This is a genomic window from Streptomyces sp. NPDC059454 (assembly GCF_042749965.1).
In the GTDB taxonomy this organism is placed as follows: Bacteria; Actinomycetota; Actinomycetes; order Streptomycetales; family Streptomycetaceae; genus Streptomyces.
Genome location: NZ_JBHYVC010000052.1, coordinates 1 through 54089, shown reverse-complemented (window position 1 = coordinate 54089; position 54089 = coordinate 1). Strand labels below are relative to the sequence as shown.

The 54089-nt window shown below is 71.9% G+C and carries 46 protein-coding genes and 1 tRNA gene; 29 read left to right on the top strand and 18 right to left on the bottom strand.

Going from position 1 to position 54089, the window contains the following annotated elements; translation table 11 throughout:
- Positions 1-142: 142 nt before the first annotated feature.
- From ACFXAE_RS27730 to ACFXAE_RS27720, 3 genes are read right to left on the bottom strand one after another with little or no spacing between them, the layout of a single operon-like run.
- Entirely contained in the window at positions 143-1276 is a 1134-nt protein-coding gene (locus tag ACFXAE_RS27730; RefSeq protein WP_384719630.1) for an Mrp/NBP35 family ATP-binding protein, read from the bottom strand.
- 43 nt (positions 1277-1319) lie between these two features.
- Positions 1320-1928 (bottom strand): DUF1003 domain-containing protein, encoded by a 609-nt coding sequence (locus tag ACFXAE_RS27725; protein ID WP_384719628.1) that lies wholly within the window; start codon positions 1926-1928, stop codon positions 1320-1322.
- Positions 1918-3201: a magnesium transporter MgtE N-terminal domain-containing protein gene (locus tag ACFXAE_RS27720; RefSeq protein WP_384719626.1), complete on the bottom strand. Its 1284-nt coding sequence runs from the start codon at positions 3199-3201 to the stop codon at positions 1918-1920. Before ACFXAE_RS27720 ends, ACFXAE_RS27725 begins: the two co-directional genes overlap by 11 nt.
- Positions 3202-3415: 214 nt before the next feature.
- On the opposite strand from ACFXAE_RS27720, the gene ACFXAE_RS27715 reads away from it, so the two are divergent.
- The gene (locus ACFXAE_RS27715; RefSeq protein ID WP_384719624.1) at positions 3416-4168 is read left to right on the top strand and encodes a hypothetical protein; all 753 of its coding nucleotides are present in this window, start codon (positions 3416-3418) and stop codon (positions 4166-4168) included.
- On the opposite strand, the gene ACFXAE_RS27710 is transcribed toward ACFXAE_RS27715, so the two are convergent.
- Positions 4165-4680, bottom strand: coding sequence for a hypothetical protein (locus ACFXAE_RS27710; protein WP_384719622.1), 516 nt, complete (start codon positions 4678-4680; stop codon positions 4165-4167). The genes ACFXAE_RS27715 and ACFXAE_RS27710 overlap by 4 nt on opposite strands.
- A 23-nt stretch (positions 4681-4703) precedes the next feature.
- Positions 4704-5825, bottom strand: a complete 1122-nt coding sequence (locus tag ACFXAE_RS27705) for a magnesium and cobalt transport protein CorA (protein ID WP_384719620.1) — start codon at positions 5823-5825, stop codon at positions 4704-4706.
- A 497-nt stretch (positions 5826-6322) separates the two neighbouring features.
- Between ACFXAE_RS27705 and ACFXAE_RS27700 the strand changes: the two genes are divergently transcribed.
- From ACFXAE_RS27700 to ACFXAE_RS27685, 4 genes are all read left to right on the top strand, one after another.
- Positions 6323-6907 carry a suppressor of fused domain protein gene (locus ACFXAE_RS27700; RefSeq protein ID WP_384719618.1) on the top strand — a complete coding sequence of 195 codons (585 nt, stop codon included), beginning with the start codon at positions 6323-6325 and terminating at the stop codon, positions 6905-6907.
- A gap of 156 nt (positions 6908-7063) precedes the next feature.
- Complete coding sequence (locus ACFXAE_RS27695) at positions 7064-7705, top strand: DUF6758 family protein (RefSeq protein WP_384719616.1); 642 nt, start codon at positions 7064-7066, stop codon at positions 7703-7705.
- 118 nt (positions 7706-7823) lie between these two features.
- On the top strand, positions 7824-8681 hold the full coding sequence (locus ACFXAE_RS27690; protein WP_384719614.1) for a PHP domain-containing protein: 858 nt from the start codon (positions 7824-7826) through the stop codon (positions 8679-8681).
- A 52-nt stretch (positions 8682-8733) separates the two neighbouring features.
- Positions 8734-9339 carry a MarC family protein gene (locus tag ACFXAE_RS27685; protein ID WP_384719612.1) on the top strand — a complete coding sequence of 202 codons (606 nt, stop codon included), beginning with the start codon at positions 8734-8736 and terminating at the stop codon, positions 9337-9339.
- Between the two features lie 106 nt (positions 9340-9445).
- Here the strand turns inward: ACFXAE_RS27685 and ACFXAE_RS27680 are convergent, their stop codons facing one another.
- On the bottom strand, positions 9446-9598 hold the full coding sequence (locus ACFXAE_RS27680) for a hypothetical protein (RefSeq protein WP_155060754.1): 153 nt from the start codon (positions 9596-9598) through the stop codon (positions 9446-9448).
- Positions 9599-9818: 220 nt separating this feature from the next.
- Here ACFXAE_RS27680 and ACFXAE_RS27675 point away from each other — a divergent pair, with 220 nt between their 5' ends.
- Positions 9819-10721, top strand: a complete 903-nt coding sequence (locus ACFXAE_RS27675; RefSeq protein ID WP_384719632.1) for an NYN domain-containing protein — start codon at positions 9819-9821, stop codon at positions 10719-10721.
- Positions 10722-10727: 6 nt separating this feature from the next.
- On the opposite strand, the gene ACFXAE_RS27670 is transcribed toward ACFXAE_RS27675, so the two are convergent.
- Both ACFXAE_RS27670 and ACFXAE_RS27665 read right to left on the bottom strand, forming a co-directional pair.
- Positions 10728-11603 carry an alpha/beta fold hydrolase gene (locus ACFXAE_RS27670; RefSeq protein ID WP_384719610.1) on the bottom strand — a complete coding sequence of 292 codons (876 nt, stop codon included), beginning with the start codon at positions 11601-11603 and terminating at the stop codon, positions 10728-10730.
- A 76-nt stretch (positions 11604-11679) separates the two neighbouring features.
- Positions 11680-14100 carry a DEAD/DEAH box helicase gene (locus ACFXAE_RS27665; protein WP_384719608.1) on the bottom strand — a complete coding sequence of 807 codons (2421 nt, stop codon included), beginning with the start codon at positions 14098-14100 and terminating at the stop codon, positions 11680-11682.
- 480 nt (positions 14101-14580) lie between these two features.
- Between ACFXAE_RS27665 and ACFXAE_RS27660 the strand changes: the two genes are divergently transcribed.
- Positions 14581-15336: a ferritin-like fold-containing protein gene (locus ACFXAE_RS27660; RefSeq protein ID WP_384719606.1), complete on the top strand. Its 756-nt coding sequence runs from the start codon at positions 14581-14583 to the stop codon at positions 15334-15336.
- A 140-nt stretch (positions 15337-15476) separates the two neighbouring features.
- On the opposite strand, the gene ACFXAE_RS27655 is transcribed toward ACFXAE_RS27660, so the two are convergent.
- The 4 genes from ACFXAE_RS27655 to ACFXAE_RS27640 form a co-directional block, all read right to left on the bottom strand.
- On the bottom strand, positions 15477-15746 hold the full coding sequence (locus ACFXAE_RS27655; protein WP_384719604.1) for a hypothetical protein: 270 nt from the start codon (positions 15744-15746) through the stop codon (positions 15477-15479).
- Between the two features lie 178 nt (positions 15747-15924).
- Positions 15925-16152: a DUF3107 domain-containing protein gene (locus ACFXAE_RS27650; protein WP_030220063.1), complete on the bottom strand. Its 228-nt coding sequence runs from the start codon at positions 16150-16152 to the stop codon at positions 15925-15927.
- Between the two features lie 153 nt (positions 16153-16305).
- A complete protein-coding gene (locus ACFXAE_RS27645; protein ID WP_384719602.1) occupies positions 16306-16950 on the bottom strand; it encodes a TetR/AcrR family transcriptional regulator in 645 nt (214 codons plus the stop codon).
- A gap of 199 nt (positions 16951-17149) precedes the next feature.
- Positions 17150-17377, bottom strand: coding sequence for a hypothetical protein (locus ACFXAE_RS27640; RefSeq protein ID WP_384719600.1), 228 nt, complete (start codon positions 17375-17377; stop codon positions 17150-17152).
- A gap of 249 nt (positions 17378-17626) precedes the next feature.
- On the opposite strand from ACFXAE_RS27640, the gene ACFXAE_RS27635 reads away from it, so the two are divergent.
- From ACFXAE_RS27635 to moeZ, 7 genes are all read left to right on the top strand, one after another.
- Positions 17627-18682 carry an alpha/beta fold hydrolase gene (locus ACFXAE_RS27635; RefSeq protein WP_384719598.1) on the top strand — a complete coding sequence of 352 codons (1056 nt, stop codon included), beginning with the start codon at positions 17627-17629 and terminating at the stop codon, positions 18680-18682.
- 8 nt (positions 18683-18690) lie between these two features.
- Positions 18691-20295 carry a DUF3152 domain-containing protein gene (locus ACFXAE_RS27630; protein ID WP_384719596.1) on the top strand — a complete coding sequence of 535 codons (1605 nt, stop codon included), beginning with the start codon at positions 18691-18693 and terminating at the stop codon, positions 20293-20295.
- A gap of 172 nt (positions 20296-20467) precedes the next feature.
- Entirely contained in the window at positions 20468-22144 is a 1677-nt protein-coding gene (locus ACFXAE_RS27625; protein ID WP_384719594.1) for a DUF3492 domain-containing protein, read from the top strand.
- The gene (locus tag ACFXAE_RS27620; protein ID WP_384719592.1) at positions 22141-23265 is read left to right on the top strand and encodes a hypothetical protein; all 1125 of its coding nucleotides are present in this window, start codon (positions 22141-22143) and stop codon (positions 23263-23265) included. The genes ACFXAE_RS27625 and ACFXAE_RS27620 overlap by 4 nt, the downstream gene beginning before the upstream one ends.
- 160 nt (positions 23266-23425) lie before the next feature.
- The gene (locus ACFXAE_RS27615) at positions 23426-24439 is read left to right on the top strand and encodes an NAD-dependent epimerase/dehydratase (RefSeq protein WP_384719590.1); all 1014 of its coding nucleotides are present in this window, start codon (positions 23426-23428) and stop codon (positions 24437-24439) included.
- Positions 24427-25182: a spherulation-specific family 4 protein gene (locus tag ACFXAE_RS27610; protein ID WP_384719588.1), complete on the top strand. Its 756-nt coding sequence runs from the start codon at positions 24427-24429 to the stop codon at positions 25180-25182. Before ACFXAE_RS27615 ends, ACFXAE_RS27610 begins: the two co-directional genes overlap by 13 nt.
- A gap of 63 nt (positions 25183-25245) precedes the next feature.
- Positions 25246-26424: an adenylyltransferase/sulfurtransferase MoeZ gene (gene moeZ, locus ACFXAE_RS27605; RefSeq protein WP_217129507.1), complete on the top strand. Its 1179-nt coding sequence runs from the start codon at positions 25246-25248 to the stop codon at positions 26422-26424.
- 71 nt (positions 26425-26495) lie between these two features.
- On the opposite strand, the gene ACFXAE_RS27600 is transcribed toward moeZ, so the two are convergent.
- The 3 genes from ACFXAE_RS27600 to ACFXAE_RS27590 all read right to left on the bottom strand — a co-directional run bounded on the left by ACFXAE_RS27600 (position 26496) and on the right by ACFXAE_RS27590 (position 32437).
- The gene (locus ACFXAE_RS27600; RefSeq protein ID WP_384719586.1) at positions 26496-27995 is read right to left on the bottom strand and encodes an alpha/beta hydrolase; all 1500 of its coding nucleotides are present in this window, start codon (positions 27993-27995) and stop codon (positions 26496-26498) included.
- Positions 27996-28132: 137 nt separating this feature from the next.
- Positions 28133-29683 (bottom strand): alpha/beta hydrolase, encoded by a 1551-nt coding sequence (locus tag ACFXAE_RS27595; protein ID WP_384719584.1) that lies wholly within the window; start codon positions 29681-29683, stop codon positions 28133-28135.
- Between the two features lie 69 nt (positions 29684-29752).
- Entirely contained in the window at positions 29753-32437 is a 2685-nt protein-coding gene (locus tag ACFXAE_RS27590; protein ID WP_384719582.1) for a lysylphosphatidylglycerol synthase domain-containing protein, read from the bottom strand.
- 185 nt (positions 32438-32622) lie between these two features.
- Here ACFXAE_RS27590 and ACFXAE_RS27585 point away from each other — a divergent pair, with 185 nt between their 5' ends.
- The 6 genes from ACFXAE_RS27585 (at position 32623) to ACFXAE_RS27560 (ending at position 42853) form a co-directional block, all read left to right on the top strand.
- Entirely contained in the window at positions 32623-33009 is a 387-nt protein-coding gene (locus ACFXAE_RS27585) for an MGMT family protein (RefSeq protein ID WP_384719580.1), read from the top strand.
- Between the two features lie 257 nt (positions 33010-33266).
- Positions 33267-36575: an ATP-dependent helicase gene (locus tag ACFXAE_RS27580; RefSeq protein WP_384719578.1), complete on the top strand. Its 3309-nt coding sequence runs from the start codon at positions 33267-33269 to the stop codon at positions 36573-36575.
- A gap of 100 nt (positions 36576-36675) precedes the next feature.
- Positions 36676-40182 carry a UvrD-helicase domain-containing protein gene (locus ACFXAE_RS27575; protein ID WP_384719576.1) on the top strand — a complete coding sequence of 1169 codons (3507 nt, stop codon included), beginning with the start codon at positions 36676-36678 and terminating at the stop codon, positions 40180-40182.
- Positions 40183-40192: 10 nt separating this feature from the next.
- The gene (locus tag ACFXAE_RS27570) at positions 40193-41605 is read left to right on the top strand and encodes a dipeptidase (RefSeq protein ID WP_384719574.1); all 1413 of its coding nucleotides are present in this window, start codon (positions 40193-40195) and stop codon (positions 41603-41605) included.
- A gap of 145 nt (positions 41606-41750) precedes the next feature.
- The gene (gene nudC / locus ACFXAE_RS27565) at positions 41751-42695 is read left to right on the top strand and encodes an NAD(+) diphosphatase (protein ID WP_384719572.1); all 945 of its coding nucleotides are present in this window, start codon (positions 41751-41753) and stop codon (positions 42693-42695) included.
- A gap of 83 nt (positions 42696-42778) precedes the next feature.
- Positions 42779-42853, top strand: a tRNA-Trp gene (locus ACFXAE_RS27560).
- A gap of 75 nt (positions 42854-42928) precedes the next feature.
- Here ACFXAE_RS27560 and ACFXAE_RS27555 read toward each other — a convergent pair.
- Complete coding sequence (locus ACFXAE_RS27555) at positions 42929-43186, bottom strand: mycoredoxin (RefSeq protein ID WP_384719570.1); 258 nt, start codon at positions 43184-43186, stop codon at positions 42929-42931.
- A 100-nt stretch (positions 43187-43286) separates the two neighbouring features.
- On the opposite strand from ACFXAE_RS27555, the gene ACFXAE_RS27550 reads away from it, so the two are divergent.
- The 5 genes from ACFXAE_RS27550 to ACFXAE_RS27530 all read left to right on the top strand — a co-directional run bounded on the left by ACFXAE_RS27550 (position 43287) and on the right by ACFXAE_RS27530 (position 47261).
- Entirely contained in the window at positions 43287-45581 is a 2295-nt protein-coding gene (locus ACFXAE_RS27550; RefSeq protein WP_384719568.1) for an ATP-dependent DNA helicase UvrD2, read from the top strand.
- A 162-nt stretch (positions 45582-45743) separates the two neighbouring features.
- Positions 45744-46058, top strand: a complete 315-nt coding sequence (locus ACFXAE_RS27545) for a hypothetical protein (RefSeq protein WP_384719566.1) — start codon at positions 45744-45746, stop codon at positions 46056-46058.
- Between the two features lie 168 nt (positions 46059-46226).
- Positions 46227-46595: a WhiB family transcriptional regulator gene (locus ACFXAE_RS27540; RefSeq protein WP_073932361.1), complete on the top strand. Its 369-nt coding sequence runs from the start codon at positions 46227-46229 to the stop codon at positions 46593-46595.
- Positions 46592-46915 carry a hypothetical protein gene (locus ACFXAE_RS27535; protein ID WP_384719564.1) on the top strand — a complete coding sequence of 108 codons (324 nt, stop codon included), beginning with the start codon at positions 46592-46594 and terminating at the stop codon, positions 46913-46915. The genes ACFXAE_RS27540 and ACFXAE_RS27535 overlap by 4 nt, the downstream gene beginning before the upstream one ends.
- Before the next feature lie 136 nt (positions 46916-47051).
- Positions 47052-47261: a hypothetical protein gene (locus ACFXAE_RS27530; protein ID WP_384719562.1), complete on the top strand. Its 210-nt coding sequence runs from the start codon at positions 47052-47054 to the stop codon at positions 47259-47261.
- A gap of 43 nt (positions 47262-47304) precedes the next feature.
- Here the strand turns inward: ACFXAE_RS27530 and ACFXAE_RS27525 are convergent, their stop codons facing one another.
- Positions 47305-48672 carry an ABC1 kinase family protein gene (locus ACFXAE_RS27525; RefSeq protein ID WP_384719560.1) on the bottom strand — a complete coding sequence of 456 codons (1368 nt, stop codon included), beginning with the start codon at positions 48670-48672 and terminating at the stop codon, positions 47305-47307.
- Positions 48665-49891 carry a TOMM precursor leader peptide-binding protein gene (locus tag ACFXAE_RS27520; RefSeq protein WP_384719558.1) on the bottom strand — a complete coding sequence of 409 codons (1227 nt, stop codon included), beginning with the start codon at positions 49889-49891 and terminating at the stop codon, positions 48665-48667. Before ACFXAE_RS27520 ends, ACFXAE_RS27525 begins: the two co-directional genes overlap by 8 nt.
- Before the next feature lie 216 nt (positions 49892-50107).
- Here ACFXAE_RS27520 and ACFXAE_RS27515 point away from each other — a divergent pair, with 216 nt between their 5' ends.
- The 4 genes from ACFXAE_RS27515 (at position 50108) to ACFXAE_RS27500 (ending at position 53997) form a co-directional block, all read left to right on the top strand.
- Positions 50108-50704: a M48 family metallopeptidase gene (locus ACFXAE_RS27515; protein ID WP_384719556.1), complete on the top strand. Its 597-nt coding sequence runs from the start codon at positions 50108-50110 to the stop codon at positions 50702-50704.
- Between the two features lie 136 nt (positions 50705-50840).
- Positions 50841-52532 carry a TerD family protein gene (locus ACFXAE_RS27510; RefSeq protein ID WP_384719554.1) on the top strand — a complete coding sequence of 564 codons (1692 nt, stop codon included), beginning with the start codon at positions 50841-50843 and terminating at the stop codon, positions 52530-52532.
- 11 nt (positions 52533-52543) lie between these two features.
- Positions 52544-53224 (top strand): AIM24 family protein, encoded by a 681-nt coding sequence (locus ACFXAE_RS27505; RefSeq protein WP_384719552.1) that lies wholly within the window; start codon positions 52544-52546, stop codon positions 53222-53224.
- A 17-nt stretch (positions 53225-53241) separates the two neighbouring features.
- Complete coding sequence (locus ACFXAE_RS27500) at positions 53242-53997, top strand: AIM24 family protein (protein ID WP_384719550.1); 756 nt, start codon at positions 53242-53244, stop codon at positions 53995-53997.
- Positions 53998-54089: the final 92 nt, after the last annotated feature.

The following is a 54089-nucleotide window of genomic DNA, read 5'->3' as shown; positions in this document are numbered from 1 at the left end:
CACCCTTTTTATTCCTCCGCCCACCCCCTTAATCACCACCCCATAAACCGTCGGCAGCGTTTTTTGTTTATAATCCCCCGCCCCCGCGCTGTCCGGGGCGCGGCCCCCGTCCGCACCGGCCGGCGCCCTCGCGCGAGAACCCTCAGAACTTGTTGCGCGGGGTGATCCCCAGGGACATGCCCGACAGGCCCCGCTGCCGCCCGCCCAGCTTGCCGGCGATCGAGCGGAGCGCCGAGCCCGCCGGGGAGTCCGGGTCGGACAGCACCACGGGCTTGCCCTCGTCGCCGCCCTCGCGCAGCCGGACGTCGATCGGGATGGCGCCGAGCACCGGCACGTTCGTACCGGTCGTGCGGGTCAGGCCGTCGGCGACCGACTGGCCGCCGCCCGTGCCGAACACGTCGACCATCTCGCCGCAGTGCGGGCAGGGCAGGCCGGACATGTTCTCGACCACGCCGACGATCTTCTGGTGCGTCTGCACGGCGATGGACCCCGCCCGCTCGGCCACCTCGGCCGCCGCCTGCTGGGGCGTGGTGACGACCAGGATCTCGGCGTTCGGCACCAGTTGGGCGACGGAGATCGCGATGTCGCCGGTGCCGGGCGGCAGGTCCAGGAGCAGCACGTCCAGGTCGCCCCAGTACACGTCCGCCAGGAACTGCTGGAGCGCGCGGTGCAGCATCGGGCCGCGCCACACCACCGGGGCGTTGCCCGGGGTGAACATGCCGATGGAGATGACCTTCACACCGTGCGCCGACGGCGGCATGATCATGTTCTCGACCTGGGTGGGGCGTCCGTCGGCGCCCAGCATGCGCGGCACCGAGTGGCCGTAGATGTCGGCGTCCACGACACCGACCTTCAGACCGTCGGCCGCCATCGCCGCCGCCAGGTTCACCGTCACCGACGACTTGCCGACACCGCCCTTGCCGGACGCGACCGCGTAGACCCGGGTCAGGCTGCCCGGCTTGGCGAAGGGCACCTCGCGCTCGGTCTGGCCGCCGCGCAGGGCGGTCGCCAGCTCCTTGCGCTGCTCGTCGCTCATGACGTCCAGCGTCACGTCGACCCGGGTGACGCCCTCGACCCGGGAGACCGCGTCCGTCACACGCTGCGTGATGGTGTCCCGCATGGGACAGCCGGAAACCGTCAGGTACACGGTGACCGCGACCGCACCGTCCGCACCGATCTCCACCGATTTGACCATCCCGAGCTCGGTGATGGGCCGGTTGATCTCGGGGTCGTTCACCGTCGCCAGTGCCTCGCGCACCGCGTCTTCCGTAGCCATAAGGACGATGGTACGGCGCCGGGTGCGCCCGCCGGTAAGGACGTCAGCGGTCGTCTGCGTCACGTCCCGGCGGGTGTTCCGCCCGCATCGCCGGGAAAGGGCCCTGATGGTCCTTGTGCCCGTTCTGTCGTCCCTCCAGCTCCTTGATCATGTCCTGGAGCTCCGAGCGGATCCAGTCCCGCGTGGCCACCTCTCCGAGCCCGATCCGCAGGGCGGCGATCTCCCGGGTCAGGTACTCGGTGTCCGCGATCGACCGCTCGTTCTGCTTGCGGTCCTGCTCCAGATTGACCCGGTCCCGGTCGTCCTGCCTGTTCTGCGCGAGCAGGATCAGCGGAGCCGCGTAGGAGGCCTGCAGGGACAGCATCAGGGTCAGGAAGATGAACGGGTACTCGTCGAAGCGCAGCTCCTGCGGCGCGGACACGTTCCACACCACCCACAGGATGATGACGAACGTCATCCAGACGATGAACCGTCCGGTGCCCAGGAACCGCGCGACGCTCTCCGAGAGCCGTCCGAAGGCCTCCGGGTCCCACTCGGGCAGGAAGCGGCGCCGAGGAGGGCGCGGCTGGTCCAGACGGGGCGTGCGCGGCCGTCCGGCCGCCGTGGCACCCGCCGGCACGCGCTCGCGCACGCCGTCGCGCTCAGGCACCATCGGTCACCACCCCCTCGTCGAGGTGGAACTCGGTCTCCCGCCAGTCCTCGGGCAGCATGTGGTCCAGTACGTCGTCCACCGTCACCGCGCCCAGCAGCGATCCCGCCTCGTCGACCACGGGCGCCGCCACCATGTCGTACGCGGCGAAGAACCCGGCGACCACGGGCAGCGCCGCGTCTGGATCCAGGGGCTGCAGGTCGGCGTCCAGGATCGAGCCGACCAGCGTGTACGGGGGGTCGCGCAGCAGGCGCTGGAAGTGCACCGTGCCCAGGTACTTGCCCGTGGGCGTCTCCTCGGGTGGACGGCAGACGTAGACCTGCGCGGCGTGTGCGGGGGAGAGGTCCGGCTCGCGGATGCGGGCGAGCGCGTCCGCGACGGTCGCGTCGGGCCGCAGCACGATCGGCTCGGTCGTCATCAGACCGCCCGCGGTGTGCTCCTCGTACGACATCAGGCGCCGCATGTCGGCCGCGTCGGCGGGCTGCATCAGGCTCAGCAGCCGCTCCTTGTCCGCCTCGGGCAGCTCGCCGAGCAGGTCGGCCGCGTCGTCGGGGTCCATGGCCTCCAGGACGTCGGCGGCGCGCTCCTCCTTCAGCTTGCCGAGGATCTCGATCTGGTCGTCCTCGGGCAGCTCCTCCAGCACGTCGGCGAGCCGGTCGTCGTCGAGGGCGGCGGCCACCTCCGCGCGCCGCTTGGGGGAGAGGTGGTGCAGGACGTTGGCGAGGTCGGCGGGGCGCAGCTGTTCGAAGGTGGCGAGCAGGTTCTCGGCGCCCTGCCCCTGCTCCTCCAGGGAGAACCCGGTGACCGCGGACCACTCGACGGTCAGCGCCTCGCCCTTGCCGCGCCGGAACGCGCCGCCCTTCTTCCCCTTGCGCACGAACACCCGGTCGATCTCCCACTCGCGGCGGGCCGGCAGCTGATGCACCGACAGGTCGAGGACGGTGACCTCCTCGCCGCTCTCCACGAGCGTCACCCGCCGGTCGAGCAGTTCACCGAAGACGAGCCGCTCGGTGGGCCGCTGCTCGAAGCGCCGCACGTTGAGCACTCCGGTCGTGATGACCTGGCCGGACTGTACGGCGGTCACCCGGTTCATGGGCAGGAAGATGCGGCGGCGGGTGGAGAGTTCGACCACCAGGCCGAGCAGTCGCGGCGGTCGCCGGCCCGGCCGCAGGATCACGACCAGATCGCGCACGCGCCCCACCTGGTCGCCGGCCGGATCGAAGACGGCGACACCGGAGACGTGCGAGACGAAGAACCGGGGGGCGCCCCCTGCCATGGTCGCCACTCCTTTCCGTGCGGGTGTTCTCGTCGCGGGTACCGCCTGCTGCGCTTGTTCTCCGAACTGCCCGCTCGGATGGGCTTCAGGCTAGCCCGTACCGATCGGCCGTGCGCCGGCGACCGGTCCGGACGGACTGGCTCCGTCCGGTCCATCCGGCCCCGGTACTCTGCGGTACGCCGTTCAGGTCCCCCGTCAGAGAGGCAGCCCACCTGTGATTCCGATCTACCGGGGCCGTTCCCGCAGGGCCGCGCTGGCCGGCGCCGTGTGCGCGCTGCTCGTGACGGGGACGGCGCTCACGGGATGCTCCGAGGACCCGAACGAGGGCACCAACGGTGTCGGCAGGCTGCCCGCCGACCAGATCCAGAGCAGATCCCAGAAGGCCGCCGAGTCGGTCGGCACCGTACGGCTGCACGGCACCGTGGTCACCCGCGGACGCACGTACACGCTGGACATGCGGTTGAAGGAGCAGGGCGGCATCGGCTCGGTCACCACCGAGGGGGAGACGTTTCGCCTGCTGCGGGTCGACGACGAGCTGTACCTGAAGGCCGGCGCCGAGTTCTGGGGACACGAGGACGGCGAGAAGGACGGCGAGGCGGACGCGGCGGCGGCCGACAAGCTCGCCGAGAAGTATGTGAAGGTGCCGCAGGACGATCCGTCGTACAAGAAGTTCATCGGCTTCACGGATAAGAATGTCCTCCTCGGCGGTCTGCTGACCCTGCACGGCAAACTGGCCACGGACGGCCACCACGAGCAGTCGGGCGTACGCACCATCCGCGTCACCGGCGACGAGGGCTCCGGCGGCACCCTGGACGTCTCGCTCGAGGGCAAGCCGTACCCGGTGCGCCTGGTGCGGGCCGGGAAGGCGGGCACCCTCACGTTCTCGTCCTGGGGCACAGACTTCGAGCTGAAGGAACCGGCCGAGGACGAGACCCTCGACTACGGCAAGCAGCTCCCGGCCTCTTAGCCCCGCCGCTTCTTCTTCTTGAACAGCAGCCGGGGCAGTCCCGCCGGGACGGGGCGCCGGGTCGTCACCGGCGTCGGCAGGGGGGCCTCGGCCAGGGAACCGTCGGGGAGCGGGGCCGTCGCCCCGGTCGGCTCCAGGCGCAGGACCCGGCACTCGCGGGCCCAGCGCCCGGTCATCGCCTCGCCGTCGGGCGCGTTGAGCCGCTTGCCCTTGAGTTCGGCGACCGCCGCCGCCCACTCCTCGGAACCGGACGGCAGCTCGACGACCGTCGCCGTCCAGGAGACCAGCCGGCCGCCCTTGTCCTTGCTGCGGACCGTCACCTCGGCGGACACGCCGGCGGCCAGCCCCGGCAGCGGCTGCTCCCCGGGCCCGTCGCCGACCACGCACGCGGCGCCCTCGTGCCACACGTGCCACAGCGCGCGGGCCGCGGCGCCGGGCCCCTTGACCCAGACGAGGCCGGACTTCTTCGTGGCCTCCTCGATGAGGGCCCGGTCGAGCGGCGCACTTGTCATGGGCCCAGCCTATCCGGGCGCCCTCACAGCCAGCCGTTGCGCTTCAGCGTCCGGTGGATGCCCAGACAGAGGGCCACCGTGATCCCCAGGACCATCGGGTAGCCGTACTTCCACCGCAGCTCGGGCATGTGGTCGAAGTTCATCCCGTACACCCCGCACACCATCGTCGGTACGGCGATGATCGCCGCCCACGAGGTGATCTTCCGCATGTCCTCGTTCTGCGCCACGGACGCCTGGGCGAGGTTGGCCTGGAGGATGGAGTTCAGCAGTTCGTCGAAGCCGATGACCTGCTCCTGCACCCGGGCCAGGTGGTCGGCCACGTCCCGGAAGTACTTCTGGATGTCCGGGTCGACCAGCCGCATCGGCCGCTCGCTGAGCAGCTGCATCGGCCGCAGCAGCGGGGACACGGCCCGTTTGAACTCCAGCACCTCGCGCTTGAGTTGGTAGATCCGGCCGGCGTCGGTGGCGCGCGGGGTGCCCTTGCGGCCCGGCGAGAAGACCTCCGTCTCGACCTCGTCGATGTCGTCCTGCACCGCGTCGGCCACCGCGATGTAGCCGTCCACCACGTGGTCGGCGATGGCGTGCAGCACCGCCGAGGGCCCTTTGGCCAGCAGTTCGGGGTCGTCCTGGAGGCGGTGCCGCAGGGCCCGCAGGGAGCCCTGCCCGCCGTGCCGGACGGTGATGAAGAAGTCCCGGCCGGTGAAGCACATCACCTCACCGGTCTCGACGACCTCGCTGCTGGCGGAGAGCTCGTCGTGATCGAGGTAGTGGACGGTCTTGAAGACCGTGAACAGCGAGTCGTCGTAGCGCTCCAGCTTGGGCCGCTGATGGGCCTGGACGGCGTCCTCCACGGCCAGCGGGTGCAGACCGAACTCCCGGGCGATACCGGCGAATTCGGCCTCGTTCGGCTCGTGCAGACCGATCCACACGAAGCCTCCGTCGCGGCGCACCAGCCGCATCGCCTCGTGCGGGGTGAGCGGGCCGCCCTCGGTCACCAGACGGCGGCCGTCGCGGTAGACGGCGCAGTCGACGACGGCGGTGGTCGTCGCGGGGTCACGGGTGGCGTCGTACGGGCTGCTCTCCTTGCGCAGCGAGACACGGGAGGAGGGACGGACCACGGCGCGCAGGTCGCGGATCATCGACATGACGGGCTCCTTCGCGGACAGGCAACGAAAGGCGCCGGAACGACGGGTGGAACAACCCGGAATGAGGACGTCCTGGACTGCGGATGTTTGGCGCGTCCACAAAGCGGGGAGCACCGCACCGTCGCGGTGGCGAGCTTCGTCGCTGATACAGCTACTGGGGCAGATCAGACAGAACGAAACGAAGTGCTCTTCCGATGAAGACGCGCGAGTGAAAGGCGGCAGCCAGACAGGAGCAGCTACATCAGTGGGCGGAAGAGCGGGTGCTACTGCACGGTCGACTTCGGTCCATGCCAGCCCCACCTCCTCCGGCCGGTCCCCCGTAAGGGACGATCCACAATCCCCTCGGGGGATTCCTCCCTCGAATGGGGAGCGTCACACGGGTGTTCGAGACGATCGGACGCTTCTGCGTGCTGCCCGAACCACCGGCCAAGCGTATCAGCCGACTGCGATGTCAAGGCTCTGCTTTGCCCGGTACTGACGAGTTCTATGCTCGCCGCATGGCTGATGTTCTTCCTCTGGTCGAGGCCCGGTTGTGCACGACACTGGGCGAACCGGACGCCCGCGCCGCGGTCACCTTCCTGGGCACCGACCGCGTCGAGGTGCTGCGCTTCCACGAGGGCGACATCGTGCGCTACGCCACCCTCGGCATGTCCGCGCGTCCCATGACCGACCCCACGGCGGTGATCGCGGACCCGGTCAAGGGCCCGCGCGTCGAGCTGGTGCTGTCCGTGCGGGGCGGGCTCGCCGACACCGACAAGGTGCTCCGCCCGCTCGCCGTGCTGGCCGCTTCCCCGCAGGTCGAGGGCGTGGTCGTGGCCCCCGGAGCCTCGCTGGACGTGGGCGAACCGCTGTGGCCCGGTGCCCCGTTCACCTCGGTGCTGGTCGCCGAGCCGGGCGGTCTGGTGGAGGACCTGGAGCTCGACGAGCCCCTGGACCCCGTACGGTTCCTGCCGCTGCTGCCGATGACCCCGAACGAGGCGGCCTGGAAGCGGGTGCACGGCGCCCAGGCCCTCCAGGAGCGCTGGCTGAACCAGGGCACGGACCTGCGGGATCCGTCCCGGAAGTCCGTCCCGTTGGCCTGACGCCGGCGGCTTGGACTCATCGCGTGGCGGGCGGCTCGTGGCGCGGTCACCGGAGCGCGTGGTCACGCGCGGTTGTCCGTTCCGTCCGAAAGATGTGTGCGCCGACCGGGTGATCGTCCTTGACGTGGCGCGGCAGGGGTAGGACCGTGGGACCCTATGAGGGGCGAACCCAGTTGCCCGAAGTGTGGTGGCCGGGTCAGGGCTCCCGGCCTCTTCTCGGATGCCTGGCAGTGCGATGTGCACGGCACGGTGCACCCGCTGCAGCCCGTGATACCGCCGAGCGTCGAGGCCCTCGAAGTCGTCGTGCGCCGTACGAAGGTGCCGGTGTGGATGCCGTGGCCGCTGCCGGTGGGCTGGCTGTTCACGGGCGTGGCCAGCGCGGGCGACGACCGCAGCGGGGGCCGGGCGACCGCCGTCGCGTGCACCGGGCCGGGACCGCTCGGCGGCATGGGTGAGCTCATCCTGGTCGCCGAGGAACTCGGCGTGGGCCTCGGCGCGCGGTACGCGGGCGTCGACGGCCCGGACCCGGGGCCGTACATGGACATCGAGAAGCCGGCCCAGGCCAAGGTGCTGGCCGCCGGCCGCCCGACCCCGCTCTGGCACGTCGCCAAGACACCGGACGACCGCGCCGTCTTCGCGGGCGAGGCGCTCGGGATGTGGCTGTGGGCGGTGGTGTGGCCGGAGCAGTCCGGGATGCTGATGTACGACGAACTGGTCCTCGCCGACCTGCGGGACGCGGGGGCCGAGGTGGAGCTGGTGCCCTGCGGCGCGCTGTCACCGCGTCTGCTGGAGGCGTAGACGCCGCACAGCGGGCCGGTAGGGGGCGCACGGCGGGTTCGGGTGTGACAGGGGTGTATGGAAATCCGGTTATCCTGGAGCGTCCCCGTCCGTCCGTCACCGCTTGGAGTAATGCGTCGTGCGTATCGATCTGCACACCCACTCCACCGCGTCCGACGGTACGGACACGCCGGCCGAACTGGTCCGCAAGGCGGCCGCCGCCGGTCTCGACGTCGTCGCGCTGACCGACCACGACACCACCCGCGGGCACGCCGAGGCGCTCTCCGTGCTCCCGGCGGGACTCACGCTGGTCCCCGGAGCGGAGCTCTCCTGCCGGCTCGACGGCATCGGCATGCACATGCTGGCCTACCTCTTCGACCCCGAGGAGCCCGCGCTGCTCGCCGAGCGCGAGCTGGTCCGGGACGACCGGGTGCCGCGGGCCCAGGGCATGATCGCCAAGCTGAACGCGCTGGGCGTGCCGGTCACCTGGGAGCAGGTCGCGCGGATCGCCGGCGACGGCTCGGTGGGCCGCCCCCACGTGGCCAGCGCCCTCGTCGAGCTGGGCGTCGTGCCCACCGTGAGTGACGCCTTCACCCGGGAATGGCTGGCCGACGGCGGCCGGGCCCACATGGAGAAGCACGAGACCGACCCCTTCGAGGCCCTGCGGCTGGTCAAGAACGCGGGCGGGGTCGCCGTCTTCGCGCACCCCGCCGCGAGCAAGCGGGGCCGGACCGTGCCGGAGTCCGCGATCGCCGAGCTGGCCGAGGCCGGCCTCGACGGCATCGAGGTCGACCACATGGACCACGACCCGGAGACACGGGCGCGGCTGCGCGGCCTCGCGAAGGAACTGGGGCTCCTGGTGACCGGCTCCAGCGACTACCACGGCAGCCGCAAGACCTGCGTCCTCGGCGAGTTCATGACGGACCCCGAGGTGTACGGCGAGATCACGCGGCGCGCGACCGGGGCGTTCCCGGTGCCGGGGACCGGCGGAGTCTGAGGATCCCCCTCCTCCCCGCACCTTTCTTCATTCCTTCCTCAGCAAGGCTGTCATGCTCGACGTCGCCGTCTTCGGCTCTCTCTTCCTGACCCTTTTTGTCATCATGGATCCCCCTGGGATCACCCCGATCTTCCTCGCCCTGACCGCCGGCCGACCCGCCAAGATGCAGAAGCGGATGGCCTTCCAGGCCGTCTGCGTGGCCGGTGGTGTGATCACCGTGTTCGGGCTGCTCGGCCACCAGATCCTCGCCTACCTGCACGTGTCGGTGCCCGCGCTGATGATCGCGGGCGGGCTGCTGCTCCTGCTGATCGCGCTGGACCTGCTCACCGGCAAGACCGACGAGCCCAAACAGACCAAGGACGTCAATGTCGCGCTGGTCCCGCTGGGCATGCCGCTGCTGGCGGGGCCGGGTGCGATCGTGTCGGTCATCCTCGCCGTGCAGAAGGCCGACGGTGTCACCGGGCAGGTCTCGGTGTGGTCGGCGATCCTCGCCATCCATGTCGTGCTGTGGCTGGTGATGCGGTACTCGCTGCTGATCATCCGGGTCATCAAGGACGGCGGCGTGGTGCTGGTGACGCGCCTGGCCGGCATGATGCTCTCCGCGATCGCCGTGCAGCAGATCATCAACGGCGTCACCCAGGTGATCCGGGGCGGCTGACCCCGGTGCCGGACGCGTGGAGCCCCGTACCGATGGCGGTACGGGGCTCCGGGGCGTACGTACTCGAGGGCCCGGCCCGTGCGGCCGGTGTCCCGCGTGCTGCGCGTTATGAGGCCGTCGTGTCGGCCGGGCGGATCCACAGGCGCTGTCCGATGGCGGCGGCCTGCTGAACGATGCGGTTGACGGAGGCGGCGTCCACGACGGTGGTGTCCACGGGTGTGCCGTCGACGTCGTCGAGTCGCATGATTTCGAAGCGCAAGGGGCTTCTCCCTTCGTCTGGTCATCCTCCTGAAGGAGAACTACTCGGTGGGTGGCGCACAGGCCGGTCGAGCCCGTGTTCCATGAAGAGTTCAACGGGACGCGTGATGCAAACATTCCCTATGCTAAAGAAAATTTTCGATTGACTAAATACTGACCGGTAAGGGTTTCGGAGGAGACCGACCGGGACCGGTTGTGTTCGTAGCGTGACCACCGGGACAATGGGGGCGATGAACGAAGACCTCGCGGCTCTGCACGCCCGTATCAACCGCACCAACGAGCTGCTCCAGCGCATGCTCGCCGAGGTGGCGAAGACGCCCTCGACCCACGCCATCTTCGTCGACGCGGGCTATCTGTACGCCGCCGCGGGGCGGCTCGTGGCCGGGACGGAGGACCGCCGGGCCTTCGACCTCGACGCCGAGGGACTCATCGACGCGCTCATCGACCGCGCCCGCACCATCTTCGCGGACAGCAGGCTGCTGCGGGTCTACTGGTACGACGGGGCCAGGCGCCGCATCCACACCGCCGAGCAGCAGTCCATCGCCGAACTCCCGGACGTCAAGGTCCGTCTCGGCAACCTCAACGCCAACAACCAGCAGAAGGGCGTCGACTCCCTGATCCGCAGCGACCTGGAGTCACTGGCCCGGCACCGCGCCATCAGCGACGCGGCCCTGCTCGGCGGCGACGAGGACCTCGTCTCGGCGGTCGAGGCGGCCCAGGGGTACGGCGCCCGGGTCCACCTCTGGGGCATCGAGGCGCCCGAGGGCCGCAACCAGGCCGAGCCGCTGCTCTGGGAGGTCGACAGCCAGCGCACGCTCGACCTGGACTTCTTCAAACCGTACGTCTCCCGGCGCACGGCACCGGCGTACGAGCCCGCGACGGGCCGGCCCGCCCGCGAGGACGTCCGGTTCGTCGGCGCGCAGATCGCCGCGAAGTGGCTGGCCGCGCGGGGCCGGGACACGCTGGTGGAACTGCTGCCCGGCCACCCCTACCTGCCCGGATCCGTCGACCAGGACCTGCTGGTGGAGGCGGAAGGGCTGCTGCAGTACTCCCTGCGCGGCCAGGCGGACCTGCGGCGCGCCCTGCGTGACGGCTTCTGGGACCACTTGCAGGCGCAGTACTGAGCAGCACTAAGGGGTGGCCGCGAGCCCGTCCCAGAAGTCGGCGAGGGCGCGGGCGGTCGGTGCGGGACGGTCGACGGCGGGCGAGTGCTCGGCCCCGTCGACGACGGTGCGGTGCGCCTCGAGGCGGAGGGCCATCTCGTCGAGGTCCGGCACCGGCCAGGTGTCGTCGCGCGCCCCCGACAGGACGTGGAACGGCAGGGGCACGGCGGCCAGTTCCGCGACCCGGTCCGGTTCCGTGCACAACTGCCTTCCGGTGGCCAGCAACTGTGCGGGGCTGGTGTTCGACCAGCGGCGCCGCAGGTGCTCCTGACCACCGGGCCCGCGCGCCGGACCGCCCACCTCCTCGGGTGGGCCCATGGCCAGGATCGTCTCCCAGCACTCCGCCATCGACATCACCGCGAGCGCGTCCCGCAGCAGCTTCACGCGCTGCTCCTGGGAGACGGAGATCCGTGCGGGGCCGGAGGAGACCAGCGTGAGCGAGCGGAAGGGGGAGCGGTCGAGGAGGACGGCGGCACGGGCGATCTGGCCGCCGAGCGAGTGTCCGACGAGGTGCACGGGCGCACCGACCGCGTTCGCCTGCGCGAGGACGTCCCGCGCCAACTCGTCCTGTGCGTAGGCGGATTCGTTGTCGGCGGGCCCGTCCGACTGGTACTGGCCCCGCCCGTCCACGGCGACGGTGCGGTAGCCGCGCGCGGCAAGCGGCTCGTGCACCAGCGTGAAGTCCTCCTTGCTGCCGGTGTATCCCGGCAGCAGCAACGCGACCCCCCGCACCGGGACTCCGGCGGCCGATGGCACGTCCACGACGGCGAACTCCCCGCGTGAGGTACGGAGTCGGTGGGCGCGGGCGCCGGAGGGCGGGGCGGAGGTGGAGTGGCTGGTCACGGGGTGAGGGTAGCGGGTGCGGACACGCCGACGGCCCGGCCCCACGGGTGTGGGACCGGGCCGTCGGTTCGTCGCGTCAGCCTTCCGCGGACTCCGCGGCGGCTGCCGTCCTGCGGGTCCGCCGGGGCTTCGCCTCCGGCTCCGGCTCGGCCACGGCCGCCGCCTTGCGGGTGCGACGGACCTTGGGCTTCGCCTCGTCCGCGGCCTGCGCCGGAATCTCGGCGACGGCCGCGGTCTTCTTGGCCGTGGCCTTCCGCGTGCGGCGCGGCTTGGTCTCCGCGGCCTCGGTCTCGGCCTCCGGAACCGTCTGCGCCGGAATCCCGACGGCGACGGCCGGCTCCGACTCGGCGACCTTACGGGTCCGGCGACGCGGCTTGGCCTCGACGGCTTCCGCGGTGTCGACCGCGTCGACCATGGTCTCGGCCTTCTTGGCCGCGGTCTTGCGGGTGCGGCGGGGCTTGGTTTCCGTCGCTTCGGCCGGCTCGGTGCCGCTTTCGGCGGTGTCGACGGCGGTTTCGGCCTTCTTGGCCGCGGTCTTGCGGGTGCGGCGGGGCTTGACCTCCTCGACCGCATCGGCGTCACCCTCGACCGCGTCGACCACGGTCTCGGCCTTCTTGGCCGCGGTTTTGCGGGTGCGGCGCGGCTTGGTCTCGGTCGCTTCGGCCGGCTCGGTGCCGCTTTCGGCGGTGTCGACGGCGGTTTCGGCCTCCTTGGCCGCGGTCTTGCGGGTGCGGCGCGGCTTGGTCTCGGTCGCCTCGGCCGACTCGGTGCTCACCTCCGCCGTGTCCACCGCCGCGGTGTCCGCGGTCCTGCGGGTGCGGCGACGGCGAGGTTCGGCGACCGGAGCCTCGGGCTCCGTGACGACCGGCGCCTCCGTGACGACCGGGGCCGCCACGGCCACCGCGGTTTCCTCGGCCACCGGGGTGACCACGGCCGTCGCCGTGTCCGCCGCGCCCCGGCGTGTCCGGCGGCGGCGCGGCTTCGCGGGAGCCTCGACGGCCTCCGCCGCCGTGCCCTCCGCCGTGTCGACGGCGGACTCTGCCGCCTCCACCGCGGTCGTCGCCCCGGCAGGGGCTCCGCCGCGCGTACGGCGACGGCGGCGCGGGGTGCGGGCGACCACGTCGGCCTCCGCCTCGCCGGCGCCTTCGGCGGCCGGGCTCACGGGCTGCTGCGCCGCCTCGTCCGGCACCGCACCGCCACGCGTACGGCGACGGCGGCGCGGCGTCCGGGTCGAGGTCTCGCGCTCCGCGGAACGGGAGTCGTCGCGCCCGCCCCGGCCACCGCGCCCGCGCGGTGCACGCCCGCCCGGCTCGCCCAGGTCCTCCAGCTCCTCCGCGTCCAGCCCGGCGCGCGTACGCTCCGAGCGCGGCAGGACGCCCTTGGTGCCCTCGGGAATGCCGAGGTCCGAGAACAGGTGCGGGGAGGTGGAGTACGTCTCCGCCGGGTCGCCGAGGCCCAGGTCCAGCGCCTTGTTGATCAGCTGCCAGCGCGGGATGTCGTCCCAGTCGACCAGCGTGATCGCCGTACCCTTCGCACCCGCGCGGCCGGTGCGGCCGATGCGGTGCAGATACGTCTTCTCGTCCTCGGGGGACTGGTAGTTGATGACGTGCGTCACGCCCTCGACGTCGATGCCGCGGGCGGCGACGTCGGTGCAGACGAGCACGTCCACCTTGCCGTTGCGGAACGCGCGCAGCGCCTGTTCGCGGGCGCCCTGGCCGAGGTCGCCGTGGACCGCGCCGGAGGCGAAGCCGCGCTGCTTGAGCTGGTCGGCGAGGTCGGCGGCGGTGCGCTTGGTGCGGCAGAAGACCATGACCAGGCCCCGGTCGTCGGCCTGCAGTATCCGCGCGACCATCTCGGGCTTGTCCATGTTGTGCGCGCGGTAGACGAACTGCGTGGTGTTCGCGACCGTCGCGCCCTCGTCGTCCGGGGACGTGGCGTTGATGTGCGTCGGCTGCGACATGTAGCGCCGGGCGAGACCGATCACCGCCCCCGGCATGGTGGCCGAGAACAGCATGGTCTGACGCTTGACCGGAAGGAAGTTGATGATCTTCTCGACGTCGGGCAGGAAACCGAGGTCGAGCATCTCGTCGGCCTCGTCGAGGACGAGGGCCTTCACGTGCTTGAGGTCGAGCTTCTTCTGTCCGGCGAGGTCGAGCAGTCGGCCCGGGGTGCCGACGATCACGTCGACACCCTTCTTCAGCGCCTCGACCTGCGGCTCGTAGGCCCGGCCGCCGTAGATCGCGGTGACGCGCACATTGCGCACCTTGCCGGCGGTGAGCAGGTCGTTGGTGACCTGCGTGCACAGCTCGCGCGTGGGGACGACGACCAGCGCCTGCGGCGCGTCGGTGAGGTCCTCGGGCTTCGCGCGGCCGGCCTCGACATCCGCGGGGACGGTGACGCACTCGATGAGCGGCAGGCCGAAGCCGAGCGTCTTGCCGGTACCGGTCTTGGCCTGGCCGATGACGTCCTTGCCCGACAGGGCCACGGGGAGCGTCATCTCCTGGATGGGGAAGGCGGTGGTGATGCCGACGGCCTCCAGGGCCTCGGCGGTCTCGGGGAGGATCCCGAGCTCTCGGAACGTCGTAGTCAGGGTGCTGCCTCTTCTGTGTGCGCGGTGCGAGGCGAGCGCGGGGGTCGTGCAGAAACCATGCCGGGGACGTCGGCCGCCTTACGGGCGATGCCGCAGGGCACGGGACCACTGCCGACGCTCGAGCGCTCGTACCGCTGAGGGTCCCCCTCCGGAATCCGCACGCGGTGTGGCGTACGGCAAGGAGGGCTGTCGGGTCGGAGCCGATCGGTCCTCCGACCGGGCATCCTCATACATGCGGCCCGTCGAGTACGTCAGAGTGCTCAGCAGGCGCATTACCACCATACCCCGGATTCGCGCACACGCCATGGCCGATTTGGTCACGTAGTCGTCGTCACACTGGTTCACCAGGGCCTTCAGGGGCGTGACAAGCGGGCTATTGTGCGCTTCATGACGAGCTCTGACAAGCCTGACAACGCCGCGGACACCCCCGACACCTCCGCCGGACCCACCGGCGTGGCCGCCATGGACTGGGCGGCCGCCTCCGTCGACCCGCAGTACCGCGCCGCTGTCGTGGATCTGCTCGGCGCGCTCGCGTACGGCGAGCTGGCGGCGTTCGAGCGGCTCGCGGAGGACGCCAAGCTGGCGCCCACGCTGGCGGACAAGGCGGAGCTGGCGAAGATGGCCTCGGCCGAGTTCCACCACTTCGAGCGGCTGCGCGACCGGCTCGCCGGAATCGGCGAGGAGCCGACGCTCGCGATGGAGCCGTTCGTCGCCGCGTACGACGGTTTCCACAAGCAGACGGCGCCCTCCGACTGGCTGGAGGGGCTGGTCAAGGCCTACGTCGGCGACTCCATCGCCAGCGACTTCTACCGCGAGGTCGCGGCCCGCCTGGACTCCGACACCCGCGCCCTGGTGCTGGCCGTGCTCGACGACACCGGCCACGGCGGCTTCGCCGTGGAGAAGGTGCGCGCCGCGATCGACGCGGACCCGCGCGTGGGCGGGCGGCTCGCGCTGTGGGCGCGGCGGCTGATGGGCGAGGCGCTGTCGCAGTCCCAGCGGGTCGTCGCGGACCGGGACGCGCTGTCGACCATGCTCGTGGGCGGCGTCGCGGACGGGTTCGACCTCGCCGAGGTCGGCAGGATGTTCTCCCGGATCACCGAGGCGCACACCAAGCGCATGGCGGCACTGGGGCTGGCGGCCTGAGGACGGCCAGGACCTGTCCGCTGCGTCACGCCGGAGGAGACCGACGGCACCGGGTCGGCGTCGGCCCGGCGTCCGCGGCGTGATCCGCCGGACGGGGGGCCGGGGGCCGGTTCACGACCGGCGCCGCCCACGGCGGCCGGTCACGCGGTCGCCGACCGGCGGCGCAGTCTTCCCGCCGGGCGCAGCAGCAGCGACAAGGACGCCACGGACACGATCACCGCGCCGAGCAGGATCGTCAGCAGGTTGCCGGCGTCCAGCGCGGTGTTCATGAGGAAGGCGCCGAACAGCGCTCCGGCCACACCGGTCGGCAGGACGAGGGCGCGGGCGGGAAGACGATGTGGCAGGCGGTGGGCGGCCGCCCACGCCAGAGTCAGGCCGAGGATCGCGGAGCTGAGCGCTTCCAAGAGCATGTCGGGGTCCCTCCCACATGGCCGGCCTGCTCACATCAGTCCTAGCCCGTCTTACCCCTGACCTGCGGAATCCAATCCTCCCCTGTGGAGGACCTGTGCGCCGTCCGTGCACATGTGAAGGGCCCGGCGGTCTCGAACCGCCGGGCCCTTCACATGACCACTCGACTGCCGGTCGCGCCTACAGCGCGCCGAAGCCCACCTTGCGCGGGGCCGGCTCACCGATCTCGATGTAGGCGAGACGGTCGGCCGGGACCAGGATCTTGCGGCCGTGCTCGTCCACGAGGCTCAGCAGCTGCGACTTCCCGGCCAGCGCCTCGGCCACCACGCGCTCGACCTCCTCGGCGCTCTGACCGCTCTCCAGAACGATCTCGCGGGGCGCGTGCTGCACGCCGATCTTGACCTCCACGGCTATGTCCCTCCGACGGTCAGTGAAGTGCGCGACCTTCCGCGCCGTACCAGCACACATTAGCCCGGTGAGGGGATGCGCACGCTGCGCCCGGCAACGCCAGGAGCGAACAGCCGGCGGGAACAAACAGCCGCCGGCGCCCGCCCGCCCTCCTCAGTGGTGCTGTTCGCTGCCGTGCAACGGGAATCCCGCGATGCCCCGCCAGGCCAGCGAGGCCAGCAGTTGCACCGCATGGTCGCGCGGCACGCTGCGGTCGCTGTGCAGCCAGGACCGCGCCACCACCTGGGCGAGACCGCCGAGCCCTGAGGCGAGCAGCATCGACTCCGCCCGCGACAGCCCGGTGTCCTCGGCGATCACGTCGCAGATCGCCTCCGCGCACTCGTTGGTCACCTTGTCGACGCGCTCGCGCACGGCGGGCTCGTTCGTCAGGTCCGACTCGAAGACCAGGCGGAAGGCGCCGCCGTCGTCCTCGACGTACGCGAAGTAGGCGTCCATGGTCGCCCGTACGCGCTGCTTGTTGTCCGACGTCGACGCCAGCGCGTGGCGCACCGACTGGATCAGGGCCTCGCAGTGCTGGTCCAGCAGTGCGAGATACAGATCGAGCTTGCCCGGGAAGTGCTGGTAGAGCACCGGCTTGCTGACGCCCGCACGCTCGGCGATGTCGTCCATCGCGGCCGCGTGGTAGCCCTGCGCGACGAAGACTTCCTGGGCGGCGCCCAGCAACTGGTTCCGTCGGGCACGGCGTGGCAGGCGTGTACCCCTCGGGCGTACCGCGTCTGTCTGCTCGATGGCTGTCACGCCGCCTCCCAATGTCGTCCACGTGCGGTGTGAGCCGCGCCGCCATCGTACTTTTCGGTAACCGTGGTGTGCGCGGTGAGAGCGCAGAATTTCACGGACCGGACGGCGGTGAAAGCCGTACGGACGGTTTCAAAAGCTGTCAGAGCGGGCAAGAAGTTTCCTCCTCACTGCTCGACGACGGTCCTCGTCGGTGCGCTCGTCACCGGTAGTCGTCCTCGTCGAGGGAGACGATCCTGGCCTGCTCCATCAGGTCCGCCTCGCTGGCGCGGTCGGGATCGACGCCGGTCATCGGGTCGTCGCGGTCCGGCTTCACCTCCGTGTGCTGCTCGGCCGCGTCGACCTCGGGAGCCTCGACGTCGAACTCCTCGTCCTCGCGGGCGTCCTCGTCCTCCACGAACGTCTCGGGGTCGGTCGGATCTACGGCCATGCCGGGCTCCCTTCCTGCTTCCTGTGAACGGCTGCTGCGAACGTCCCTGAAGACTGCAGGGGCGATGTGCGGGTGCCCTTTCCACGAGCCTAGGAGACACCCGATTCGGACGCTATGCGATCCGCGACCGGGACGTGACAGGGAGCGCACGACGGGACCCGCCCCCGGGGCGGTCAGGAGTCGGCCCTTGTGGCGTCCTGTGAGGGCGAACACACGAACCACCACGTGATCGTCTCGTAACATTGCCGCATGTCTTCGACCGAGCTGCCGTCCGTGCCGCCCGCAAACATGCTTCCCAAGGTGGCGGCGGTCAGGATCGCGGAGGGCGAGCGGCTCAGCTCGGTGGAGCTGCCCGGCGTCACGCTGTCGGTACGGTCGCGGCCACCCGCGCGGGAGGGGCTGCCCTCCGCCCTCTACGTCCACGGACTCGGCGGTTCCTCGCTGAACTGGTCGGCGCTCATGCCGCTGCTGGACGACGTCGTCGACAGCGAGGCCGTCGACCTGCCGGGCTTCGGCGACTCCCCGCCCCCGGACGACGGCGACTACTCCATCACCGCGCACGCACGCGCGGTGATCCGCTATCTCGACACGACCGGCCGCGGCCCGGTGCACCTCTTCGGCAACTCGCTCGGGGGCGCGGTCGCGACCCGTGTCGCCGCCGTACGCCCCGACCTCGTCCGCACCCTCACGCTCGTGTCACCGGCCCTGCCGGAACTGCGGGTGCAGCGCACCGCCGTCCCCACGGGGCTGCTGGCGGTGCCCGGGGTCGCACCGCTGTTCACCCGGATCACCCGCGAGTGGACGGCGGAACAGCGCGTCCGGGGCGTGATGCAGCTCTGCTACGGCGACCCCGCGCGGGTGTCGCCGGAAGGGTTCCGCAACGCCGTGCAGGAGATGGAGCGGCGGCTGCGGCTGCCGTACTTCTGGGACGCGATGGCGCGCTCCGCGCGGGGGCTCGTCACCGCCTATCTGCTGGGTGGCCAGCAGGGACTGTGGCGTCAGGCCGAGCGGGTGCTCGCGCCGACCCTGCTCGTCTACGGCGGCCGGGACCAGCTCGTCGGCTTCCGCATGGCCCAGCGGTCGGCGCGCGCCTTCCGGAACTGCCGGCTGGTGACGATTCCGGACGCGGGGCACGTCGCGATGATGGAGTACCCCGGGACGGTGGCCCTCGCCTTCCGTGAACTCCTCGCGGATACAACGGATTCGGCGGATCAGGGGGATACTGGTGAGCCGGGCGCGAGGGGCGCTCCGGGTTCACCCGCCGGCACCGGTGGGGGAACCGCCGCCGAGAACACGAGGGGCTGAGGCGCGACGTGGGACGCCACAGCCGCCGTGGACCCGCCCGGAAGGGCGACACCGCGGACAAGAGTGCCGTACGGGACGGCCGTCCGGCGCCGGACGGTTCGTCCGGGACCGGGCAGGCGGACCGGCCGCGGCAGATGAACGGCCCGGGCCCGCACCGGACGCCCGCGCTCCCGCCGCAGCAGGAACCCAGGGGCGAGGCCCAGCGGTACGGGACCCCTCCGGCATACGGAACGACGGGATACGGGACACCGGCCGGCGGCGTGCCGCGCCTCCCGGACGGAACGCCGGCGCACGGCGTGCCGCGCCTCCCGGACGGCTGGCTCCCGGACGGAACGCCCGCGCATGGCGTACCGCGTCTGCCGGACGGAACCCCGGCGCACGGCTTTCCCCGGCTGCCCGACGGGACTCCCGCGCACGGCTTTCCCCGGCTGCCCGACGGAACACCTGCCCGTGGCGTTCCCCAGGCCCGTGGTGGGCATCCCGAGCAGCGGGAACCCGGGGGCGGCTGGGGGACGTCGGACGGTCGTACGGCGGCCGGGGCCGGGTACGGCATGCCGGCGGGGCCGGGTGCGCCCCTCCCGCGACAGCGGCAGGCGCCTCCCGGAGGGCCGCGTCAGGACTACCTCGACGCCTTCGGCGAGGACGCCGACCTCTTCTCCCCGCGCACGCCCGCCTACGTGCCCCGCCCGGCGGGTCCCGCGGACCCCTACGCCGCCGTCACCGACTGGAGCGCCGCCCCGGCCACCGGTGTCCCCGCCGACCTCGATGACGACGACACGCCGCCGACCGGAGAGCCCGCGCCGGCCAGGGGCGGCAAGGGGCGGGCGTTCACCGGGATCGCGGCCGCCGCCGTCACGACCGTGCTGGCCGTCGTCGTGGCCGGGCAGGTCACCGACGAACGCGACGGCACCGGCGTACAGGCGCAGGCCGCCGGCGAGCAGGCACGCGACGTCCGGGACTCCGCCTCGCGCGGGGACGACCGGGAGACGCCCTCCGTACCCAGCGCCGAACCGCTGACCTACGAGCAGAGGATGGACCAGAAGTACCCGCTGAGCGCCGCGCGCGGGGGCACGGGGAAGTTCGACGCGATCCCCGGCATCGACAAGGCTCCGGGCAAGGGGGAGAAGGTCACCTACCGCGTGGACGTGGAGCAGGGGCTCGGCCTCGACGGTGAACTCTTCGCCGAAGCGGTCCAGAAAACGCTCAACGACAACCGCAGCTGGGCGCACAACGGCGCGCGCACGTTCGAGCGCGTCCACTCCGGCGAGGTCGATTTCGTGATCACCCTCGCCGGTCCGGACACGACCGCCGACTGGTGCGCCAAGTCCGGCCTGGACACCACCGTGGACAACGTCTCCTGCGACTCGGCGGCCACCGAGCGCGTGATGATCAACGCGGACCGCTGGGCGCGGGGAGCGGACACCTACGGCGACAAGATGCACGCCTATCGCCAGATGCTGATCAACCACGAGATCGGCCACCGCCTGGGCTACAACCACGTCACCTGTGACAAGGACGGCGACCTGGCCCCGGTCATGCAGCAGCAGACCAAGTTCCTCGACCACGACGGAATCAGCTGCCGCCCGAACGCATGGCCCTACCCCAAGGGTTGAGCGCCTAGCGCGGCGGAACGCGCTCCGCGCGGGAAAGTTACGCCCGTTCACCCCTTTTGGTGGCGTGATGGACAACCGTCCATCACGCCACCTCCTTGTCCGCATACGTTCGTCCCGCTGCGAGCCGCCAAACCAACGGCGGCTCCCCACACGGGAGATCGGGGGTGCGCACGTGCGCATCGGACTGCTTACGGAGGGTGGCTATCCGTACGTGGGCGGTGAGGGCGGGCTCTGGTGCGACCGCTTGGTGCGCGGACTCGGCCAACACGAGTTCCACGTCTACGCGTTCAGCACCGGCGAAGCCCAGGAGGACGCGGGCTGGGTCCCGCTGCCGCCCCAGGTCGGCCGGGTCCGCACCGCACCGCTGTGGGCGGCCGAGGACGACGGGGTGGTGTACGGCCGCCGCGCACGCCGGCGCTTCTCGGAGCACTACGGTGAACTGGCCGCCGCCCTCTGCACCGCGACGGACCCCACCGCCCCCGACCCGCAGCCCGCGACAGCCGAGGCGGACCGTTTCGCCACCGCTCTTCGGGGCCTCGCCGAACTCGCCCGCGACGAAGGCGGCCTGGTGGCCGCACTCCGCTCCGAGACGGCCGTACGCGCCCTGGAACGCGCCTGTCGTGCGCCCGGCGCCCTGCGTGCGGCGCGTGAGGCCCGCGTACCCGATCTGCTGGCCGTCGCCGCACACCTGGAGCGCGCCCTGCGCCCCCTCTCGCTCGACTGGTACGAGGAGGACGGGCTGGGCGCGGTGGATCTGTGCCACGCCGCCGCCGGCGGGGTGACGGCTCTTCCGGGCCTGCTCGCCCACCACTTCTTCGACATCCCCCTCCTCGTCACCGAGTACGGCGTACGCCTGCGGACGCACTACCTCACCCGCCCGGACGCCTCACCCGCGGTCCGCTCCCTGCTCGCCGCCTTCCACGGCAGGCTCGCCGCCGAGACCTACCGCCGGGCCGCGGTCATCACACCGGGCAACACGCACGCCCGCCGCTGGCAGGAGCGCTGCGGCGCCGACCGGGCGAAGCTCCGCACGGTGTACCCCGGCATGGACGCCGCGCCCTTCGCCGAGGCGGGGGAGTCCCCGGAGGGCGCCGACCCGCACACCCTCGTCTGGGTCGGCCGTGTGGAGCCCGCCAAGGACCTGGTCTCGCTGCTGCACGCCTTCGCGGAGATCCGCAAGGAGGAGCCGAAGACCCGGCTGCGGATCATCGGAGGTCCGTCGGACCCGGAGGGCGCCGCCTACCGCGGCCACTGCGAGGCACTGGCCGCGCACCTCTTCCCGGACGAGGCCGAGGGACCGCACTCCGTGGGCGCCAACCCGGTGTCCTTCGAGGAGATCGGCGGCCCGGGCCCGGCCACCCCCGCCGACGCGTACGCCTCGGGCGCCGTGACCGTTCTCTCCAGCGTCGTCGAGGGCTTCCCGGCCGGTCTCGTCGAGGCGATGCTCTGCGGGCGCGCGACGGTCTCCACGGACGTCGGCGCGGTCGTGGAGGCCATCGGCGGCACCGGTCTCGTCGTACCGCCCCGCAATCCGCGGGCGCTCGCCGAGGCGTGCGTCTCCCTGCTGCGCGACCCCGAGCGCCGCGTACGCCTCGGTGCCGCCGCGCGCGCCCGCGCGCTCGAGTTGTTCACCGTCGACCAGAACATCGCGGCGTTCCACGGCATCTACCTGGAGATCCTCGCGCGCACACCGGTCCGCCGCCTGCTCCTCGACGACACCGGCGACCCGCTGCCCTTCGCCACCCCCGCCGAGGCCCACGTCCCCGGCCACTGGACCGACCCCGGCCACCGCGCCGTCCCCAGGTGGGCCATGGACACCCCGGTACCCGCGACGGAGACAGCCCGATGACCGACCTCGGCGAACTGAACCGCAGCACTCCGTCCGGTGCGGCCGACCCGGTCAAGGCGCTGCTGCACCGCCACCGCGACCTGTGCGAACGGGCGGTGGACCCCCTGGAGATCGCGGCGGGCCTGGAGGCCCACGGCATCACCGACCGCACCGCCGCCCGCTTCCGGCACCGTGACGTCTTCTCCCTCGCGGAGGAGCTCTACGCCAGGGTCCCCCGTGACGACACACCACCTCGGCCCGCCCCGGCCACCACGGGTCCGAGGGCACGCGCCGACTGGACCGTCCTCACCCTGCTCCCCGGCGCCCTGTGCGTGGCGACGGTGATCGCCCTGCGCCTCACCCACGGCCAGCTCCGCCTCTGCACGGCGGCCACCGGCATCCTGGCCGTCACCCTCGCCCTGCGTGCGGCACTGCGCCGGGGCCCGCTGAGCGCCCGGGCCGGCATTTCGTCCCGCTCCGCCACGGCGTCCTGGAACTGCTGGCTCCTCGGCTACGCCCTCCTGGGCGACGGCCTGCTCAGCACGGCCGTCACCGGCGGCCCCGACGGTCTGCCCGACGGCACGGCGGAGGGGGACTGGCCGCTCACCGTCGCCCCGGTCGTGGCGCTCGCCCTGTCCTGCGCGCCCGCCGCCTGGACGGCCCGCCTCTTCGCCGCCCGCGTCCGCCGCAGGCTGGCGTCGAGTCGTGGTCTGGAGGACTTCTCGGCTTCCGTGCGACCCGCGCTCATCGGTGTGTTCGCCCTGTTCTTGGGCGCGGTGGCCGTTCTGCTCACGGTGACGTCCAGGCTCCTCGACGAGCCCCTCGCCCTGCCCTCGACGCTCGCCCTGGGAGGCCTTCTCTACCTGGCCCGCCTCCTCACGATCCACGGTTTCACCCACGCGCCGAGGGTGATCCTCACGATCACGGCCGTCACCCAGATGACGGCCCTGGCCACGCTCTTCACGGCCCGCCTCCCCGGCTGCGACGCCCTGGCCACACCGGTCCAAACCCTGACCACGTCCTGGAGCCCCGCCGCCCTCCCCACCCTCACCTGCGGGACAGCGGCGTTGCTCCTGCTGATCCACGCCTCCCGCAAACTCGCCCGAGCCTCGGCGCACATCCCCCCGGAGCAACCGCGGTGACGACGCGAATGCCGGCCGAGGACGGTGTGGCCCCGGTGCTCATGCGGTGCCCTGCGCCGGTGGACCGGGGCCGGGCCTCACGGCCCGGCGCTCGCGCCCCGAGGAACACACCCGAAGGAGAACCCCACATGACCACCCCGGACGCCGAAGGAGCCGCCCGATGAGAGTCCTCATGATCGGAGCCAACGGCTACATCGGCCGCTTCGTAGCCGACCGCCTCCTCGCCGACCCCGCCGTCCAGCTCACCGCTCTCGGCCGCGGTGACGACGCCGACGTCCGCTTCGACCTCGCCACCGGCAGCCCCGGCGCCCTCACCCGCTTCCTCGACGCCGTCCATCCCGGCGTGGTCGTCAACTGCGCCGGCACCACGCGGGGCGGCGCCCGCGAACTCACCCGGCACAACACCGTCGCCGTGGCCACCGTCTGCGAGGCCCTCCGACGCAGCGGCTGTGGCGCACGGCTCGTGCAGATCGGCTGCGGCTCGGAGTACGGTCCCAGCCAGCCCGGCTCGTCCACGGCGGAGGACGCCGTCCCCCGCCCCGGCGGCCCCTACGGCGTCAGCAAGCTCGCCGCCACCGAGCTGGTCCTCGGCTCCGGCCTGGACGCCGTGGTCCTCCGGGTCTTCTCACCCGTCGGCCCCGGGACCCCCGCCGGCTCCCCCCTCGGCCGCCTCGCCGAGGCGATGCGCCGTGCCATGCAGTCCGGCGACAGCGAGCTGAAGCTCGGCGGTCTCGGGGCACAACGGGACTTCATCGACGTCCGCGACGTGGCCCGCGCCGTCCACGCCGCCTCCCTCTCCGCCGCGCAGGGTGTCATCAACATCGGCTCGGGCCGCGCCGTCCGCCTCCGCGACGCCGCCGGAATCCTCGCCAGGGTGGCCGGCTACGGCGGCGCCCTCAACGAACTGGACACCTCCCCGGGCCTGCACCCACCGCACGTACCCCACCCCACCCACACGCCCCACCCCACCACCCTTCTCCGCACCACGATCAACCATCCACGCCCCGACCTCGACCATCCCACCACCCCCGTCGCCTTCCCGTACCCCGACGGCTGCGGCAGCTGGCAGCAGGCCGACGTCCGCACCGCCCGCGACCGCCTCGGCTGGCGCCCCCGGATCAACCTCGAGGAGTCCCTCGCCGACATCTGGATGGAGGCGGCATGCCGTATCTGACCAGCGTCAAAGCCGGTACGGCGAGCACCGGCGTCCGTACGGGCTTCGGCGTCCCCGGCCTCGCGCACCCCCTCGTCGCCCCGACCGAGTGGAGCGAGCTCACCCGCCCGGGCACCCCTCTGCACTGGGTCGTCCTCGACGTGGCCGACGGCCCCGGCACCCGACCCGACCCGCACTGCCTGGAGGCGGCCGGCCGCCTCCGCAACGCCGGTGTCCGCGTCCTCGGCCACCTCGACTCGGCGTACGGCCTCCGCACGTTCGGTGAGGTGATCTCGGACGCCCGCCGTTTCATCGACTGGTACCAGGTCGACGGCTTCCTGCTGGACCGCTGTCCCGCCGACCGGGCCGCACTCCCCGAGGTCGGGCGCACGATCACCACACTCCGGGCGCTCCATGACGCCCACATCGTCCTCGGCCACGGCACCCATCCGTACCCGGGATACGCCGAACACGCCGACCAGTTGGTCACCTTCTCCGGCCCGTGGAACGACTACCGCTGGTCGCAGGTGGCGGAGTGGACCGCCGACCACCCGCCCGAACGCTTCTGCCACTTCGTGCACGGAGTGCCCCGCCCGCACCTGGACGAGGCCCTGCGCATCGCCCGCTGGCAGGGCGCCGCGACGATCTACTTCACGGACCACACCCGCCACCCGGGGCACCACGCCCGTCCTGCCCCCTGGGAGCCCCTGCCCGGCTACTGGGACGACATCGTCTCGCGTATCGGGACAGGTGTCTCGGAATGAAAAAGGCCATGGCACTGTTAAGCGAAGAACACCCGTAGTGATTGACCGACCAACGGAGTCCCCGTGTCGCTGCCACCCCTGGTCGAGCCGGCCCCCGAGCTCACCGTAGACGAGGTCCGCAGGTACTCCCGCCACCTGATCATCCCCGATGTGGGCATGGACGGGCAGAAGCGGCTGAAGAACGCCAAGGTGCTCTTTGTGGGCGCTGGTGGCCTGGGCTCGCCGGGTCTGATGTACATGGCCGCGGCGGGCGTGGGCACGCTCGGCATCGTGGAGTTCGACGAGGTCGACGAGTCGAACCTGCAGCGCCAGATCATCCACAGCCAGTCCGACATCGGCCGCCCCAAGGCCGAGTCCGCGCGTGACACGATCAAGGGCATCAACCCGTACGTGAACGTGGTCCTCCACGAGGAGCGGCTCGAGGCCGACAACGTGATGGACCTGTTCAGCCAGTACGACCTGATCGTCGACGGCACGGACAACTTCGCGACCCGCTACCTGGTCAACGACGCCTGTGTGCTGCTGAACAAGCCGTACGTATGGGGCTCGATCTACCGCTTCGACGGCCAGGCGTCGGTCTTCTGGTCCGAGCACGGCCCCTGCTACCGCTGCCTCTACCCGGAGCCCCCGCCCCCCGGCATGGTCCCCTCCTGCGCCGAGGGCGGCGTCCTGGGCGTGCTGTGCGCGTCCATCGGCTCCATCCAGGCCAACGAGGCGATCAAGCTGCTCGCCGGCATCGGTGAGCCGCTGGTCGGCCGGCTCATGATCTACGACGCCCTGGAGATGCAGTACCGCCAGGTCAAGGTCCGCAAGGATCCCGACTGCGCGATCTGCGGCGACAACCCGACCGTCACCGAGCTCATCGACTACGAGGCCTTCTGCGGCGTCGTGTCCGAGGAGGCCCAGGCGGCGGCCGTCGACTCCACGATCACTCCGAAGCAGCTCAAGGAGTGGATCGACGACGGCGAGAGCATCGAGCTTATCGACGTCCGCGAGCCGAACGAGTTCGAGATCGTGTCCATCCCGGGCGCCCGCCTGATCCCCAAGAACGAGTTCCTCATGGGCAACGCCCTGGAGAGCCTGCCGCAGGACAAGAAGATCGTCTTGAACTGCAAGACGGGTGTCCGCAGTGCGGAAGTCCTCGCCGTCCTGAAGTCCGCGGGCTTCGCCGACGCCGTCCACGTGGGCGGCGGTGTGATCGGCTGGGTCAACCAGATCGAGCCGGAGAAGCCGGTCTACTGACCGACCCCGGCACGCACATGAGCCGACGCGGGGGCTCCGGGCACCACGAGTGCGCGGAGCCCCCGCCGTCGTCATGAGCAGATCTTGCCGTCCTCGGGCACCGTGCCGTCCAGCAGGTACGCGTCCACCGTGGAGTCGACGCAGTCGCTCCCACTGCCGTACGCGCCATGGCCCTCGCCCTTCCAGGTGAGCACCACACCGACGTCCTCGCCCAGCTCGTCCGCCATCTTCCGGGCACCCTCGTACGGTGTGGCCGGGTCGCCGGTGTTGCCCACGACCAGGACCGGCGCCGCGCCCGGCGCGCTCACCTCCGGGGTGTCGAACTGGCCGGGCACCGGCCAGTCGTGACACCAGCCGGCCGTGTCCCAGCCGAGGAAGGACCCGAACACGGGCGAGAGCTCCTCGAACTCGGGCAGCAGCTTCTTCGTTTCCTCCGGAGTCGGCCGCTGCTTGTCGTCCAGGCACGATATGACCCGCTGGGAGTGGGTCGTCGTGCCGTACTGACCCGAGGCGTCGCGTTCGTTGTAGCCGTCGGCCAGCGCCAGCAGCTCCGTGCCGTCGCCCTCCTCGGCCGCTTCCAGCGCGCTGGTCAGCACCGGCCAGCTGGTCTTGCTGTACAGCGGCAGGACGATGCCGGTCAGTGCCAGCGTCTGCGTCAGCTCGCGCCCGGACGACGACGTCGGCAGCGGGTCGGAGTCGATCCGCTCCAGCAGCTCCGCGATCTCGCGCGAACCCTGCTCGGGGTCCCGCCCGGTGGACTTCAGGTAGTTGTCGAGGGCTGTCTGGAAGCCTCGGGTCTGGTTCTTGGCGTGGCCCATGGTGTCGGCGCTCGGGTCGACCACCGCGTCGAGCGTCATCCGCCCCACCTTCTTCGGGAAGAGATGGGCGTAGACACCGCCCAGCTCGGTGCCGTAGGAGATGCCGAAGTAGTTCAGCCGGTCGTCGCCGAGGGACTGCCGGATGCGGTCCATGTCGCGAGCGGTGTCCGTGGTCGAGACGTGGGCCATCAGCTTCCCGGCGGCGTCCTGGCAGCCCTTGCCGAAGTCGGCGGCGTCCTGGAGGAACGTCCGCTCCTCGGCCGGTGTGTCCGGGGTGCCGTCCACCGACGACTCGGCGGCCTGGATGCTCTCGTCGTCGCGGCAGCGGACGCCCTCGCTGGCGGCGACCCCGCGCGGATCCCAGCTCACCAGGTCGTACCGCTCGCGCAGCTCGGAGGCCGTGGCGGCGTAGGACGGCATCATCGACACGCCGGACCCGCCCGGTCCGCCGAAGTTGAACAGCAGGGAGCCGAGGCGGTCGTCGCCCGTGGCCTTGGCCCGGATCAGGGCGAGCCCGATCGTGGAGCCGTCCGGCTTCGACCAGTCCAGCGGCACCCTGAGGGTGGCGCACTGCCAGTCCTCGCCCGGTGCGGGAGCGTCCCCGGAGGCCTTGCAGCGCCCCCAGTCGAGCGCCGTCCCGCCGCTCTTTCCGTCACTGCCGGAGTCGTCGTCCGACGAGCCGTCGCCGCTGCAGCCGGCCGTCAGCAGTGCGGCGGCGACCGTCAGGGCCGTCCACCGTGTGAAACGGGTCATGTGCCATTTCCCCCTCGCTGGCCGTCCGCACCGTGCCGCGGATGGCGGTCAGGCCATGGTAGGCAGACCCGCCGCTCGCCGGGGCGGCCTGTGGATAACGCTCTGACCTGCGTCTTAATAGTGAACTGTCTGCTCGCTCATGAGCAGACGGTCCCGTCCGCGGGCACTTTTCCGTCCAGGAGATAGCCGTGCACCGCGTCCTGCACACATCTGTTCTTGCTGTTGTAGGCCCCGTGTCCCTGCCCCTTGTACGTCAGCTCCACTCCCACGCCCGCACCGAGTGCCTGCGCCATCCTGCGCGCCCCCTCGTACGGAGTGGCCGGGTCGCCGGTGTTGCCGATCACCAGGATCGGAGCGGCGCCGGGGGCGTGGACATCCGGATGCTCGGCGGCCCCCGGCACCGCCCAGTCGGTGCAGCTGACCATTCCCCATGCCAGATACTCCCCGAACAGCGGGGACGCCGCCCGGAACCCGGGCAGCCGGCGCTCCACGTCCTCGGGGGTGTAGCGGGGTTTGTCGTCGGCGCAGTTGATGGCCACGTTGGCCGGGACGAGGTTGTTGTACTCACCGTTCTTGCTGCGCCCGTTCATCGAGTCGGAGAGCACCATCAGAATCGTTCCGTCACCCTCGTACGCCCGCTCGAGGCCATCGGTGAGGAACTTCCAGAGGTCCTCCGAGTACAGTGTCTGCACGATTCCGTTGGTCGCGGCGGTCTGGGTCAGTTCCCGCGGGAAGATGCCCGGGATGGGCGTGCTGTCGAGGTCCTTCAGCAGTTCGGCGATCCGGTCCTTCACGTCCTGCACGCTGTCGCCGACGGGGCACTCCTCGGTCCCCGAGACGCAGTCCTCGGCGTAGTTGTCGAGCGCGAGCTGGAACCCCCGCGCCTGTCCGAGCGAGCCCTGTTCCGCGGTTTCCGTGGGGTCGACGACCGCGTCGAACACCGCGCGGCCCACCTTCTCGGGGAACAGGTGGGCGTAGACGCCGCCGAGTTCGGTGCCGTAGGAGATGCCGAAGTAGTGCAGCACGTCGTCGCCGAGGACCTGACGCATCAGGTCCAGGTCACGGGCGGCGTCCGTGGTGCGTACATGAGGCAGCACCCGCTCGGATTTCTTCTCGCAGGCCGCGTTGAACTCCTCGGTGCGGTCCAGGAGTTCCGCGCGCTCGGTCCTGTCGTCGGGGGTGGCGTCCTGCTGGAAGTACGTGTCGAGCTGCTGGTCGTCCAGACAGGTCACGGGCGCGCTGCGCCCGACCCCGCGGGGATCGAAGCTCACCAGGTCGTAGCGGGTGCGCAGGGTCGCGTAGTCCTTGCCGAACCCGGGCAGTGCGGTGACGCCGGAGCCGCCCGGGCCACCGAAATTGAAGATCAGGGAGCCGATGCGTTCGCTCGCCGTGCCGCTCGACCTGGCCCGGATCAGCGCGAGGCCGATGGTGTCGCCCTGGGGATCGTCCCAGTCCAGCGGCGCCTTCATGGTGGCGCAACTCCATTCGCCCCGGTCACCGGGGAGGGGGGACGGGGAGGTGCCCCCTCCCTGCGCCTCGGACGGAGCCGGACAGTCCCTCCAGCTGAGCCGCTGTTCCGTCAGGTCCTCGGCCTTGTCGGCGTCCTCACCGCAGCCGGTCAGCAGGGCGGGCAGCAGCACGGCGCAGACGGTCAGGACGGCGGCACGCAGACGGAAGGGGTGGGGCATGGTCCCATCCTGCGGTCGCCCGGAGCGGGACGCGCGGGGCACGGGCCGTACGAGGTAAGGGGCCCTCGCTCACAAGGCCGCCTTGCGCGTGAGGTGGTTGAAGGCCAGCCAGCCCGGCAGTACCGGCAGCCAGAGCGTCAGCAGCCGGAAGAGCAGCACCGCCGGCGCGGCGACCTCCTTGGGGAGCCCGACCGCGATGAGACCGACCGTCAGGGTCGCCTCGACCGCGCCGACACCGCCCGGCGTCGGGGCCGCCGACCCCAGCGCGTTGCCCGCGAGGAAGACGACGGCGACGCCGGCGATGCTGACGGATGTCGTCTCGTCGCCGAACGCCCGGATCGAGGCGTCCAGGCACATCACGAAGCAGGCCGTCAGCAGCAGCATGCCGCCGATGCCGGTGATCAGTTTCTGCGGCCGCTGCAGCACATCGAGCATGCGCGGCACGACACCCGCGAAGAGTGAGCGCACGCGCGTGACGACGAATTTCCGCAGGAACGGCACCGAGGTCACCACGAGCACCAGCACCGCCACCGTCAGCAGACCCCCGATCACCGTGCGGGACGGTGAGAGGGAGGGCGTCTTCTCGGTACCGGTCAGATAGCCGAACGCCAGCAGCATCAGGATGTGACAGCCGAGCCCGAAGAGCTGCGACGCGCCGACGCTCGCCACCGCGAGACCGGGCCGCACCCCCGCGCGCTGGAGGAACCGCGTGTTCAGGGCGACACCGCCCACCGCCGCCGGGGCGACGATCTTCACGAACGACCCGGCGACCTGTGCCGCCACGGTCCGCACGAACGGCACCCGCTCCGGTACGAATCCGAGCAGGGCCATGGCCGCCGCGACATAACTGGCCGCCGAGAACAGCACCGCCGCGGCCACCCAGCCCCACTCCGCGTTGGCGATCAGCGGGCCGAACTCGATGTGGGTGAGCTGCGTCAGCAGGAAGTACGCGCCGATCGCACCGGCGATGAAACTGATCAGCGTCCGCGGGCGCACCCGTTCCAGCCGGGCCGGCTCGACCGGGGCCTGTGGCCTGATCCGCAGCACCTCGTGCCGGATCTGGGTGAGCAGATCCTCCTCGCGCGCCTCCTCCAGGGCTTCGTCGATGGCCCGCTTCTCGGCCCGCTGCTCCGCGCGTACGGCCTTCTTGTCGGGTTTGTCCGGCTTGTCGAGGACGACACGGTGGGCGCCGTGCTCCGCGCGGGCCGGTCTGGACTGCCGGGAGGCCTCCAGGACCGCCTCACGTTCGCGTTCCGCCCGCTCCCGGGCCAGCTTGCGCAGGGTCCCGCGCGTGGAGCGGCTCAGCGCGATGGGCTGGAGCATCGGCAGACAGTCCGCCACGGTGTCGGGGCCGAGGACGCTCAGCGCGGAGGCCACCGCGCGTTCGGCGCCCACCCTGAGACCCAGCGTCACCAGCAGTTGGGAGGTGTCCATGCGCAGCAGCAGATCGCCGGCCGCGATCTCGCCGACGCGCAGATCGGTGAGGATCACCGTGCCGGAACGATCCACCAGGATGGCGTCGCCCACCAGCCTGCGGTGCGCGATACGGCGGGACTGCAGGGCCTGTACCTGGTGCCAGGTGTCGCGCAGCAGTTCGTCGGTGATCTCCTCGTCCGGCAGTGAGTCGAGGGTGCGCCCGCCGCTGTGCTCGTAGACGAGCATCACCGCGTCGGGACCGAGTTCGGAGGTGGCGATCAGTTTGGGCGCGTTGGCGCCGGCCGCGATGGCCGCGTAGGCCAGCAGCGCCTCCTGCTCCAGCGCCTGGCGCAGCGACTGCAGGCTGCTGCGGGTGGCGAAGCCGCGCAGGGCCAGATTGCGCCACGCGCGGTAGAAGAATCCCTGCGCCTGCTGCTCACGGTCGACCACCGTGACGTCCAGCGGCGGACCGTCCTCCAGGGTGACGAAGTAGCGGCGCCCCCGGTCCCCGGCCTCGGAGGCGTCACCGGACTCCACCCGGGACGCGGTCACGGGGCGGAAGCCGACGGTGCGCAGGCCCGCCATCAGCGTGCGGCCGGTGGGGCGCACATTGGGTGAACCGACCGCGTAGAGGGTGCCGTAGGCGACGGTCCAGCCGATCAGGACCGTCAGGATGATCGAGAACGGTGTCGTGTACCCGGTGACGAGCATCGAGAAGGCGTCGAGGAGCAGCACCACCCACAGCACCGCGCGCCACCGGGGTCTGCGGGACATCCCGACGGCCGTCATGTACGCGATCACCGGGGCCAGATAGCCGTGCACCGGATCGGTCAGGGCGTGTATGTCACCGGGAGAGGGCTGGGTGAGCGCCTCCTGGATCGAGCCCGGAGCGGCACGTGCGACCCACAGGTCGGTGGCGAGCGTCACACCGTGCGCGAGGACGGCGGCGAGCACGCCGTCGGCGATCCGCAACCCGTCCCGTTTGATCAGCCGCTCGATGGCGAAGGCCACCGGCACCAGGAGGATCGCGATGCTGGAGGCCAGGCCCGCGATCTTGATGAGCAGGTCGGGCGCCTGACCGGTGCCCTTGCTGATGTCCTGCTCCAGGCCCGAGGTGGTGCCGTGGGCGAACGCGGCGATCGCCAGCAGCACCACGACGGCGAGTACGCCCGCCAGGAGCCGCATGAGGTCGGACGGGCGGTGCACCCGCGCGGGGAGCAGCGGTTCGTCGCCCTCCACCTCGTCGATGTGTGCCGTCTCGGGGTCCGCGGTGTCCGGGCGCGACAAGGCGTCAGGGGTGCCCTTCGTGCCCTCGGAGTGCGCACCCTGCTGCTTCATCGTCTCTTCTCGATCTTGTATCACCGGTCACCGCCCGCACGATGGTGGCATGCCGTACCGGCACAAGGGGGCATCAGGGTCCGAACGCGGGCGGCACAGTCTGCCCGAAGCACCGCTTCGGGGCGAGCCGCGCGCACGCGCGTGAGCGCGTCGCGTTGTCGGTGGGGTGGGGCAGGATGGGCCGGATGAGCCAGGAGAGCCTTCCGTCCGACGGCGGTCCGGAGCACCCGGACGCCCTGCCCGAGTACGCCGAGCGGGTCCTCGAGGTGACCGAGCTGATCCCGCCGGGACATGTCATGACGTACGGGGACGTGGCCGAGTGGCTGGGGGAGGGCGGTCCCCGGCAGGTCGGGCGCGTGATGGCCCTGTACGGGGGAGCGGTGCCGTGGTGGCGTGTCGTCCGCGCGGACGGAGTGCTGTTGCCGGGTCACGAGCTGAGAGCCCTCGGCCACTACCGCGCGGAGGGCACGCCCCTGAGGGAGGCGAGCCGGGCCGCGGAGGGCCACGTGCCGCGCCTCGACATGGGGCGCGCGCGGTGGGACGGCGGCGGGTACACCGAGGGTCACACCTGACAGCTTCCGCCATCGCGCACGCCGCCGTGTGACCTCTGATCCCCCGAGGTGAGGCGGAGCACATTCGTGGCATGACGTACGTTCGTGAGGCAAGGGACATGTGCGTCCGGAGCGACCGGAGGGAAGAAGCGGAAAGCCTGCTTCCGTACTTTTCACCGGCGTAGCGTCGGCTGCGCGTGCCCCCTTCACCCCGCGCCCACCGTCCCGCACGCGCGGCGAACGGCCCCACAGCACACCCACCAGGACCGGCGAACCACGTGAGCTCCTCTTCCTCCACCAGCGGCCTGTCGCACCCCCAGGTGCGGCGGGGGAATCGTGGCGCTTATCGACTGGTGCGTACCCCGCCGGACCGCGTGAATCCCCCTCGACTGGACGCCGCACAGCGCTCCGTGGTTGAGCACGGGACCGGCCCGTTGCTCGTTCTCGCAGGTCCGGGCACCGGAAAGACCACCACGCTGGTCGAGTCCGTGGCCGCGCGAATCGCCCGTGACGGGGACCCCGAGCGCATCCTGGTGCTGACGTTCAGCCGCAAGGCGGCCGTCGAGCTGCGCGACCGCATGGCCCTGCGGATCGGGGCCGCGCGCGCCCCGCAGGCGACCACCTTCCACTCGTTCTGCTACGCCCTGATCCGTGCCCACCAGGACAGCGACCTCTTCGTGGAGCCGCTGCGGCTGCTGTCGGGCCCCGAGCAGGACGTCACCGTCCGCGAGCTGCTCGCCGGCCAGGTGGACCTGGAGCGGCTCGGGCTCGCCCATGTGCGCTGGCCGGACGAGCTGCGTGCCTGCCTCACCACCCGCGGCTTCGCCGACGAGGTCCGCGCGGTGCTCGCCCGCAGCCGCGAACTGGGCCTCGGGCCCGACGCCCTGGACGCCTTCGCCCGCCGCATCGGACGCCCCGACTGGCGAGCCGCCTCCGCTTTCCTCGCCGAGTACCTCGACGTCCTCGACCTGCAGGGCGTCCTCGACTACGCCGAACTGGTCCACCGCGCGGTGCTCCTCGCCGGCCGCCCGGAGATCGCCGGGCAGCTCGCCGCCCGGTACGACGCCGTCTACGTCGACGAGTACCAGGACACCGACCCCGCCCAGGTACGGCTGCTGCACGCCCTGGCCGGCGGGCGCACCCTCGTCGCCTTCGGCGACCCCGACCAGTCGATCTACGCCTTCCGGGGCGCGGACGTGGGCGGCATCCTGGAGTTCCCCTACGCGTTCCCCCGTGCGGACGGCCGCCCGGCCCCGGTCGAGGTGCTGCGCACCTCCCGGCGCTCCGGCACCGTCCTGCTGGAGGCCACCCGGCGGGTGACCCGGCGCATGCCGCTGCCCCGCCTGCCCGCCGAGAAGGTCCGCGCCCACCGGGAGCTGACCCCGGACCGGGACGGCGGCCGGGTCGAGGTGTACACCTACCCGACGTCCGGCACGGAACTGGACAACGTCGCCGACATCCTGCGCCGGGCGCACCTGGAGGACGGCGTCCCCTGGAACGACATGGCCGTCCTGGTCCGGGCCGGCGCCCGCACCCTCCCCACCGTCCGCCGCGCGCTCACCTCGGCGGGCGTCCCCGTGGACGTCGACGGCAACGACCTGCCCCTGCGCCACGAACCGGCGGTGGCCCCGCTGCTGACGGCCCTGCGCGCGGTGGCGACGGCGGAGGCGGGCGACGGGGAAGGCACCGGAGCCGGCGCCGAGGCGCAGCCGTGCTGGCTCGACACCGAAACCGCCCTCACCCTGCTCACCTCCCCCCTCGCCGGCATGGACGCCGCCGACCTGCGCCGCCTCGGACGGGCCCTGCGCGAGGAGGAGCGGGCCGCGGGCAACCCGCTGCCGCCGCCCTCGGACGAGCTGCTCGCACATGCGCTGGCCGAACCGGAGCGGCTCGCCGTGCACGACCCCGCCTACGCGCGGGGCGCCCAGCGTCTCGGCGGCCTGCTGCGCCGGGCCCGTGAGCGCCTGGCGGGCGGCGGTACGGCCGAGGAGGCTCTGTGGGACCTGTGGGACGGCACACCGTGGCCGGGGCGCCTGGAGCGCTCCGTCCGGCGCGGCGGCGCGGCCGGACGCAACGCCGACCGGGACCTCGACGCCGTGTGCGCGCTGTTCGCCACCGCCGCCCGCGCGGAGGAACGCACCGGCGGCCGGGGCGCCCTGAACTTCCTGGAGGAGATCGAGGCCGAGGACATCGCCGCCGACACCCTCACGCGGCGCGCCGCCCGCCCCGACGCCGTGCGCCTGATGACCGCGCACCGCGCCAAGGGCCTGGAGTGGCGCCTGGTCGTCGTGGCCGGCGTCCAGGAGGGCCTGTGGCCGGACCTGCGCCGCCGCGGCTCCCTGCTGGAGGCCGACCGCATCGGCCGCGACGGACTCGCCGAACCCCTCACTCCCGGAGCGCTGCTCGCCGAGGAACGCCGCCTGTTCTACGTCGCGGCCACGCGCGCGCGTGAGCGGCTCGTCGTGACGGCCGTGAAGGCGCCCGCCGACGACGGCGACCAGCCCTCCCGCTTCCTGACCGAACTGGGCGTCGAGCCCAAGGACGTCACCGGCCGCCCGCGCCGTCCCCTGGCCGTCGCCGCGCTCGTCGCCGAACTGCGCGCCACGACGGTCGACCCCCGGGTCTCCGACACCCTGCGGGAGGCCGCCGCCCAGCGGCTGGCCCGGCTCGCCGCGCTCGCCGACGAGGACGGCCGCCCGCTGGTGCCCTCCGCGCACCCCTACCGCTGGTGGGGCATGTTCGAGCCCACGGAGAGCAAGGTGCCGCTGCGTCACCGCGACCAGCCCGTCGTGCTCTCCGGCAGCGCTCTCGACCAGCTCGCCAACACCTGCGCCCTGCAGTGGTTCCTGGGCCGTGAGGTGAAGGCCGACGCGCCCGCGACCGCCGCCCAGGGCTTCGGCAACGTGGTGCACGTCCTCGCCGACGAGGTGGCCTCCGGGCACACCCCGGCCGACCTCGACGTCCTCATGGAGCGCCTCGACTCGGTGTGGAACGCGCTCGCCTTCGACGCGCCGTGGAAGTCGGCGCAGGAGAAGGAGCACGCGCGCGTGGCGCTCGAACGCTTCCTCGAGTGGCACGTCATGGACCGCACCGGACGCACCCCGGTGGCCAGCGAGCACGACTTCGACGTCACCCTCGAAGCGGGCGACTACGAGGTCCGCATCCGCGGCCAGATGGACCGCGTCGAGACCGACGCCGAGGGACGCGCGTACGTCGTCGACTTCAAGACCGGCAAACAGGCGCCCAGCGCCAAGGAGGTGGAGCGCCACCCCCAGCTCGCCGTCTACCAGCTCGCCGTCGGGGAGGGCGCCGTCGACGACGTCTTCGACGGAGTGCGTCCCGAACCGGGCGGTGCCGAGCTCGTCCAGCTGCGCCAGGGGGCCGCCAAGCGGGACGGTGGCGAGACCCTGCCCAAGGTGCAGGCCCAGGATCCCCCGGAGGGGGAGTGGATCGGCGACCTGCTGGCCACCGCTGCCGGGAAGGTCCTCGACGAACGGTTCGGCCCGACCGCGGGCCAGCACTGCGCCCACTGTGCGTTCCGGGCCTCGTGCAGCGCCCGGCCCGAGGGCCGGCACGTGGTCGAATGACCGGCGTGACGCATCGCACCCCTTGCGCCGACCTGCGGTTATCCGCTCCCGGAGCGCTCTGAAGGCATCTGTTGTCAGTGCCCGCCGCTAGATTCTGCGTGTGCCCGCCCGTATCACCGATCCCGATCAGCTCAAGGAGCTCCTCGGGATCCCCTTCACCCCGGAGCAGACGGCCTGCGTCATCGCGCCGCCCGCTCCGCAGGTGATCGTGGCCGGAGCCGGGTCGGGCAAGACGACGGTGATGGCGGCACGTGTGGTGTGGCTGGTCGGCACCGGCCAGGTCGCCCCCGAACAGGTGCTCGGCCTCACCTTCACCAACAAGGCCGCCGGCGAACTCGCCGAACGCGTCCGCAAGGCGCTGATCAAGGCGGGCGTCACCGACCCGGACGCCATCGACCCGGACAACCCCCCGGGCGAGCCGGTGATCTCCACGTACCACGCCTTCGCCGGCCGCCTTCTGACCGATCACGGCCTGCGCATCGGCCTCGAACCGACCTCCCGGCTGCTCGCCGACGCCACCCGCTACCAGCTCGCCGCGCGGGTCCTGCGCGAGGCCCCCGGCCTCTACCCGGCGCTCACCCGTTCCTTCCCCGACCTGGTCGGCGACCTCCTCACCCTGGACGGCGAGCTCGCCGAACACCTCGTACGGCCCGAGGACCTGCGCGCCCACGACGCCGAGCTGCTGCGCACCCTGGAGAACACCAAGCTCACCAACGCCGACCTGCGCAAGGTCCCCGAGGCGGCCGCCGCGCGGCGCGAGCTCGCCGACCTCGTGCTGCGCTACCGGGCCGCCAAACGCGAACGCGACCTGCTCGACTTCGGCGACCAGATCGCCCTGTCCGCCCGGCTCGCCGCCCTCCCCGAGGTGGGCCGCGTCCTGCGCGACGAGTTCCGCGTGGTCCTCCTCGACGAGTACCAGGACACCTCCGTAGCCCAGCGGGTCCTGCTGGCCGGGCTGTTCGGCGGCGGCACCGGTCACCCGGTGACCGCCGTCGGTGACCCCTGCCAGGCGATCTACGGCTGGCGCGGCGCCTCCGTCGCCAACCTCGACGACTTCCCCGAGCACTTCGCCCACGCCGACGGCCGCCCCGCCACCCGCCAGTCGCTCAGCGAGAACCGCCGCAGCGGCGGTCGTCTCCTCGACCTCGCCAACGGTCTCGCCGAGCCGCTGCGCGCCATGCACGCGGGCGTGGAGGCCCTCCGCCCGGCCCCCGGAGCCGAACGTGACGGCACCGTCCGCTGCGCCCTGCTGCCCACCCACGCGGAGGAGATCGACTGGATCGCCGACTCCATCGCCCACCTCGTCCGCACCGGCAAGGCGCCCGGCGAGATCGCCGTGCTCTGCCGCACGGCCGGCGACTTCGCCGAGATCCAGGGCGCCCTGGTCGCCCGGGACGTCCCCGTCGAGGTGGTCGGCCTGTCCGGGCTGCTGCACCTTCCCGAGGTCGCCGACCTGGTCGCCGTCTGCGAGGTCCTCCAGGACCCCGGCGCCAACGCCTCCCTCGTCCGGCTGCTGACCGGCCCGCGCTGGCGCATCGGCCCCCGCGACCTCGCCCTGCTGGGGCGGCGCGCGCGGCGGCTCGTCTCCCACGCGCGCGTGGACGGCGACGACGACCCCGACCGGAGGCTCGCCGAGGCCGTCGAGGGCGTCGACCCGGCCGAGGTGATCTCGCTCGCCGACGCCCTCGACACCTTCCTGGAGACACCGCTGGACGGCCGCGGGGACGACGACGGCCTGCCCTTCTCAACAGACGCGCGCGTGCGCTTCGCCCGCCTGGCCGCCGAACTGCGCGACCTGCGCCGCTCCCTGGCCGACCCCCTCATGGACGTCCTGCACCGCGTCCTCGCCGTCACCGGCCTGGAGGTCGAACTCTCCGCGTCCCCGCACGCCCTGGCCGCCCGCCGGCGCGAGACCCTCTCCAACTTCCTCGACATCGCCGCGTCCTTCGCCGCCGGCGACAACGAGGCCACCCTGCTCGCCTTCCTCGCCTTCCTGCGCACCGCCGCCCAGTACGAGAAGGGCCTCGACAACGCGCTGCCCGGCGGCGAGAACACCGTCAAGGTCCTCACCGCGCACAAGTCCAAGGGCCTCGAATGGGACGTCGTCGCCGTCCCCGGACTGGTCACCGGTACCTTCCCCAGCGGCCAGGGCCGTGAGAAGTGGACCGCGCAGGGCAAGGTGCTGCCGCACGGACTGCGCGGCGACGCCGACACCCTGCCCGACGTCGAGTCCTGGGACTCCCGCGGCCTGAAGGCCTTTCACGAGGCCATGAAGGAGCACCAGCACACCGAGGAACTCCGTCTCGGCTACGTCACCTTCACCCGCCCCCGCTCCCTGCTCCTCGGCTCCGGCCACTGGTGGGGACCCAGCCAGAAGAAACCGCGCGGCCCCTCCGAGTTCCTTCACGCCCTCTACGAGCACTGCGCGGCCGGACACGGCGAGATCGAGGCGTGGGCCGACGAGCCCTCCGAGGACGAGGAGAACCCCGCCCTGCACCGGGCCGGCGACGACCAGGTGTGGCCCCTGCCCCTCGACGCCGCCGCCCTCGCCCGCCGCCGCGCGGCCGCCGACACCGTCCTCGCCCACCTCCACCGCCTCGCCGCCCACCCGGACGGCCCCGCCACGGCCGTACACGACCCCGACGCCTACGACGACCCGGACTGGCCGCCACCGCCCGACGAGGACCCCCTCCCCGAGGAGGACCCCCTCCCCGAGGAGGACCCCCTCCCCGAGGAGGACCCCTTCGCCGACGCCGGCCCGGACGACTGGGACTCCTGGAGCACCGACCGCCCCACCGTCCCGCACCAGGCGACGGCGCCGGAAGCCACCACGCCCCCGCGCGCCGCGGAGCCGGCCCACCCGCCGCGACCCCGTCTCACCCCCGAGGAGGCCCGCACCGTCGCCTCCTGGGACCGCGACCTCGACGCCCTCACCGGAGAGCTCCTGCACACCCGCGCGAGCATCACCGAGGTGCGGCTCCCCGCCTCGCTGACCGCCTCCGAGCTGCTGCGCCTGGCCGCCGACCCGGACGGCTTCGCCCAGGAGCTGGCCCGCCCCATGCCCCGCCCCCCGCAGCCCGCAGCCCGCCGCGGCACCCGCTTCCACGCCTGGGTCGAGGCGCGCTTCGAGGAACTGACGCTGCCCATGCTGGACCCGGACGAGCTGCCCGGCAGCGACGCCGAGATCGCCGACGAACGCGACCTGGATGCCCTCAAGGAAGCCTTCGAACGCACCGAGTACGCCCACCGCACCCCCCACCGCGTGGAAACCCCCTTCCAGCTGTCGCTCGCCGGCCGCGTCGTCCGCGGCCGCATCGACGCCGTCTACAGGGAGGACGACGGGGACGGGACGAGGTACGAGATCGTCGACTGGAAGACCGCCCGCGGCCGCACCGCCGACCCGCTCCAGCTCGCCGTCTACCGGCTCGCCTGGGCCGAACAGCAGGGCGTCCCCCTGGAGACCGTCACGGCCGCGTTCCTGTACGTACGCACCGGTGAGGTCGTCCGCCCCGACGCCCTGCCCGGCCGCGCGGAGCTGGAGCGGCTGCTGCTCGGGGAGCCGTCCGGTGAGATACCGCACTCTAAGGACACCGGCGCGGGCCGATAGGCTCGAGGACATGAGCCAGCCCGTTGACACTGCCGTCAGCGCCGTCCGTACGTACATCGCACAGCACCGCGTCGCCTTCCTCGACGACCTCACCGAGTGGCTGCGCATCCCGTCCGTCTCGGCCCAGCCCGACCATGCGTCCGACGTGCGCCACAGCGCCGACTGGCTCGCCGCCAAACTCAAGGAGACCGGCTTCCCGACCGCCGAGGTCTGGCCCACCCCCGGCGCCCCGGCCGTCTACGCCGAATGGCCCTCCGCCGATCCCGAGGCGCCCACCGTGCTGGTCTACGGCCACCACGACGTGCAGCCCGCGGCGCGCGAGGACGGCTGGGACAGCGAGCCCTTCGAACCCGTCGTCCGCGACGATCGCCTCTACGCGCGCGGTGCGGCCGACGACAAGGGCCAGGTGTTCTTCCACACCCTCGGCGTCCGGGCCCACCTCGCCACCACCGGCCGCACCACCCCGGCCGTCCACCTGAAACTGCTGATCGAGGGCGAGGAGGAATCCGGCTCCCCGCACTTCCGCGCGCTCGTGGAACAGCACGCGGACCGGCTCACCGCCGACGTCGTGATCGTCTCCGACACCGGCATGTGGTCCGAGGACACCCCCACCGTGTGCACCGGCATGCGCGGCCTCGCCGAGTGCGAGATCCGGCTGTACGGCCCCGACCAGGACATCCACTCCGGTTCCTTCGGGGGCGCGGTGCCCAACCCGGCCACCGCCGTCGCCCGCCTGGTGGCCGCCCTGCACGACGAGCACGCGCGCGTGGCGATCCCCGGCTTCTACGACGGTGTCGTCGAGCTCACCGACCGCGAACGCGAACTCTTCGCCGAGCTGCCCTTCGACGAGCGGCAGTGGCTGCGCACCGCCAAGTCCCACGGCACCCTGGGCGAAACCGGATACAGCACCCTGGAGCGCGTCTGGGCCCGTCCCACCGCCGAGGTCAACGGCATCGGCGGCGGCTACCAGGGCCCCGGCAGCAAGACGGTCATCCCGTCCTCCGCCATGGTGAAGCTCTCCTTCCGGCTCGTCGCCGGCCAGGACCCCGAGCAGGTGCGCAGGGCCGTCGGCGCCTGGGTGCCCGGACAGCTGCCCGACGGCATCCGCCACGAGATCTCCTTCAGCCCCGCCACGCGCCCCTGCCTGACGCCACTGGACCACCCGGCCCTGCGGTCCGTGGTCCGCGCGATGGGCCGCGCCTTCGACGCACCCGTCCGCTTCACCCGCGAGGGCGGCTCCGGACCGGCCGCCGACCTCCAGGACGTCCTCGGCGCACCGGTGCTGTTCCTCGGCATCTCCGTCCCGTCCGACGGCTGGCACGCCCCGAATGAGAAGGTCGACCTGGACCTGCTCCTCAAAGGCGCCGAGACCAGCGCGTACCTGTGGGGCGACCTCGCCGAGCACTGGCGGCACGTCCCCTGACCTCGCATACCGTCCGAACCGGGCGCCCGCGCGGGGCACACTGGAAGGGACCCGCCGCGCTCCGCAGGACCCGGTCCCTCCCGCCGCACGTCCGCCGAACCGCCCGCCGACCCAATCCGTTCCACCGGGGGAGTTGGAAGCACCCGTGACCACCTGGACCGACCACACCGCCGACCGACCCGTCTCGCTCACCGCCCCGAGCGGCATCGACCGCGCCGCCCACCACCGGCTCGACGAAGCATGGCTCGCGGCGGCGTGGAGCCACCCATCGACCCGCTGCTTCGTGGTCTCCGGCGGCCAGGTCCTCATCGACGAGACGACGGACGGGCGTACCGAACTCGTCATGACCCCGTCCTTCGAGGCTCCGCTCACCGAGGCCCACCGCTACTTCCTGGGTATCGACGACGAGGGCGTCAGCTACTTCGCCCTCCAGAAGGACTCCCTGCCCGGCCGCATGGACGCCTCCGCCCGCCCGGCGGGCCTGCGCGAGGCGGGACTGCTCCTGTCGCAGCGCGAGGCCGGCCTGATGGTGCACGCGGTCGCCCTGGAGAACTGGCAGCGGCTGCACCGTTTCTGCTCCCGCTGCGGTGAACGCACCGTCATCGCCGCCGCCGGCCACATCCGCCGCTGCCCCGCCTGCGGCGCCGAGCACTACCCGCGCACCGACCCCGCGGTGATCATGGCCGTGATCGACGACCAGGACCGCATCCTGCTCGGCCGCCAGGTCCACTGGCCCGAGGGCCGCTTCTCCACGCTCGCCGGATTCGTCGAGCCGGGGGAGTCCATCGAGCAGTCGGTGCGCCGCGAGGTCCACGAGGAGGCCGGCATCGGCGTCGGCGAGGTCGAGTACATCGCCAGTCAGCCCTGGCCCTTCCCGTCCAGCCTCATGCTGGGCTTCGTCGCCCGTGCCACCTCGACCGAGATCAACGTGGACGGCGACGAGATCCACGAGGCCCGATGGTTCTCCCGCGACGAACTCGACGCCGCCTTCGAGTCCGGAGAGGTGCTCCCGCCGTACGGCATCTCGATCGCGGCCCGCCTGATCGAGCGCTGGTACGGCAAGGACCTGCCGGCCCGCAGCGCCTTCTGACGGGACGCTCGGCGCTCTGAACGGGTCCCGGCGTCGAGCCGCCGGGGCGCCGTCCCGTGACCGGCTAGGCTGTCGGACCGGGCGGAGCCGTAGCGCAGAGGTCGTCGCGCGCGGTCTCCAAAACCGCGAGGACGCCGGTTCGAATCCGGTCGGTTCCGTCCTTCCCGCACCTCTGAACACAAGTCGGCCCCCTCCGGTGACCTCGACCGGAGGGGGCGCGGCGCCGGAGAACGTCAGACCGCGAGAGCCTGCTTCACCTGGGCGAGGCTCGGGTTCGTCATCACGACCTCGTCACCACCGGTGGTGGGAACCACTCGCACCGTGGGCACCGTCTGGTTCCCGCCGTTCGCCTTCTCCACGAAGGCCGCGGACTCCGGGTCCTGCTCGATGTTGATCTCGGTGTACGCGATGCCCTCGCGGTCCATCTGGCTCTTCAGCCGGCGGCAGTAGCCGCACCACGTGGTGCTGTACATCGTCACAGTGCCCTGCATACCTCTCGCGCTCCTTCGGCGGCTCGGGGACGTCCTCGCTGTGGGGGAACGTACGTGAAAGCGCCGGCATTCCCGCCGGGTGCCGCACGGCTCCCACGTGATGCGTGCCGCATTAGTACGACTGCGAGGCCCTCCCTGTGGACAACCGGCTCGTCCGTCTCCGGCGACCTGGCAGCATGGCTGTGTGACAGCAGCAACGCACTCCACCCTCTTCCCACAGGTACCGGACTCGGCCGACGCGGTGCTCGAAGGGCTCGACCCCGAGCAGCGCGCCGTGGCCACCGCCCTGCAGGGTCCGGTGTGCGTGCTGGCGGGCGCCGGCACCGGCAAGACCCGGGCGATCACCCACCGGATCGCCTACGGGGTGCGCGCGGGCATCCTCCAGCCCTCCAGCGTGCTCGCCGTCACCTTCACCAACCGCGCCGCCGGGGAGATGCGCGGCCGGCTGCGCCAGCTCGGCGCCGTCGGTGTCCAGGCCCGCACCTTCCACTCCGCGGCGCTGCGCCAGCTCCAGTACTTCTGGCCGAAAGCGATCGGCGGCTCCCTGCCCCGGCTCGTCGACCGCAAGATCCAGCTGGTCGCCGACGCGGCCGTCGCCTGCCGCATCCGGCTCGACCGGGGCGAGCTGCGGGACGTCACCGCGGAGATCGAATGGTCCAAGGTCACCCAGACCGTCCCGGCCGACTACGCGGCAGCCGCCGCCAAGGCCGGCCGGGAGTCCCCCCGTGACCCCGCCGAGATCGCCCAGCTCTACTCCGCCTACGAGGACCTCAAGCGCGAGCGCGTCGTCATCGACTTCGAGGACGTGCTGCTGCTGACCGTCGCCGTCCTGCAGGACCGGCACGACATCGCCGAACAGGTCCGCGCCCAGTACCAGCACTTCGTCGTCGACGAGTACCAGGACGTCAGCCCGCTCCAGCAGCGTCTGCTGGAACTGTGGCTCGGCGAGCGGGAGAACCTGTGCGTGGTCGGCGACGCCAGCCAGACGATCTATTCGTTCACGGGCGCAACCCCCGACCATCTGCTCGACTTCCGCACCCGCCATCCCGGGGCCACCGTCGTCAAGCTGGTCCGCGACTACCGCTCGACCCCCCAGGTCGTCCACCTGGCGAACAGCCTGCTCGCCCAGGCCCGTGGCCGGGCCGCCGATCACCGGCTGGAACTGGTCTCCCAGCGTGCCGCGGGCACCGAGCCGGTCTTCACCGAGTACACCGACGAGCCCGCCGAGGCGGAAGGCGCCGCCCGACGCATCCGTGAGCTGATCGACGCGGGGGTCCCGGCGAGCGAGATCGCCGTTCTGTTCCGGACGAACGCCCAGTCCGAGACCTACGAGCAGGCCCTCGCCGATGCCGGCGTGCCCTACCAGTTGCGGGGGGCCGAGAGGTTCTTCGACCGTCCCGAGGTGCGCAAGGCCGGCATCGCCCTGCGCGGCGCGGCCCGCTTCGGCGGCAACGACACCCTCCTCGACGACGCCCCCGACCTGCCCTCCCAGGTGCGCGCCGTGCTCTCGGGCGAGGGCTGGACGACCCAGCCGCCGGCCGGTTCCGGAGCGGTCAGGGAACGCTGGGAGTCACTGGCCGCGCTGGTGCATCTCGCCCAGGACTTCGCCGCCGCCCGGCCCGGCGCCACCCTCGCCGACCTCGTCGCCGAACTCGACGAGCGGGCCGGCGCCCAGCACGCCCCGACCGTGCAGGGCGTCACCCTCGCCTCGCTGCACTCGGCCAAGGGCCTGGAGTGGGACGCCGTCTTCCTGGTCGGCGTCGCCGAGGGCATGATGCCGATCACCTACGCAAAGACCGACGAGCAGATCGAGGAGGAACGCCGCCTCCTCTATGTCGGTGTCACCCGCGCCCGCGAGCGCCTCCATCTCTCCTGGGCGCTCTCCCGTTCACCCGGCAGCCGGCCGAACCGTCGCCCCAGCCGCTTCCTCCACGGACTGCGTCCCGGCTCGAACGCCGCCGCGGGCCGTGGCGGCGCGGTCGGCACGGGAGGTGTGGAGCGCGGCTCGTTCGGGGTGGCGTCGTCCGCCTCGGTCCCCCCGAGCCCGAGGCGCGGACAGCGCAGCCCCGCACGCTGCCGGGTGTGCGGCCGCACGCTGACCGACGCGGGCGAGATGAAGCTGATGCGCTGCGAGGACTGCCCCACCGACATGGACGAGGGCCTGTACGAGCGGCTCCGTGAGTGGCGCGCCGGCCAGGCGGGGCGCAGCGGGCAGCCGGCCTTCTGCGTCTTCACCGACAAGACGCTGATGGCCATCGCCGAGACGGTCCCCGACGACGAGCACGCACTGGTCAGGATCCCCGGGGTGGGGATGCGCAAGCTGGGCCGTTACGGAGCCGACGTTCTGGCCATCTGCGCAGGTCGTGACATCAACGAGGAACGGGATCAGGACTGATCCGAACTCGTCGGAAAAATAGTTTGCGCATGCCCCGGCAATCCCCATAGGTTCTTAGGCACGGGACGGCGGCCTTCTCCAAGGCCCCGATTCCGTGTTGTACTTGCATATCCGCGGACCGGCTCACCCCAGTCCCCTAGACGCCGAGAGGAGGCGAGTCCAGTGATCAGCATCAACACCAGCTCCATCGTCAAACTGACCGATCGCTCGGCCGTCTCCCTGTGCATGCTCGGCGCCTCGAACCAGGGCACCGGTCTGTCCGGCATCCGTGCCGCGCGCCCGGCGTCCTCCCTTGCTCCCGCGGCTCCTGCCGTCCGTGAGCGGGATGAGCGACCGACCGAGGCACTGGAAGCGGTAGTGGCACAGGCGAAGGCCTATGCCTTTGCGGCAGCCGGTGCCGGATTCCGGAAGCAGACGACGCAGCACCACCTGATGTGGGCCTTCCGTGGGCCAGAACCCTGGAGTGATCCAGCCTGATCCGATCAGGCCGGCGCCTTCAGGGCCGCGGAACCCCATCCGGGATCCGCGGCCCTTCTGTTTTCCCTTAAGCGGGGAGAGCGAAGCGCCTCGGGACAAGAAAAGAGCCAGGTACCAGCCGCCGCCCGGCCAACAGGCCGGAAAACGACCAGACGAGGAAGACGAACCGTGCAACTCGAAGCGCACGTCCCGTCCGTACCGCCTTCCGACACGATCCCCAAGCCCGGCTCCACGGAGGACCCGACCTTGACTCCGCTCACCGCGCTCACCGCGCTCGACGACGCCATCGAGAACCTCGGCGTACCCGTTCCGTGCCGTTCCTACGACCCGGAGGTCTTCTTCGCCGAGTCGCCGGCGGACGTCGAGTACGCCAAGTCCCTCTGCCGCACCTGCCCGCTGATCGAGGCCTGCCTCGCCGGCGCCAAGGAGCGGCGTGAGCCCTGGGGCGTCTGGGGTGGCGAGCTGTTCGTCCAGGGAGTTGTCGTCGCCCGCAAGCGGCCGCGTGGCCGCCCGCGCAAGAACCCGGTCACGGCATGAACACCCCAGGAACGATCGACCGCCCTCTCACGCACGACCCCCAGAAGCAGGCCCCGATGATGCCGTCCGCTCACGAGCCCGCAGGCTCCGCGACCGAAGACTTCACCACCAGCGGTGCGAACGACTCGCGCCAGAACAGGACCCGAGAGATGCAACTCATCCCAGAAGCCCTGGCCCGTGCGCATATGCACGAGCGACTGCAGGAGGCGCAGCGGGAGCGCCGGGCCGCGGGCCTGGTGACCGCTCGCCGGATGCAGCGCCGGGCCGAGCGCGCCTCCCGGCGCGCCCGCCGCGCGCTCGCCCTCGCGGTCATGCAGTAACCGATCCCACCTGAAGAGGCGGTCTCCCCAGTCCGGAGGCCCAGCTCTCCCCGCGGGGACCGATCCGTGTGAACGGACCGGTCCCCGCGGTGCGTTGTGCGGGGCGGGCCGCTGGTAACGGCGTTATCGTCGCCGGGTGACGAGTCCTCCCGGCGGCAGTGACGACGACGGTTCCGCGGCGGAGCCGGAGCCGCTGGGGTGTGCCCGCTGCGGCACCCGCGCCGAGGGGCCGCAGCCGACCTGGACCTTCTCCGTGGAGGACGGCGTCCGCCTTCACTACTGCGAGGCGTGCTCCCGCGACAACCTGCGGGCGATCGAGGGCCGCCTGGACTCGCGGTGGTGGTAAAGGCAGCCGGTGCCCGCGGTGCCCGCGGTGCCCCTCGGGTCCGTCACGCCCGGGCGGCCGGTTCCTCCGCCGCGGGTTCCTCCGGGACGAAGCCCGGCAGCCACTCCTCCAGTTCCTCCCGCAGCCGCACCGTCGCGCCCAGCTGACAGAGCACGCCGATCGTGCTCAGGGTCACCCGGTGGATCAACAGGTAGGCCGGGGGAAGGTTGAGCTGCTTGGCCAGCTGGGAGGCGGGGGAACGGGGGTCGGCTATCCGGGCCGCCTGGCTCCGCATCCAGCCGCGGGTGAAGGTGAACTCGTCGGCCCGGGCCGGCTCGATGATCGGCAGGAGGTAGTCGAGGACGGCGTCGGGATCCAGCTCGATCGACTCCTTGACGAAACCCTCGGCGCAGAGCATCTCGTAGACGGCCTCCGCCTCGCCGTCCAGCGTCATCCGCAGGGCCTCGCCGATGGGCTCGGGCAGCCCACCCGGGAGCCGGTCCACGGTGCCGAAGTCCAGTACGCCCAGGCGCCAGTCGTCCTCGCCCTCCGGCCCGCCGGGCAGCAGACGGAAGTTGCCGGGATGCGGGTCGGCGTGCAGCAGACCGGTGCGGGCGGGACCGGAGAACAGGAAGCGGGCCAGAAGCTGGCCGGCCCGGTCGCGCTGTGCCTCCGTGCCGTCCGAGATGATCTCCGACAGCGGTGTGCCGTCCATCCACTCGGTGATCAGCACCTGCTCGCACTGGTGGACCACGTTTGGCACGACGACGTCGGGATCGCCGTCGAACTCCTCGGCGTGGGCCCGCTGGGCCTGGGCCTCCAGGCCGTAGTCCAGCTCTTCGGAGACCCGGTCCTTCAGCTCCGTGATCAGCGGCTTGACGTCCATGCCGGGGATGAGCGGACCCAGCAGACGGGCGAAGCGGCTCAGCTGGTTCAGGTCGGACAGCAGGGCCTCGCCGGCGCCCGGGTACTGCACCTTGACCGCCACCTCGCGGCCGTCGCGCCACACCGCCCGGTGCACCTGGCCGATCGAGGCCGCAGCGGACGGCTTGTCCTCGAACTTCAGGAACAGCTTTTGCCAGCCTGTGCCCAGCCGCTCCTCCAGCACCGCGTGGACGGTACGGGTCGGCATCGGCGGGGCGGCTTCCTGCAGCTTGGTCAGCGCCGCCCGATAAGGACCGGCGACCTCCTCCGGCAGAGCCGACTCGAAGACCGACAGGGCCTGGCCGAACTTCATCGCGCCGCCCTTGAGCTCGCCGAGCACCTTGAAGAGCTGCTCGGCGGTGCGCTGCTGGAGCTCGCGGCCGACAAGCTCCGCGGACTCGCCCACGATCCGCTTGCCGAGCCCCCAGGTAGCCCGCCCGGCGAAGCCGAGCGGGAGTGCGGCCAGTTTGGCGGTCCGGGTGACCGCCTTCCGGGGAAGATCAGACATGCGCCCTCCAAGTCCCTGCCGGCCGCTTCGCGTCCGCCTTGCGGCGCCACTCCTCCGACGGCCCGTGCACGGCCATTGTCTCGTGCGGCCCCCCGTCCCCGGGGGTGTGTTCTCCCTTACCTTTTTCCGGATCTTTGCGCGCGGCCCCGCACGGGCAGACCGGGTGCGGCCGGACCGGGCGCGCATGCCAGTGCAGAGCGGGAAGGGAGACCTCCCAGCGTGCGCCGGCGCTGGACGGAACCCGGCCGTCCAGGAAGGTGAGCGCGTGGGCGGCCGCCAGCCCGGCCACCGTCGTGGCCAGCGTCAGGTCGCAGGCGCCCACCCGGCGCTGCCGCCCGGAGCGCCACTGTGCGGCCAGGCGCGGCCAGGCCGGGTCCCGGTCGGTGCGGTCCTGCTGGAGACAGCCCGCGCAGCTCGTCTCGCCGGGCAGGACCAGCGGGCCGACCACACCGGTCCCCTCCACGACACCGACGTAGAGATGAGGTGTGCCCGAGGACACAAGGGCTTCGGCAGCCGCCGGATCGGGCGCGTGCACGGCGACGTCGTCCCGCGGGGCAAGGACGACCAGACCGAAACCGGGGTCGCCTTCCGCGAGGGGAGACCGGGCGGTCCGGTGCGGCGGGCGGTCCGGGGCGGCCCGGCGTACCGCGCGACGGGCCGCCTCGTCCCTGCGGTCGCCGACGGCCTCGGCGGGCAGCCCGCCCGGCGCGACGTCCCACGGCTCGACCCGCCCGGCGTCGCGCACGTCGACCTCGCCCACTCCGGCCCCCGACAGCAGCGCCGCGAGGGCGGCGCCCACCCGGCCCCCGCCTCTCACCTGCACCCGCATACCGCGGCGCGCCGCCAGCCGGCGGAGCGGATCGCCCGGTGCGGAGGTGGTCAGGGCGAGGGACGCCAGGTCCGGACGGAGCCGGTCGAGGACCTCCGGTTTCTCCCGCAGGGTCTCGGCGGCCGGCCCGCCGCCCCGGGCGTCGTCCAGGAGCCCGGCCCGCGACAGCCGGCGTACGAGCCGGTCGACATGGCCGTCGGGCAGATTCATGCGCCGTGCCTCCTCCCGCAGGAGCTCCAGACCGCGGGTGCCGTTGAACAGGTCGAGAAAGCTGCCCGTGGCCGTGTCCATCGGGCCCAGCGTCAACGCGCGCGCCGGCGTCATCCCGAACTGCACGGTGTTGAGATCACGCCATCCGCGCCGAAGCGCGGGCTTGACCATCGGATGCATGACAGACCCCCGTATGTCCCGGACCGTCCTCGTTGAGCGGTCGAGCCCTTCGTGGCTCGTCCGACGCATGCCAGCATGCCGGGACGGGCCGAAGGCTGCCGAAAGTTGTCCACAGGCAGTGGGATTCATCGCACAAATCCGGCGCTCGGTGGGGGGATCGCCATGGAACCGTCCCGGAGCCAAGACTTCCCCGTGCACAGCGGGTACCGTCGGGGCGTGCCCGCCGACCCACTGCACCGCGCCGGAACGTCACAGCGCAGCACGACGAGTCAGCCGACGAACGGCTCGCGGGCGAGCGCGATCGAGGTCCGCAGGAGCGCCCGCCGTCGCAGAACGGTCTCCGCGTACCGCGAGGGCGATCGCACCGTAGTGCTCATCCCTGCCCGGATGTCCGAGGCCGAGGAGCAGCGCTGGGTGACCGTCATGCTCGACAAGCTGGCCGCACAGGAGAGCAAGCGGGCGCTCGGGGACACGGAGCTGGCCGAGCGCGCGCGGCGGCTGTCGGACCAGTACTTCGACGGGCGGGCCAAGCCCGATTCGGTGCGCTGGGTCACCAACCAGAACACGCGCTGGGGCTCGTGCACCCCGTCCGAGGGGAGCATCCGGCTGTCGCACCGGCTGCAGGGCATGCCCGAGTACGTCGTCGACTACGTTCTCTGCCACGAGCTGGCGCATCTGCTGGTGCCCGGGCACGGCCCGCGCTTCTGGCGGCTGCTGGAGGCCTACCCGAGGACGGAGCGGGCCCGTGGCTACCTCGAAGGGGTGGTCGCGGCCGAGCGGCTGCCGCACGTGCCGGCTGCGCGTGATGCCTGAGCACCGCGCGAAGTGAGCGCACCGTAGGCCTGTACGCGCGTTCTGTACCGGGTCTGTACCGACTTCATCCGGTGTCCGAGTTTGCCGTTAGCCTGGCGCGACGCACTCACATTCGGGATGGGGGACGGTCGTACGTATGGCCAGGGAATTCCAACGCGGCCACAAGGCCAGGATCAGTGACCTCACGGCGGGGACGGATCTGTACGTAGGTGTGCAGATCTCCGGTCCGGGGCTGACCTTCGACATCAGCTGCTTCGGCCTCGACGCCGACGAACGGCTCTCCGACGACCGTTACTTCATCTTCTACAACCAGCCGAAGTCCCCCGAGGAGTCCGTTCAGCTCCTGGGTGCCCAGGCGGGCGACACCGAGTCGTTCCGCGTGACGCTGGACCGGGTGCCGCAGCAGATCAGGAAGCTGTCCTTCACGGCGACCCTCGACGGTGCCGGGCAGATGTCGCAGGTCGGTCCCGGGTACATCCGTATCGTCGCGGGCGGCGAGGAAGTGGCCCGGTACCCGTTCAGCGGCTCGGAGTTCTCCACCGAGCGGGCCGTGATGCTGGGTGACTTCTATTTCAAGGACGTCTGGCGGTTCGCCGCCGTCGGACAGGGCTTCGACGGCGGGCTCGACGCGCTGCTGCGGAACTTCGGCGGCCAGGTGGCCGAGGACGAGCCGGTCGCCCCCCAGCAGCAGCCGGAGGCCGGCGGTGGAGCCACGCCCGGTTTCGCCCCGCCCGCCCAGGCCACCGCCCCGCCCGCGTTCGGCGTACCCGGCGGCACCGCCCCCGCGCCTGCTCCGGCCCCCGTGCCCCAGCCCGCCGCACAGGGCTTCGCACCGCCGCCGGCCCCCGCACCGACCGTGCCGCCGGTGCACACCGCGCCGACCATCGTCGCCCCCTTGCACACCCCGCCCGGCGGCTCCCCGGTGCCGCCCCCGGCGCCCGCGCCCTACGGTCAGCCGGGCCAGCAGCCGCCGCCGTACGGCCGGCCCGCCCCGCCGCCTCCGGGCTACGGACAGCCACAGGCACCGCAGGCGCCCGCCCCGCCGCCCGGCTACGGACAGCCCACGCCCCCTCCGGGCTACGGCCAGCAGCCTCCGCCCGGACAACCGCCGGGCCAGCAGGCCCCGTACGGGGCGCCCCAGGGCGCTCCCCAGGGTGCACCGCAGAGCCCCGGTGTGCTCGGCGCGCTCCAGCAGTTCAAGGAGACCCCCACCGGTCAGCGCTGGACCCAGCAGAACAAGAAGCTGGTCCGCGCCGACCTGGGCATCGGCGGGCAGCCCGTACTGGCCCGGCAGGGCAGCATGGTGCTCTACCAGGGCAAGGTCGACTTCAGCTACAAGGGCGCCGGCTTCTCCGGCCGCATCGTCGGCAATGCCACCGGCCAGGAGATGCAGCTGATGCGCTGCACCGGTCAGGGCCAGGTGTTCTTCGCCGAGAACTCCACGATGCTGCACCCGATCGAGCTCCAGGGCGACGCCGTGTGCGTCTCCGCCGAGAACGTCCTCGCCTTCGACGAGAGCCTCCAGTACGAGGTCCGCCGCATCGAGGGACACGGCATCCCCGGCGGCGCGCTGTTCACGATGCAGTTCCAGGGGACCGGCACCATCGTCGTCAAGACCCACGGCACGCCCGTGGTGCTGCCGGTCACGCCCACCACCTTCGCTGACTGCAACGCCGTGGTCGCCTGGTCGGCCGCCTCCCAGGTGGTCGTTTCCAGCCAGGTGCGGATGCGCCGCAACTCCTACCCCGGCGATACCGGGGAGAGCGTCAACCTGCAGTTCCGGGGCGCACCCGGCAACTTCATCGTCGTCCAGCCGTACGAGATCTGAGGGAGCCCGTCATGAACCAGCCACTCGCGGGCTACGCCCCCGCCCCCGTCACCGCCCGCATGGAGAACCACGGCAACCACATGGCGAAGATCGCCATGCAGACCGGGAACGACCTCCTCGCGCGCGTGGGCTCGATGGTCGCCTACGAGGGGTTCGTCCAGTACGAGCCCAACCCGCCGGCCGTCCGCCAGATCGCCAAGGACTGGATGACCGGTGAGGGCGCGCCCCTGATGAAGTGCTCCGGCGACGGCCTGCTCTACCTCGCCGACTACGGCGCCAACGTCGTCGTGATCAACCTCAACGGCGACGGCATCTCCGTCAACGCCACCAATCTGCTTGCCTTCGACGCCCATCTCACGTGGGGCGTGGAGCGGGTCAAGGGCCTGGCGAAGTTCGCCGGGCAGGGCCTGTGGAACACCAGGATCTCCGGACAGGGCTGGGTCGCGCTGACCTCGCGCGGCAAGCCGATCGTCGTCGACTGCGGTGGTGGCGACGACGAGACGTACGTCGATCCGGACGCCCTGGTCGCCTGGTCCCCGAACCTCAAGGTGAAGGGCAAGCGCAGCTTCCGCGCCCAGTCGCTGATCGGCCGCGGCAGCGGAGAGGCCTACCAGATGGCCTTCTCCGGTCAGGGCATCGTCGTCGTCCAGCCCAGTGAGGACAGCACCGACCGTCTCCGGGTCCGGGGCTGAGGGGGAGCAACCACACCATGCAGAGCCCGCTTTTCGCCTTCAACGACCAGCAGACCCAGGAGCGCTGGAGCCTGCAGAACCAGCAGATGCTCCGCGTCGCCCTGGAGGGCCACGACGACATCCTCGCCCGCAAGGGCACCATGGTCGCCTACCAGGGACTCGTCGAGTTCGACGCCGAGTTCCAGGGCAACAGCGCATCACGCGCGCGTGCGCAGACCGGTGAGGGAATCGACCTGATGCGCTGCCACGGGCAGGGCACGGTCTACCTCGCCAACCTCGCCCAGCGCATCCACGTCATGGAGGTGGAGCAGGACGGGCTGACGGTCGACAGCAGCTATGTGCTCGCGATGGACTCCTCGCTGCACCACGAGGTCATCGCCGTCGACAGCCTGTACGGCATCTCCGGCTCCGGGAAGTACCAGCTCAACATCACCGGCAACGGCAAGGTCGCCCTGATGACCTCCGGCATGCCGCTGCTGATGCAGGTGACGCCGGACAAGTACGTCAACTGCGACGCCGACGCGATCGTCGCCTGGTCCACGTCCCTGCGCGTGCAGATGCAGGCCCAGACCCACTCCTCCGGGGTGTGGCGGCGCCGCGGCAGCACCGGTGAGGGCTGGGAGCTCAGCTTCATGGGCAGCGGCTTCGCGCTCGTCCAGCCCAGCGAGCTGCTGCCGCCGCAGAACGCCCAGATCGGCGGCGGCATCACCGCGCAGTACGGCATGGGACAGCAGGGCGCCCGCGGCCAGAACCAGGGCAACGTCTGGAGCTGACCGGGGACGGCACAGGGGTGAGGGGGGGCCCCCCCCCGGGTGGGCCCCCCCCCCCCGGGTAAGACCCCCCGAAACGCAGGGGCGGATACACC

Excerpts from the sequence above, each read along its gene's own strand:
- ACFXAE_RS27620 (WP_384719592.1), top strand. The coding sequence starts at position 22,141 with ATGACCGACCTCGGCGAACTGAACCGCAGCACTCCGTCCGGTGCGGCC.
- ACFXAE_RS27510 (WP_384719554.1), top strand. The coding sequence starts at position 50,841 with ATGGCCAGGGAATTCCAACGCGGCCACAAGGCCAGGATCAGTGACCTC.
- ACFXAE_RS27665 (WP_384719608.1), bottom strand. The coding sequence starts at position 14,100 with ATGACGCTCCCCGTGGCCCTGTCGGGCAAGGACGTCATCGGCCAGGCC.
- ACFXAE_RS27730 (WP_384719630.1), bottom strand. The coding sequence starts at position 1,276 with ATGGCTACGGAAGACGCGGTGCGCGAGGCACTGGCGACGGTGAACGAC.
- ACFXAE_RS27570 (WP_384719574.1), top strand. The coding sequence starts at position 40,193 with ATGAGCCAGCCCGTTGACACTGCCGTCAGCGCCGTCCGTACGTACATC.
- ACFXAE_RS27590 (WP_384719582.1), bottom strand. The coding sequence starts at position 32,437 with ATGAAGCAGCAGGGTGCGCACTCCGAGGGCACGAAGGGCACCCCTGAC.
- ACFXAE_RS27525 (WP_384719560.1), bottom strand. The coding sequence starts at position 48,672 with ATGTCTGATCTTCCCCGGAAGGCGGTCACCCGGACCGCCAAACTGGCC.
- ACFXAE_RS27500 (WP_384719550.1), top strand. The coding sequence starts at position 53,242 with ATGCAGAGCCCGCTTTTCGCCTTCAACGACCAGCAGACCCAGGAGCGC.
- ACFXAE_RS27700 (WP_384719618.1), top strand. The coding sequence starts at position 6,323 with ATGGCTGATGTTCTTCCTCTGGTCGAGGCCCGGTTGTGCACGACACTG.
- ACFXAE_RS27695 (WP_384719616.1), top strand. The coding sequence starts at position 7,064 with ATGAGGGGCGAACCCAGTTGCCCGAAGTGTGGTGGCCGGGTCAGGGCT.
- ACFXAE_RS27640 (WP_384719600.1), bottom strand. The coding sequence starts at position 17,377 with ATGGCCGTAGATCCGACCGACCCCGAGACGTTCGTGGAGGACGAGGAC.
- ACFXAE_RS27615 (WP_384719590.1), top strand. The coding sequence starts at position 23,426 with ATGAGAGTCCTCATGATCGGAGCCAACGGCTACATCGGCCGCTTCGTA.
- ACFXAE_RS27705 (WP_384719620.1), bottom strand. The coding sequence starts at position 5,825 with ATGTCGATGATCCGCGACCTGCGCGCCGTGGTCCGTCCCTCCTCCCGT.
- ACFXAE_RS27520 (WP_384719558.1), bottom strand. The coding sequence starts at position 49,891 with ATGCATCCGATGGTCAAGCCCGCGCTTCGGCGCGGATGGCGTGATCTC.
- ACFXAE_RS27720 (WP_384719626.1), bottom strand. The coding sequence starts at position 3,201 with ATGGCAGGGGGCGCCCCCCGGTTCTTCGTCTCGCACGTCTCCGGTGTC.
- ACFXAE_RS27505 (WP_384719552.1), top strand. The coding sequence starts at position 52,544 with ATGAACCAGCCACTCGCGGGCTACGCCCCCGCCCCCGTCACCGCCCGC.
- ACFXAE_RS27555 (WP_384719570.1), bottom strand. The coding sequence starts at position 43,186 with ATGCAGGGCACTGTGACGATGTACAGCACCACGTGGTGCGGCTACTGC.
- ACFXAE_RS27685 (WP_384719612.1), top strand. The coding sequence starts at position 8,734 with ATGCTCGACGTCGCCGTCTTCGGCTCTCTCTTCCTGACCCTTTTTGTC.
- ACFXAE_RS27550 (WP_384719568.1), top strand. The coding sequence starts at position 43,287 with ATGCGTGCCGCATTAGTACGACTGCGAGGCCCTCCCTGTGGACAACCG.
- ACFXAE_RS27660 (WP_384719606.1), top strand. The coding sequence starts at position 14,581 with ATGACGAGCTCTGACAAGCCTGACAACGCCGCGGACACCCCCGACACC.
- ACFXAE_RS27610 (WP_384719588.1), top strand. The coding sequence starts at position 24,427 with ATGCCGTATCTGACCAGCGTCAAAGCCGGTACGGCGAGCACCGGCGTC.
- ACFXAE_RS27675 (WP_384719632.1), top strand. The coding sequence starts at position 9,819 with ATGGGGGCGATGAACGAAGACCTCGCGGCTCTGCACGCCCGTATCAAC.
- ACFXAE_RS27635 (WP_384719598.1), top strand. The coding sequence starts at position 17,627 with ATGTCTTCGACCGAGCTGCCGTCCGTGCCGCCCGCAAACATGCTTCCC.
- ACFXAE_RS27535 (WP_384719564.1), top strand. The coding sequence starts at position 46,592 with ATGAACACCCCAGGAACGATCGACCGCCCTCTCACGCACGACCCCCAG.
- ACFXAE_RS27595 (WP_384719584.1), bottom strand. The coding sequence starts at position 29,683 with ATGCCCCACCCCTTCCGTCTGCGTGCCGCCGTCCTGACCGTCTGCGCC.
- ACFXAE_RS27585 (WP_384719580.1), top strand. The coding sequence starts at position 32,623 with ATGAGCCAGGAGAGCCTTCCGTCCGACGGCGGTCCGGAGCACCCGGAC.
- ACFXAE_RS27600 (WP_384719586.1), bottom strand. The coding sequence starts at position 27,995 with ATGACCCGTTTCACACGGTGGACGGCCCTGACGGTCGCCGCCGCACTG.
- ACFXAE_RS27710 (WP_384719622.1), bottom strand. The coding sequence starts at position 4,680 with ATGACAAGTGCGCCGCTCGACCGGGCCCTCATCGAGGAGGCCACGAAG.
- ACFXAE_RS27655 (WP_384719604.1), bottom strand. The coding sequence starts at position 15,746 with ATGCTCTTGGAAGCGCTCAGCTCCGCGATCCTCGGCCTGACTCTGGCG.
- ACFXAE_RS27725 (WP_384719628.1), bottom strand. The coding sequence starts at position 1,928 with ATGGTGCCTGAGCGCGACGGCGTGCGCGAGCGCGTGCCGGCGGGTGCC.